Source organism: Amycolatopsis pigmentata (assembly GCF_042684065.1).
Taxonomy (GTDB): Bacteria; Actinomycetota; Actinomycetes; order Mycobacteriales; family Pseudonocardiaceae; genus Amycolatopsis_E; species Amycolatopsis_E pigmentata.
The window spans coordinates 112726-170396 of record NZ_JBHUKR010000004.1; the positions used below are offsets into that span (position 1 = coordinate 112726).

At 68.6% G+C, this 57671-nt stretch carries 52 protein-coding genes (2 of these 52 only partly in view); 27 read left to right on the forward strand and 25 right to left on the reverse strand.

Annotated elements, in window-relative coordinates:
* The 5 genes from ACFSXZ_RS02265 to ACFSXZ_RS02285 all read right to left on the reverse strand — a co-directional run.
* A protein-coding gene (locus ACFSXZ_RS02265; protein WP_378260686.1) for an alpha/beta hydrolase domain-containing protein crosses the window boundary here: on the reverse strand, positions 1-12 show its 5' end (the start). Its footprint begins 1452 nt before the window's first position; the window shows 12 of its 1464 coding nt (coding positions 1-12); it begins with the start codon at positions 10-12; its stop codon lies beyond the left edge, outside the window.
* Positions 9-1043 (reverse strand): oligopeptide/dipeptide ABC transporter ATP-binding protein, encoded by a 1035-nt coding sequence (locus ACFSXZ_RS02270; protein ID WP_378260688.1) that lies wholly within the window; start codon positions 1041-1043, stop codon positions 9-11. The genes ACFSXZ_RS02265 and ACFSXZ_RS02270 overlap by 4 nt, the downstream gene beginning before the upstream one ends.
* Entirely contained in the window at positions 1040-2965 is a 1926-nt protein-coding gene (locus ACFSXZ_RS02275; RefSeq protein ID WP_378260690.1) for a dipeptide/oligopeptide/nickel ABC transporter permease/ATP-binding protein, read from the reverse strand. Before ACFSXZ_RS02275 ends, ACFSXZ_RS02270 begins: the two co-directional genes overlap by 4 nt.
* Entirely contained in the window at positions 2962-3903 is a 942-nt protein-coding gene (locus tag ACFSXZ_RS02280; protein ID WP_378260692.1) for an ABC transporter permease, read from the reverse strand. Before ACFSXZ_RS02280 ends, ACFSXZ_RS02275 begins: the two co-directional genes overlap by 4 nt.
* Positions 3904-4046: 143 nt before the next feature.
* Positions 4047-5633 (reverse strand): ABC transporter substrate-binding protein, encoded by a 1587-nt coding sequence (locus ACFSXZ_RS02285; protein WP_378260694.1) that lies wholly within the window; start codon positions 5631-5633, stop codon positions 4047-4049.
* A gap of 358 nt (positions 5634-5991) precedes the next feature.
* On the opposite strand from ACFSXZ_RS02285, the gene ACFSXZ_RS02290 reads away from it, so the two are divergent.
* Genes ACFSXZ_RS02290 through ACFSXZ_RS02305 form a run of 4 tightly spaced genes read left to right on the forward strand, consistent with a single transcriptional unit; the run spans position 5992 to position 10689 of the window.
* The gene (locus ACFSXZ_RS02290) at positions 5992-7137 is read left to right on the forward strand and encodes a 2-hydroxyacyl-CoA dehydratase (protein ID WP_378260696.1); all 1146 of its coding nucleotides are present in this window, start codon (positions 5992-5994) and stop codon (positions 7135-7137) included.
* A complete protein-coding gene (locus ACFSXZ_RS02295; RefSeq protein WP_378260697.1) occupies positions 7134-8435 on the forward strand; it encodes a 2-hydroxyacyl-CoA dehydratase in 1302 nt (433 codons plus the stop codon). The genes ACFSXZ_RS02290 and ACFSXZ_RS02295 overlap by 4 nt, the downstream gene beginning before the upstream one ends.
* 47 nt (positions 8436-8482) lie before the next feature.
* Positions 8483-9742, forward strand: a complete 1260-nt coding sequence (locus ACFSXZ_RS02300) for a CaiB/BaiF CoA transferase family protein (RefSeq protein WP_378260699.1) — start codon at positions 8483-8485, stop codon at positions 9740-9742.
* The gene (locus ACFSXZ_RS02305) at positions 9739-10689 is read left to right on the forward strand and encodes a PaaX family transcriptional regulator (protein WP_378260701.1); all 951 of its coding nucleotides are present in this window, start codon (positions 9739-9741) and stop codon (positions 10687-10689) included. Before ACFSXZ_RS02300 ends, ACFSXZ_RS02305 begins: the two co-directional genes overlap by 4 nt.
* 38 nt (positions 10690-10727) lie before the next feature.
* Here ACFSXZ_RS02305 and ACFSXZ_RS02310 read toward each other — a convergent pair whose 3' ends face one another.
* The gene (locus ACFSXZ_RS02310; protein WP_378260703.1) at positions 10728-11717 is read right to left on the reverse strand and encodes a PaaX family transcriptional regulator; all 990 of its coding nucleotides are present in this window, start codon (positions 11715-11717) and stop codon (positions 10728-10730) included.
* A gap of 156 nt (positions 11718-11873) precedes the next feature.
* Between ACFSXZ_RS02310 and ACFSXZ_RS02315 the strand changes: the two genes are divergently transcribed.
* The 4 genes from ACFSXZ_RS02315 to ACFSXZ_RS02330 are packed head-to-tail and all read left to right on the forward strand — an operon-like array spanning position 11874 to position 15704.
* The gene (locus ACFSXZ_RS02315) at positions 11874-12623 is read left to right on the forward strand and encodes an IclR family transcriptional regulator (protein WP_378260705.1); all 750 of its coding nucleotides are present in this window, start codon (positions 11874-11876) and stop codon (positions 12621-12623) included.
* A gap of 45 nt (positions 12624-12668) precedes the next feature.
* On the forward strand, positions 12669-13838 hold the full coding sequence (locus tag ACFSXZ_RS02320; RefSeq protein WP_378260707.1) for a 4-hydroxybenzoate 3-monooxygenase: 1170 nt from the start codon (positions 12669-12671) through the stop codon (positions 13836-13838).
* A gap of 37 nt (positions 13839-13875) precedes the next feature.
* Positions 13876-14931 (forward strand): zinc-dependent alcohol dehydrogenase, encoded by a 1056-nt coding sequence (locus ACFSXZ_RS02325; protein ID WP_378260709.1) that lies wholly within the window; start codon positions 13876-13878, stop codon positions 14929-14931.
* Positions 14928-15704, forward strand: a complete 777-nt coding sequence (locus tag ACFSXZ_RS02330) for an SDR family oxidoreductase (protein WP_378260711.1) — start codon at positions 14928-14930, stop codon at positions 15702-15704. The genes ACFSXZ_RS02325 and ACFSXZ_RS02330 overlap by 4 nt, the downstream gene beginning before the upstream one ends.
* A 7-nt stretch (positions 15705-15711) precedes the next feature.
* Here ACFSXZ_RS02330 and ACFSXZ_RS02335 read toward each other — a convergent pair whose 3' ends face one another.
* From ACFSXZ_RS02335 to ACFSXZ_RS02350, 4 genes are all read right to left on the reverse strand, one after another.
* The gene (locus ACFSXZ_RS02335) at positions 15712-15837 is read right to left on the reverse strand and encodes a hypothetical protein (protein WP_378260713.1); all 126 of its coding nucleotides are present in this window, start codon (positions 15835-15837) and stop codon (positions 15712-15714) included.
* Positions 15838-15975: 138 nt separating this feature from the next.
* Positions 15976-18573: a bifunctional lysylphosphatidylglycerol flippase/synthetase MprF gene (locus tag ACFSXZ_RS02340; RefSeq protein WP_378260715.1), complete on the reverse strand. Its 2598-nt coding sequence runs from the start codon at positions 18571-18573 to the stop codon at positions 15976-15978.
* The gene (locus tag ACFSXZ_RS02345) at positions 18570-19880 is read right to left on the reverse strand and encodes an alpha/beta hydrolase (protein ID WP_378260717.1); all 1311 of its coding nucleotides are present in this window, start codon (positions 19878-19880) and stop codon (positions 18570-18572) included. The genes ACFSXZ_RS02340 and ACFSXZ_RS02345 overlap by 4 nt, the downstream gene beginning before the upstream one ends.
* Before the next feature lie 342 nt (positions 19881-20222).
* Positions 20223-20384 carry a hypothetical protein gene (locus tag ACFSXZ_RS02350; protein ID WP_378260718.1) on the reverse strand — a complete coding sequence of 54 codons (162 nt, stop codon included), beginning with the start codon at positions 20382-20384 and terminating at the stop codon, positions 20223-20225.
* A 184-nt stretch (positions 20385-20568) separates the two neighbouring features.
* Here ACFSXZ_RS02350 and ACFSXZ_RS02355 point away from each other — a divergent pair, with 184 nt between their 5' ends.
* Positions 20569-21111, forward strand: coding sequence for a GNAT family N-acetyltransferase (locus ACFSXZ_RS02355; RefSeq protein WP_378260719.1), 543 nt, complete (start codon positions 20569-20571; stop codon positions 21109-21111).
* A 61-nt stretch (positions 21112-21172) separates the two neighbouring features.
* On the opposite strand, the gene ACFSXZ_RS02360 is transcribed toward ACFSXZ_RS02355, so the two are convergent.
* Together ACFSXZ_RS02360 and ACFSXZ_RS02365 are read right to left on the reverse strand one after the other, a co-directional pair.
* Positions 21173-22516, reverse strand: coding sequence for an MFS transporter (locus tag ACFSXZ_RS02360; protein ID WP_378262720.1), 1344 nt, complete (start codon positions 22514-22516; stop codon positions 21173-21175).
* A 171-nt stretch (positions 22517-22687) separates the two neighbouring features.
* Positions 22688-23332: a dihydrofolate reductase family protein gene (locus ACFSXZ_RS02365; RefSeq protein WP_378260720.1), complete on the reverse strand. Its 645-nt coding sequence runs from the start codon at positions 23330-23332 to the stop codon at positions 22688-22690.
* Positions 23333-23511: 179 nt separating this feature from the next.
* Between ACFSXZ_RS02365 and ACFSXZ_RS02370 the strand changes: the two genes are divergently transcribed.
* Both ACFSXZ_RS02370 and ACFSXZ_RS02375 read left to right on the forward strand, forming a co-directional pair.
* The gene (locus tag ACFSXZ_RS02370) at positions 23512-24351 is read left to right on the forward strand and encodes a patatin-like phospholipase family protein (protein ID WP_378260721.1); all 840 of its coding nucleotides are present in this window, start codon (positions 23512-23514) and stop codon (positions 24349-24351) included.
* Positions 24352-24369: 18 nt separating this feature from the next.
* On the forward strand, positions 24370-25353 hold the full coding sequence (locus ACFSXZ_RS02375) for a phosphotransferase family protein (protein WP_378260722.1): 984 nt from the start codon (positions 24370-24372) through the stop codon (positions 25351-25353).
* Positions 25354-25423: 70 nt separating this feature from the next.
* Here the strand turns inward: ACFSXZ_RS02375 and rph are convergent, their stop codons facing one another.
* The 7 genes from rph to ACFSXZ_RS02410 form a co-directional block, all read right to left on the reverse strand.
* Positions 25424-28021 (reverse strand): rifamycin-inactivating phosphotransferase, encoded by a 2598-nt coding sequence (gene rph / locus ACFSXZ_RS02380; RefSeq protein WP_378260723.1) that lies wholly within the window; start codon positions 28019-28021, stop codon positions 25424-25426.
* Between the two features lie 220 nt (positions 28022-28241).
* A complete protein-coding gene (locus ACFSXZ_RS02385; protein WP_378260725.1) occupies positions 28242-28628 on the reverse strand; it encodes a type II toxin-antitoxin system VapC family toxin in 387 nt (128 codons plus the stop codon).
* Complete coding sequence (locus tag ACFSXZ_RS02390) at positions 28625-28915, reverse strand: AbrB/MazE/SpoVT family DNA-binding domain-containing protein (RefSeq protein WP_378260727.1); 291 nt, start codon at positions 28913-28915, stop codon at positions 28625-28627. The genes ACFSXZ_RS02385 and ACFSXZ_RS02390 overlap by 4 nt, the downstream gene beginning before the upstream one ends.
* 120 nt (positions 28916-29035) lie before the next feature.
* Positions 29036-30124 (reverse strand): DODA-type extradiol aromatic ring-opening family dioxygenase, encoded by a 1089-nt coding sequence (locus tag ACFSXZ_RS02395; RefSeq protein WP_378260729.1) that lies wholly within the window; start codon positions 30122-30124, stop codon positions 29036-29038.
* A 10-nt stretch (positions 30125-30134) separates the two neighbouring features.
* Positions 30135-31202 carry a Rieske 2Fe-2S domain-containing protein gene (locus ACFSXZ_RS02400; RefSeq protein ID WP_378260731.1) on the reverse strand — a complete coding sequence of 356 codons (1068 nt, stop codon included), beginning with the start codon at positions 31200-31202 and terminating at the stop codon, positions 30135-30137.
* A 123-nt stretch (positions 31203-31325) separates the two neighbouring features.
* Positions 31326-32321, reverse strand: a complete 996-nt coding sequence (locus ACFSXZ_RS02405) for an amidohydrolase family protein (protein ID WP_378260733.1) — start codon at positions 32319-32321, stop codon at positions 31326-31328.
* Between the two features lie 129 nt (positions 32322-32450).
* Positions 32451-32897, reverse strand: a complete 447-nt coding sequence (locus ACFSXZ_RS02410; RefSeq protein ID WP_378260735.1) for a RidA family protein — start codon at positions 32895-32897, stop codon at positions 32451-32453.
* Between the two features lie 258 nt (positions 32898-33155).
* Here ACFSXZ_RS02410 and ACFSXZ_RS02415 point away from each other — a divergent pair, with 258 nt between their 5' ends.
* Positions 33156-33812: an RraA family protein gene (locus ACFSXZ_RS02415; RefSeq protein WP_378260737.1), complete on the forward strand. Its 657-nt coding sequence runs from the start codon at positions 33156-33158 to the stop codon at positions 33810-33812.
* Positions 33813-33901: 89 nt separating this feature from the next.
* Complete coding sequence (locus tag ACFSXZ_RS02420; protein ID WP_378260739.1) at positions 33902-34681, forward strand: IclR family transcriptional regulator; 780 nt, start codon at positions 33902-33904, stop codon at positions 34679-34681.
* Positions 34682-34704: 23 nt separating this feature from the next.
* Here the strand turns inward: ACFSXZ_RS02420 and ACFSXZ_RS02425 are convergent, their stop codons facing one another.
* The 3 genes from ACFSXZ_RS02425 to ACFSXZ_RS02435 all read right to left on the reverse strand — a co-directional run bounded on the left by ACFSXZ_RS02425 (position 34705) and on the right by ACFSXZ_RS02435 (position 39522).
* On the reverse strand, positions 34705-36153 hold the full coding sequence (locus tag ACFSXZ_RS02425; protein ID WP_378260741.1) for a 3-oxoacid CoA-transferase: 1449 nt from the start codon (positions 36151-36153) through the stop codon (positions 34705-34707).
* 43 nt (positions 36154-36196) lie between these two features.
* Positions 36197-38410, reverse strand: coding sequence for a CaiB/BaiF CoA transferase family protein (locus tag ACFSXZ_RS02430; RefSeq protein ID WP_378260743.1), 2214 nt, complete (start codon positions 38408-38410; stop codon positions 36197-36199).
* Positions 38411-38652: 242 nt separating this feature from the next.
* Positions 38653-39522 carry an IPT/TIG domain-containing protein gene (locus tag ACFSXZ_RS02435; RefSeq protein ID WP_378260745.1) on the reverse strand — a complete coding sequence of 290 codons (870 nt, stop codon included), beginning with the start codon at positions 39520-39522 and terminating at the stop codon, positions 38653-38655.
* Between ACFSXZ_RS02435 and ACFSXZ_RS02440 the strand changes: the two genes are divergently transcribed.
* The 7 genes from ACFSXZ_RS02440 to ACFSXZ_RS02470 all read left to right on the forward strand — a co-directional run bounded on the left by ACFSXZ_RS02440 (position 39499) and on the right by ACFSXZ_RS02470 (position 48116).
* Positions 39499-40971: a class I SAM-dependent methyltransferase gene (locus tag ACFSXZ_RS02440; protein WP_378260747.1), complete on the forward strand. Its 1473-nt coding sequence runs from the start codon at positions 39499-39501 to the stop codon at positions 40969-40971. The genes ACFSXZ_RS02435 and ACFSXZ_RS02440 overlap by 24 nt on opposite strands.
* 6 nt (positions 40972-40977) lie before the next feature.
* Positions 40978-42069: a hypothetical protein gene (locus ACFSXZ_RS02445; RefSeq protein ID WP_378260749.1), complete on the forward strand. Its 1092-nt coding sequence runs from the start codon at positions 40978-40980 to the stop codon at positions 42067-42069.
* Positions 42070-42071: 2 nt separating this feature from the next.
* Complete coding sequence (gene metK, locus ACFSXZ_RS02450) at positions 42072-43289, forward strand: methionine adenosyltransferase (RefSeq protein WP_378260751.1); 1218 nt, start codon at positions 42072-42074, stop codon at positions 43287-43289.
* Positions 43290-43319: 30 nt separating this feature from the next.
* On the forward strand, positions 43320-44822 hold the full coding sequence (ahcY, locus tag ACFSXZ_RS02455) for an adenosylhomocysteinase (RefSeq protein ID WP_378260753.1): 1503 nt from the start codon (positions 43320-43322) through the stop codon (positions 44820-44822).
* A gap of 167 nt (positions 44823-44989) precedes the next feature.
* On the forward strand, positions 44990-45901 hold the full coding sequence (gene purU, locus ACFSXZ_RS02460) for a formyltetrahydrofolate deformylase (RefSeq protein WP_378260755.1): 912 nt from the start codon (positions 44990-44992) through the stop codon (positions 45899-45901).
* A gap of 184 nt (positions 45902-46085) precedes the next feature.
* The gene (locus ACFSXZ_RS02465; protein ID WP_378260757.1) at positions 46086-47078 is read left to right on the forward strand and encodes a carbohydrate kinase family protein; all 993 of its coding nucleotides are present in this window, start codon (positions 46086-46088) and stop codon (positions 47076-47078) included.
* Positions 47079-47153: 75 nt separating this feature from the next.
* Positions 47154-48116: a hypothetical protein gene (locus ACFSXZ_RS02470; protein ID WP_378260759.1), complete on the forward strand. Its 963-nt coding sequence runs from the start codon at positions 47154-47156 to the stop codon at positions 48114-48116.
* A 29-nt stretch (positions 48117-48145) separates the two neighbouring features.
* On the opposite strand, the gene ACFSXZ_RS02475 is transcribed toward ACFSXZ_RS02470, so the two are convergent.
* Positions 48146-49192 (reverse strand): zinc-binding alcohol dehydrogenase family protein, encoded by a 1047-nt coding sequence (locus ACFSXZ_RS02475; RefSeq protein WP_378260761.1) that lies wholly within the window; start codon positions 49190-49192, stop codon positions 48146-48148.
* A gap of 85 nt (positions 49193-49277) precedes the next feature.
* Between ACFSXZ_RS02475 and ACFSXZ_RS02480 the strand changes: the two genes are divergently transcribed.
* Complete coding sequence (locus ACFSXZ_RS02480; RefSeq protein WP_378260763.1) at positions 49278-49850, forward strand: TetR/AcrR family transcriptional regulator; 573 nt, start codon at positions 49278-49280, stop codon at positions 49848-49850.
* An 86-nt stretch (positions 49851-49936) separates the two neighbouring features.
* Here ACFSXZ_RS02480 and ACFSXZ_RS02485 read toward each other — a convergent pair whose 3' ends face one another.
* Both ACFSXZ_RS02485 and ACFSXZ_RS02490 read right to left on the reverse strand, forming a co-directional pair.
* Complete coding sequence (locus ACFSXZ_RS02485) at positions 49937-51481, reverse strand: ABC transporter substrate-binding protein (RefSeq protein ID WP_378260765.1); 1545 nt, start codon at positions 51479-51481, stop codon at positions 49937-49939.
* A 251-nt stretch (positions 51482-51732) separates the two neighbouring features.
* Positions 51733-52515: an IclR family transcriptional regulator gene (locus ACFSXZ_RS02490; RefSeq protein ID WP_378260767.1), complete on the reverse strand. Its 783-nt coding sequence runs from the start codon at positions 52513-52515 to the stop codon at positions 51733-51735.
* A gap of 290 nt (positions 52516-52805) precedes the next feature.
* On the opposite strand from ACFSXZ_RS02490, the gene ACFSXZ_RS02495 reads away from it, so the two are divergent.
* The 6 genes from ACFSXZ_RS02495 to ACFSXZ_RS02520 all read left to right on the forward strand — a co-directional run.
* The gene (locus tag ACFSXZ_RS02495; protein ID WP_378260769.1) at positions 52806-53474 is read left to right on the forward strand and encodes an RraA family protein; all 669 of its coding nucleotides are present in this window, start codon (positions 52806-52808) and stop codon (positions 53472-53474) included.
* Complete coding sequence (locus ACFSXZ_RS02500) at positions 53471-55066, forward strand: UGSC family (seleno)protein (RefSeq protein ID WP_378260771.1); 1596 nt, start codon at positions 53471-53473, stop codon at positions 55064-55066. Before ACFSXZ_RS02495 ends, ACFSXZ_RS02500 begins: the two co-directional genes overlap by 4 nt.
* Positions 55067-55068: 2 nt before the next feature.
* A complete protein-coding gene (locus tag ACFSXZ_RS02505) occupies positions 55069-55920 on the forward strand; it encodes an RraA family protein (protein WP_378260772.1) in 852 nt (283 codons plus the stop codon).
* 318 nt (positions 55921-56238) lie between these two features.
* Complete coding sequence (locus ACFSXZ_RS02510) at positions 56239-56916, forward strand: PIG-L deacetylase family protein (RefSeq protein WP_378260774.1); 678 nt, start codon at positions 56239-56241, stop codon at positions 56914-56916.
* Positions 56913-57497: a hypothetical protein gene (locus tag ACFSXZ_RS02515; RefSeq protein WP_378260776.1), complete on the forward strand. Its 585-nt coding sequence runs from the start codon at positions 56913-56915 to the stop codon at positions 57495-57497. Before ACFSXZ_RS02510 ends, ACFSXZ_RS02515 begins: the two co-directional genes overlap by 4 nt.
* Positions 57498-57640: 143 nt before the next feature.
* A protein-coding gene (locus ACFSXZ_RS02520; RefSeq protein ID WP_378260778.1) for a glycosyltransferase crosses the window boundary here: on the forward strand, positions 57641-57671 show its start. The gene runs 1346 nt beyond the window's last position; 31 of the gene's 1377 nt are visible here — the first part of the coding sequence; it begins with the start codon at positions 57641-57643; the stop codon falls past the right edge of the window.

Here is a 57671-nt window from a genome sequence, read left to right on the forward strand (position 1 = left end):
CAGGACCGTCATCTCCCTCCCTTCGCCGTGGCAGGTCGTGCCTCATGCCGGAGGTCACCCGCGGCGTAGGGAGGGAGATCGGCGTGGCGGTGGCAGGCGACGGTGCCTTCGTCGGTCTCCTGGGGTACGGGTCGTTGGTGGAAGCACGATCCCACGGCGAAACCGCAGCGGTGTGTGTAGGGGCACAGGTCTCCGAGTGGCAGCGAGCGGCTGGGCGTGACCCGGTAGCTCGAACGCAGTTCCCGGCGCCGGCGTTGCTGAGCCGGGTCGTGCACCGGAGCGGCCGCGAGCAGCGCCCTGGTGTAGGGGTGCCGGGGGGACCGGACGACCTGGGCCGCCGTGCCTGTTTCCATGACACGGCCCCGGTAGAGCACCAGGACACGGTCGGAGATGTGCTCGACGACGCTCAGGTCGTGGGAGATGAACAGGTAGCCGACACCCAGTTCGCGCTGGACATCCGCCAGGAGATTGAGAATCTGCGCCTGCACCGACAAGTCCAGCGCGCTGACCGCCTCGTCGCAGATGACGAGCCGGGGCCGGACGACGAACGCCCGCGCGATCGCGATCCGCTGACGCTGGCCGCCGGAGAACTGGGCCGGATAACGCGACGCGGCGGCCGCGGGCAGGCCGACCCGGTCGAGCATCTCCGCGACCTGCCGCCGGACGTCGCGCTCGCCGCCTGTTCTCCGCAGTTTGGCCACCAGCGGCTCGGCGATGGTGTAGCCCACGGTCTTGGTGGGATCGAGCGAGCTCACCGGATCCTGAAACACGACTTGCATATCGGTGACCGGCTCGCGCCGCCGCACGCGGTGGGGATCCAACTCCGCGCCGTCGAAGCGAATGGTGCCCGCCGTGACGGGAGCGATCCCGAGAATCGCCTTCGCGATGGTCGACTTGCCGGAGCCGGATTCGCCGACCACCCCCAGCGTTTCCCCGGCGTTGACGGTCAGGTCGACGGAGTCGACGGCACGGAATCGCTGACGCCGCTTGACCCGGTAGTCGACACACAGGCCTCGCACCTCTACCAACGGGTTCGCGGTCACCGGCGGGCCTCTTGTCCCAGCAGGACGTTCACGCGGACACAGCGGGAGACGCGGCCTTCGGAAATGCGCTCCACGGGTATCACTCCTTCCGTGCAGGCCGGCCTCGCGAATTCGCACCGGCTCGCGAAGCGGCAGCCCGTCGGCCAGTGCCGCGGCGAGGGAACAGTTCCGGGAATGGCCTGGATGCGCTCGCCGGCCACGGCGTGTTCCGGGCTGGAGAGCAGCAGGGCCCGCGTGTAGGGATGCGCCGGCGTCTCGAAGACATCGGCGGCCCGTGCGGTCTCGACGACTTGACCGGCGTACATGACCACGACTTTCGCGCAGACGTCGGCGACGACTCCCCAGTCGTGGGTGACGAGCAGGATCGCCATGTGGTTCTCCTGCTGCAACGAGCGCAGCAGATCGAGGATCTCCGCTTGCACCGTCACGTCGAGGGCCGTTGTGGGCTCGTCGGCGATGAGCAGTTCCGGGCGGCCGGCCAGCGCCATCGCGATCGCCACCCGCTGAGCCATTCCGCCCGAGATCTGGTGCGGGAACCGCCGGGCGGCCTCTTCGGGCTCGGGGATCTCGACCAGGCGCAGAAGCTCGATCACCCGGGCTTGCGCGGCCTTGCCCCTGAGGCCGTCCACCGCCCGGACCACCTCGGCGACCAGGGACCCGATACGAAAGGAGGGATCGAGTGCCGCCATCGGCTCCTGCGCGATCATGGCGATCCGCCTGCCGCGCAACTCGCGGAACGCTCGCTGGTCCAGACCTTGAATCGGCTTGCCGTCGAAGACGACCGCTCCCGAGCTGATCCGGCAGTTGCGCGGCAGCAGACCCATCACCGCGCGCGCCGTCATGGTCTTGCCACTGCCCGATTCACCGACCAGCCCGACCGTTTCCCCCGGCCCGATCGCGAAGCCGACACCATCGAGCAGGGTGAGTGCCTGCTCGTCGTCGGTCGTGACCGACAGATCCCGTACCGAGAGCAGCGCTCCGTCTTCCGGGACCGGTTCACCGGCGCCGGGCGCGGCCGGCGCGCCCTTCCGTCGGCGCCGGCGCGGCCGGGGCGCGGCGGCGTGCTTTTCCGCGTTGGCGTCGCGGACGACATCGCCCAGCACACCGAAGGCCAGCACGGTGAGCGCGATGGTCACCCCCGGCGGCACGAGCATCCACGCGTCTTGGTTGAACACCGACGCGGCGTCGGCGACCATGCCGCCCCAGGTCGGCGCGGGCGGTGGAGGTCCCAGGGACAGGAACGTCAGTCCGGTCTGCACCCCGAGCGTGACGGCCGCGAACAACGATGCCTGGACGATGATGACGCCGCGGCAGCGGGGGAGCACGTGCCGTGCGACCACCTGCAGCCGCGAGAGACCCATCAGCTCCGCGGCGGTGACGTAGAGCTGCTCTCGGGCGGTCAGCGCCGCCCCGCGGATCACCCGCATCAGCCCCGACGAGCCGAGCACCCCGAAGGCGATCATGGCCGAGGTCATGCTGTGGTCGAAGATGGACAGCACCGCGAGCAGGATGATGATGACCGGCACCGACATGACCACTTCGGCCACGCGCATCATGATCCGGTCGAAGGTGCCGCCGAGGTAACCGGCGAGCAGGCCCGCCGGCAGCGCGACGACCAACAGCGCCAGCACCGCCTCCAGCACGCCGGACAGCGAACCGCGACCGCCGTGGAGCAACCGGCTGAGCAGGTCACGTCCCAGGCTGTCGGTGCCCAGCCAGTAGCTGCCCGACGGCCCGGACCGGACCGCGGACAGATGCTGCTCCAGCGGATCGAACGGCGCGATGACCGGCGCCAGCGCGCACACGAGGACGAGCAGGAGAAGGAACGTGACGACGATCGCGCCCCGTGGCGAGGTCAGCACGGACCGGATCAGGCTCGTTCCCGCGCTCTGCTGGGGCACTGACGAGGGCACCGTGGTCATGACACCCGCACCTTCGGGTTCAGTACGCCGTAAGCGAAATCGACGAGCAGGTTGATGATGATGACCACGACGGTGAAGTAGACCCCGATGCCCAGGATCACGGGCAGGTCGTGGTCGACGGTCGCCTGGGTGGCGAGGCTGCCGAGCCCGGGGAGCACGAACACGCCCTCGACGAACACGGTGCCGCCGAGCATGGAAACGGCGACCACACCCAGCACCGTGACCACGGGGATGGCGGCGTTGCGCAGCACGTGCTTGAGCACGATCCGCGTCTCGGAAACCCCGTTTCCGCGCAGCACGCGGACGTAGTCGGTGTCCAGCACGTCCAGCGCGGAGTCGCGGGCCTGTTTGGCCACCGCGGTGACCCCGAAGAGGCTGAGCGCGATCACCGGCAGGACCAGCGAGCGCACCCAGTTGCCCGGCGACTCGGCGAGTGAAACGTAACCGGTCGCCGGGAACAGGCGGACCTTCACGGCGAACAGCGCCACCAGGACGATCGCCACCCAGAAGTTCGGCAGTGCGAGCCCGGCCAGCGACAGCACGTCGACGACTCGCGCGGCCGGCCCTCCCCGCACCGCGCTGAACAACCCGAGCGAGATACCGACGACCGCGCTGACGATCACGCAACACAGGACCAGCGACACCGTGACACCGAGCCGGGTGTTCAGCTCCGAGACGACGTCACCGCCGGTGAACAGCGAGGTCCCGAGGTCTCCGTGGAGGAGCCCGGAAAGCCAGTTCCCGTAACGCTCGGTCCACGGCTGGTCGAGGCCCAGTTGCTGGTGGAGAGCGGCGATGCTCTCCGTTGTCGCGTCCTGCCCGAGGATGGTGCGCGCCGGGTCGCCCGGCACGAGCGACTCCAGCGCGAACACCACCACCGACACCAGCAGGACCAGGGGAACCGACAACGCGATCCGGTGGGCCAACAGCTTCAGCACGTCCCTCGTTCTCCTTCCCGCGTTACCAATCCGACCCAGAAGTAGGCGGAGACGGTCCGCAACCGAACCGCTTGCGGAGAGCTGTTTCCGCCGTGGCTGTGGTCGGGTTGGTAACGATCGGCACAGCCTCGATTCCGCCGTGCCTACTTGCTCTTCCAGGCCAGATCGGCCGTCGGCGCGACGGGCATCGGGTTGGGGTTGAGCTGCGAAGCCTTGACGTTAGCCAGCTTGGGGCCGACATACATCAGGTTCTGGGTGGAGAAGACCGGCACGTACCACGCCAAATCCTGATAGCGCCGCGACGCTTCCTGGTAGAGGCCGGTGCGTTCGGTCCCGTCGGCCGCGAAAGCCCGTGCCAGCGTGGATTCGACCTGCGGGTCCTTGTTGCCGAACGGATTGAACAGCCCCGCCGAGATCTGGTTGTGGAGCTGGAACATGTCGACCCCCGCGGTGGGGAAGATGACCGCCGGGTACTGCTTGCTCAGCGAGTCACCGGTGAACTGCCCGATTCCGGTGGACTGCACGTGCAGGGTGACCTTGATCCCGATGGCCCCGAGCGCGTCCGCGATCGCCTGCGAGTAGGTGGTGTTCCGGTCGAGGAGGGATTCGGTGAGGATGGTCAGCGGAAATCCGTCCGCGTAGCCGGCCTGGGCCATCAGGTCCTTGGCCTTGGCCAGGTCGTAGGTGTATCCGGAGTCCGGGACGTACCCGTCGATCCCCTGCAGCGGCACCTGTGTGCTCGCGGCCGCGTACTGGCCGCCGAGCGCGTTGGCCAGGCCCTTGCGGTCGAGCGCGTAGGCGATGGCCTGCCGGACCCGGGCGTCGCCCAGCGGCTTGCTGATCGTGCCCGCCGAATCGGCGAGGATCAGCGTCCAGTTGAAGAACGGCGCGGAAAGCACCGTGAGGTTGGCCTGTTTCGCCGCTTCGACCGTGGTGGCGCTGCCACCGGCGAACTGCACCTGGCCGGTCTGGGCCGCGGACAGCACGGCCTGCGCGTCACCGATGACGCGGATGGTCACCCCGCCGAACATCTGGGCCGAGGGGTTGAAATAGCCGGGGTTCTTGTCGTACTCGTAGCGGTTGCCGGCGACCGAGGTCTTGGCGTTGTAGACGTACTGTCCCGTCCCGTCGCTGGTGGTGAGCAGCGACGGCGGATCGGCGAGGCCCTTCGGGCCGATGATCATGCCGATCCCGTGGTACTGCGTCATGGTCATGGCGGCATCGGGGTTCGGTGCGCTGTAGGTGACGCGAACCTTGTCCTGGCCCACGGCGGTGATCGATTCGACCGCGCCCGCGTCGGCGACGAGCCCGCCGCCTGCCTTGAGGAAGTACTTCATCGACGCGACCACGGCGTCCGGCGTCATCGGGCTGCCGTCGGCGAACTTGACGTCTTGCCGCAGCGTCATTTCGAAGACCTTGTTGTCCTGGCCGACGTAGTTCCACGAGGTGGCCAGGTCCGGGACGAACTTGCCGTCGCCGCCGAGATAGATCAGCGGGTCGTAGCTCAACGCGGTGAACATCGTCGACAGGCCGTTCCCGCCCAGCGCGGGGTTGAGGCTGATCGGCGGTCCGGTGAACTGCACGACCAGCTTCGACGTCGAGCCGCCGCCGCCCGAAGGTCCGCTGCCGGACGGCGAACAGGCCGCGGTGGCGGCCACGGCGAGGGCGAGGGCGCTCGCCACGGCCAGCAGGGTGGGCGAACGCCGTCGGCCACGCGAAGATCTGCGCATTTAGGTCCTCCTCGACTCTGGGGAGCGGCCGGTGGTCGTCGGTCTCATACCGGCACAGGCGGTGTCGATCGTGAACGGGCGATACGGGGGCGGCGCTCGGCGACCAGACAATCCTGAACCGCCGTGCCGGCCTTGCAAGTGTGGGCTGGACCATACGCAGTTGGTCATCCGAGTGTCAACTCTTCTGTCTCGCATACTCTTGCCCGGTCTGTCGGGGTGGGAAGTTCTCGATCGCGGTCGATGACCGGTTCAAGAGGCACTTCTTGCTTGACGGGCTGTCTTTTGTTGACAGGTGTCACAACTTGTGTTGTGTTATTGATCCCCTGGTGAGTCCGTCATCTATCAAGTGGAGTGAGCGATGATGAGTGCGTTCGACAGGCTCACTGCGCTCTATGAGGCGCGCACGGGCCCGGTGCCCGCCGCGCTCGACGACCGGCCCACGGTGGCGTATGTGGGCGCTGACGTTCCGGTCGAGGTGCTCTCCGCCTGCGGATTCGTACCTTTTCGCTTCCCGGGCCGGGCCGGGGCGCACGAGGCGGCCGCGCGTTACTGCGGCCCGGGTATCGACGGGGCCGCCGTCTCGCTACTCGCCCGCCTGCTGGAGGGAGAGGCCGCCGAGGCGGCTGGTCTCGTGCTGTCCGCCGACTGCGAGGGGACCGTGCGATTGTTCTTGTACCTGCGAGAAATCCAACGCCTGGAACGGCGGCCGGGCGTGCCGCGCTTCACTTTCACCGATCTGGTGCACCTGCCGCAACGGACGTCGGCCGTCTACAACCGCACCCGGCTCGACGCCTTCGTGACCGAGATGGGCGAGTGGGCCGGACGGCCGGTCTCCGATGACGGTCTGCGAGACGCCGTCGCGGAGCACGATCGGGTACGCGCCCTGATCCGCGCGGTGGGAACCGAACTTCGCACCGCGCCGGGCGGGCCACGGCTCACCGGCGCCGACGCGCTCGCGGTGATCGGCGCGGCCTTTCTCACCTCGCCACGGATCTGGTGCGAACTGGCCGGACAACTGCTCGACGAGGCCGGAAAACTACCGCGCCGCGAAGGTGTCCGGGTGTTCCTCACCGGCTGCGGCCACGATTCCCCCCGTGCCTACGAGGTGATCGAATCGCTCGGCGCGGTCATCGTCGGCGAGGACCATGACTGGGGAGCACTCGCCGGGGAACGGGTCGTGGGGCGCTCGTCCGACCTCCGCGCCGCGCTCGTGCGCTCCCGCGCACGGGACGCGCCCGCCTCCGCCGGGCACGCGGCCGCCACGCGAGCCGGGCAGACGGTTCGGATGGCCGTTGCCTGCGGCGCCGACCTCGTCATCGCCTGGACGCGTCAAAACGACGATGCCCCCGCATGGGACGTGCCGATGCAACGCCGTGCCCTCGAAGGGAAGGGCATTCCGTTGGTGGCCGTCCCGGCCCAGGCCTACGGCGCGGACGGTGATGACGAGGCCATCCGAATACTGACGGAAGCGCTGCGCGGGCGCGTCGCGGAGGTGTCCCGGTGAGCGAACGCACCGAGGGGCGTCGCAGTCGCGCCAGTCTTCCCTCCGCCAAAGCGGCCACGAGCTACCAGCGGCGATGGTTCGCCGAACTGAAAGAGCGAGCCGCCGCCGGGGACCCCGTCGCACTGGTCAACGCCGACGCGCCACAGGAAATCCTGCGGGCCATGGACATCCCGTACGTGGTCAACCAGTGGTGGGCGTCGGTGTGTGCGGCGAAACAGAAGTCCGGCGCCTACCTGCGACTGCTCGCCGAGCGGGGTTTCCCCGCCGACCAGGAGCAGTACAACACCCTGGCGCTGGCCTCCACCTTCGACGACGATCCGCCGTGGGGTGGGCTGCCCCCGATCAGCTTCGTCCTCGCCGAGATGACCGGTGACGTGTTGCGCAAGGTTTTCGAAGCCTGGCAACGAGAACGGGGCGCCACCTTTCTGGGCTTCGAGCGAACGATCGCGCGCGAGGTTGATCCGCACTGGTGGGACTGCATCGAGGATGACTGGGAAGCGCTGATCGGCAAGCCGCGCATCGACCTGATGACGGCGGAACTGACGGGCGTCGTCCGCCACCTCGAACTGGCCACCGGCCGGACCTTCGACGAGGAACGCTTTCGCGAGGTGATGGACCTGGTGAACGAGCAGCAGACGTACAACCGTGCGGCCCGTGACCTCATCGCGCGGAGCACTCCCGCGCCGGTCACCATCAGCGACAGCATTCCCAGCGTCATGATTCCCCAGTGGCACCGGGGAACCGCGTGGGCCCGCGATGCGGCACGCACCTTCTACGAAGAAGTCCGAGACCGCGCGGAAAAGGGTGAGTCACCGTGTCCGGACGAGCGGATCCGCCTCATGTGGGTCGGCACGGGACTGTGGTTCGACATGGGCTTCTACACCTGGTTCCAGGAAACCTACGGCGCGGTGTTCGTCTGGTCGATGTACCTGGGCATCGCAGCCGACGGCTACATCCGGCACGGCGAGGATCCGCTGCGCACCCTCGCCGGACGCTTCGCCGCGTTCCCCGACATGATCAACGCGCCACCGTGGGCCAGTGAGTGGTACGCCAAGGAAGCGGTGCACAACCGCGTCGACGGCGCCGTCCATATGGCGACCACGGACCGCAGGGGGAACTACTTCGTCAACCGCGCCATCGAGGCCGCCGGAGTGCCGGTGCTGCAGATCACCGGCGACAGCGGCGACGCCCGCAGCTGGGACCAGAACACCGTGCAGGCGCAGGTCGCCGAGTTCATCGAGAAGCGGGCGACCCCGGTGGCCGCCCGGCGGCGGGCCCGCGAGGCGAGCAGCCGGTGAACACACAGCCGAAAACGACCGAACCTTCGCAACCACCGAGGAATCCCATGCCCGAGCGCACCGCCGAGGTCCCCCGCCCCCTGGAGGGCATCACCGTCATCGACCTGACGATCGCGCTGGCCGGCCCCTACGCCACGCTCCTGCTCAGCGGCCTCGGCGCTCGCGTCATCAAGGTGGAGAACCCCGACGGCGGCGACCGGGTGCGCAACAACGCACCGTACTTCGGCCGTGACGGCCTTTCCCTGACGCGGCAGCACGACGACGACATGTCGCTTGGCACCCTCGAACGGACGCGCGGCAAGGAAAGCGCGACGCTCAACCTGAAGAACCCGGCCGCGGCCGAAGTTTTCGCCGATCTCGTCCGCCACGCGGACATCGTGGTGGAGAACTACAGCCGCGGCACCGCGGACCGGCTCGGCGTCGGCTACGCGGCGGCGCGGGCGGCCAACCCCCGCGTCGTCTACTGCTCGATCTCCGGTTTCGGCGCCGGCGGTGAACCGGGCGGGGGCAAGGCGATGGACGCGATCATCCAGGCGCTGTCCGGCACCATGATGACCTCCGGAGAAGACGGCGACCCGCCCGTCCGGGTCGGCGTCCCCGTCGGAGACCTGTCCGCGCCACTGTTCGCCGTGATCGGCATTCTCGGCGCGCTGCGCCAGGCGGAGGCGACGGGCATCGGGCAGCACGTCGACGTGTCCATGCTCGGTTCGCTCACCGCGCTGGTGGCGAGTGAGCAGTCCCATCTGCTCGAGCCGCTCGGCCGCTCCGGCCGCAGCGGCAGGTTCATGCCGCGGCTGGCTCCGTTCGGGGTGTTTCGCACGACCGACGGATGGGTCGCCGTCTGCGCACCGGAAACCAAGTTCGCCCGAGGCGTCCTCAGCGCACTGGGCGGGCCGCTCGACGACGATCGGTTCGCCACCCGGGACGGCCGTGTCGCCCACGCCGACGAACTCCATGCGCTCATCGAGGACTGGACGAGCACGCGTACCACTCAGGACGCGGTCTCGGCGCTCGAGGCCAACGGCGTACCGTGCGCCCCGGTGCGGAACCCGTCCGAGGCGGTACGCGACGAACTTCTGCTGTCCAGGCGCGACACCGTCCCGCTCCGGCATCCCGGCTACGAGAGTGACGAGAGTGACGAGAGCATGATCGGCAGCGGACTGCCGGTGCACCTGTCCCGCTCGCCGACCGGCTACTCGTCGTCGGTACCCACGCTCGGCGAGCACAACGACCGGGTCTACCGGGATCTGCTCGGCTATTCGCCCGAACGCATCGACGGACTCCTCGGCCGGGGGGTGATCGGGTGACCGCGGTGCGGCCGCCGCACCTGCCGAGGTCGCAGGCGGGTTCCTCCTCGCAGCACCTGCTGACGACGTTGCTCGGCGACTACTGGGTACTGCGCACCGAGCACCTGCCGTCCGCGGCGCTCGTCGCGCTGCTCGGTGAATTCGATGTCGGACTCACGGCAGCCCGCGCCGCGCTCAACCGGCTGGCCCGGCGAGGTGTCGTCGTCACGTCGAAGACGGGCCGCAATTCCTACTACGGCCTCGCGCCCGGTGCCTCGGACATGCTTCTGGCCGGAGGCTACCGGTTCGTCCTGTTCGGACAGGAGAACGAGTCCTGGGACGGCCGGTGGACCGTGGTGATGTTCTCGCTGTCCGAGGGCGAACGTGATCTGCGGTACTCGGTCTACTCACGACTGCGCTGGCTGGGTTTCGCCCCGTTCTACGACGGCAGCTGGGTGTCGGCCCGGCCGGTCGCCGAGCAGGCCCGGCAGGAGTTCGACGAACTCGGGTTGCGGGAGGTCACCATCTTTCGCGCGACGGAGCACGCACCGTCGGGGCGAAGTCCGATCGACGCCTGGGATCTCGACGAGATCGCCTCGCGCTACACCGAATTCCTTGCCACGTATGAACCTCTGCGAGCACAGGTTCGCGACGGCGACATCGGCGCGAGCCAGGCGCTGCTGTCGCGCACCCGCATCATGGACAGCTGGCGGAGCTTTCCGGGACTCGACCCGGACCTCCCGTCGAACCTCCTGCCCGCCAGGTGGCCCCGCCGCGAAGCGTACGAACTCTTCGTGGAGGTCTATAACACGCTCGGCCCGCTCGCCGCGATGCGGGTGCGGCAGATCGTGGAACGGTATTCTCCCGAACTCGCCGGGCTGATCAAGTACGGCACCACCGAAGACCTTCTCGCACTCGGTCGCGAAGCGCTCGAACGCCGCCGTCCGCACCATCTCAGGTACGCCTGAGGGCAGCACACCATCGACGGGAAGAGTGCGACCGCCGGTCAGTTGTGACGCGCTTCCTCCAGCCGTCGCGCGGCGGTGGCCCGTTCGAGCGGTGTGTCGCCGGCCGCGCGCCGGCCGCCGAGCTCGGCGAACAGCGCCGCCACCTTCGCGGAGTCGTGGTGGGAGGCGAGTTCGGCCAGCGCGGGGTCGGCGGTGGCCAGTAGCTGCCGGAACCGGAGCTCGGCGAGTGGGCCCAGCCGGTCGTAGATGTGCAGGAACACCTTCTGCGCGCGGTCCCGCGCCCAGCCGGGCGGGAGCAGGGCCGCCGGCAGGTCGGGGTCGGTCTCCGGGAACCGGCGCCAGTCCACGCGCAGCTCGGTGCGGGTGCGCAGGGCCTGCGCCGGGCTGATCATGCCGTCCTCGAGGTTCGTGAGGACCGGTTCGTACCGCTCCGCGAACCGCTCGTACTCCTCGGCGAGCGGGCCGAGGTCGAACGCCGCGACGGGGCCGCCCTCCGCCGTGCCGCCGGGAACCTCGGTGGCACGGAAGATCGTGGCGCTGCGCAGTCCGAGTTCGTCCAGCACGCCGTGCGCGGCTTCGGCCAGGTCGTGCGGGCTGACCCAGACCCCGTCGTAGAGGGCGGCGAACCGCAGGACTCGAAGCTGGGAACGAAGCGCTGTGCGCACGCCGCGGTCCTGTTCCGGAACCGAGAAGGCGACCACGGTCCACTGGCCGTCCCAGTCGGGGGCGGTCGTGCCGAACGTCAGCATCCGGTGGGTGCGCTCGATGATCACCTCGGAGGTGCGGGCGGGGATTCCGTAAGCCGTGGTCCGGCCGCTGCGGGACACGGTGAGCAGACCGCGCGCGGCGAGGCGCCGGATCGCGGCTCGCGCGCTGGCCGGGGTGATGTCGAACTCGCCGAGCAGGCGGACCAGCGCGGCCGACGGGATGTGCTCGTCGCGCCAGTACCAGAAGTCGCCGAGCAGCGAGGTGAGCAGCAGCTGCGGTTCGGCTCCCTCTTGCGAGCGGGGCAGCGGGTCCGTCGCCATTCCTTGCCTGCCTGTTCCCGATTCCGGTCCTCGCGGCCTGCCGGTGATGCCCGCCGCGGATGTCCATGCTGTCAGCCGTGCGATTCGTCCCCCATCGAGGGGGCCGAATCGCACGACAGTTCAGGCGACGGTCGGTCAAGGGGGCAAGATGTGGTGGTGCCCGGAAATCTTTCCCGGCCCGGTGCCAGCGTCGCGTCCCGGGTGTTCGCCGTGCTCGGCGCCTTCGACGCCGAACATCGCGCCCTGACCGCAAGCGAACTGGCCCGCCGCGCGGCGCTTCCCCTGGCCACCGCGCACCGGCTGGCCGCGGAACTCGTGGCGCTCGGTGGCCTGGAACGGCAGGACGATCGCTATGTCGTCGGGCGCCGTCTGTGGGCCCTCGGCCTCCTCGCGCCGGTGCAGGCCGAGCTGCGCCAGATCGCCGCGCCGTTTCTGCAGGACCTCTACGCCGCCACCCGCGCCACTGTGCACCTTGCCGAGCGAGCGGGCCACGAGGTGCTCTACCTCGACCGGCTCTCCGGGCGGGCGACCGTACCCGTCGTGAGCCGGGTCGGCGGCAGGCTGCCCATGCATGCCACCGGCGTCGGGAAGGTCCTGCTGGCCCACGCGCCGGCGGAGGTGCGAAACGCGGTGCTGGCGGATCTGCGGCGTATAACGCCCTATACGGTGACTCAACCGGGGCGGTTGCGCGCCGAACTGGAGCGGGTGCGACGAAACGGAATCGCACAGACGATCGAGGAGATGAGCCTCGGTGCCTGTTCCGTGGCCGTTCCCATCGGCCGTCACGGCGAGGTGATCGCGGCGCTCGGGCTCGTCGTGCCCGACCTGCGGCGGCACCGTCCGCGGCTGATCGCCGCGCTGCAGGTCGCCGCCGCCGGAATCGGGCGGAGCCTTTCCACTGAGTGAGAGGCATGCTTGGGCGCCGAGGGGCGCCGCGGTGAGACTGGTGCCATGCGTACCCAGGTCGCCATCGTCGGAGCTGGCCCGGCCGGACTGTTGTTGTCCCATCTGCTCGACGAGGCGGGCATCGAGTCCGTCATCGTGGAGACCCGCTCGCGCGAGTACGTCGAGGCGCGCATTCGCGCCGGCATCCTCGAACAGTCCACAGTGGACTTACTGCACACTGCCGGGCTGGGCGAGCGGCTGGATTCCGAGGGCGACTTCCACCGCGGCATCTACCTGAACTGGCCCGGCGAGCGGCATCACCTGGACTTCGTGGACCTGGTGGGCCGTGGCGTCACGGTCTACGGGCAGACCGAGCTGACCAAGGACCTCGGCCGCGCGCGGCAGGCGTCCGGGCAGCGGATCCTCTACGAAGTCACCGATACCGCCGTGCACGACGTGGCCACCGAGCAACCCTTCGTCACCTTCGTCGGCCCGGACGGCCAGGCCGGGCGGATCGACGCGGAGGTGGTCGTGGGCTGCGACGGTTCGTTCGGGCCCTCCCGCGCCGCGATTCCCGATCCGGCCACCTGGGAGCGTACGTACGCCTACTCGTGGCTCGGGATCCTCGCCGACGTCGCTCCCTCGACCGACGAGCTGATCTATGCCTGGCACCCGGACGGCTTCGCGCTGCACTCCATGCGGTCGGCCACGGTGTCGCGGTTGTACCTGCAGGTACCCACGGGCACGGACATCACCGAGTGGTCCGACGACCGGATCTGGGACGCGCTGGCCACCCGGCTCGGTCACGGCCAGGACGGCTGGACGCTCACCCCGGGGCCGGTCACGGAGAAGTCGGTCCTGCCGATGCGAAGCTTCGTGCAGCAGCCGATGCGGTACGGGCGCCTTTTCCTGGCCGGCGACGCCGCGCACATCGTGCCTCCTACCGGGGCGAAAGGCCTGAACCTGGCCGTCGCCGACGTCGCGTTGCTGGCCCCGGCGCTGGCCGCGCTGCTGCGCGACAAGGAACCCGCACTCGCCGACGCCTACTCCGAAACCGCGTTGCGCCGGGTCTGGCGCTGCACACACTTTTCCTGGTGGATGACCACCATGTTGCACACCTCGGACGATCCGTTCGACGCCCAGTTGCAGCTTTCCCAGCTGCGATGGGTGGCCTCCAGTGGCGCGGGCGCCGCCGGGCTGGCCGAGAACTACGCCGGACTGCCCATCGGATACTGAGCCCGGCCGCTTCCGGATCTCCTGGTAAAGGAGACGCATGACAACTCCAGCGGGCCGGCGCGTCGTCTATTCCGCGGCGCGGACCCTGACCGTCGAACCGGCCGGAACCACGCCACCGCCGCCCGGACACGTCCGCATCGACGTGGCCTACACCGGAATCTGCGGGACCGATTTGCACATCTTCCACGGCGACATGGATGCCCGAGTCGGCCCTCCCGGCGTGATCGGGCACGAGATGTCCGGCCGGATCGCCCGGATCGGCGAGGACGTGGACGGGTGGCGTCCCGGTGACCCGGTCACCGTCATGCCACTGAGCTGGTGTGGACGGTGCCCGGCCTGCCAGGCAGGGCATGCCCACATCTGCGAACGCCTGGTCTTTCTGGGCGTCGACGCGTCCGGGTCCCTGCAGAGCAGTTGGACGGTGCCCGCGGCCACGCTGGTGCGGCTCCCACCGGACCTGCGGCTGGACCACGCCGCGCTGGTCGAGCCGACCGCGGTGGCGGTGCACGATGTGAAGCGCGCCGGCCTGCGGCCGGGCGAGCAGGCGATAGTCGTCGGTGGCGGCCCGATCGGGTTGCTCATCGCCCTCGTCGCCCGCCGCTCCGGGGCGGACGTGCTGGTGGTCGAACCCGATTCCTACCGCCGGTCCGTCGCCGAAAGCCTTGGCTTGAGGGCACTCGACCCGTCGGCGGACGGGTTGACCGATGCCGTCGGGCGATGGACCGAGGGGGCGGGCGCGACGGTCGCTTTCGAGGTCTCAGGCGCGGCCGCGGGCGTGGAGACCGCGGTCGACGCACTGGCCACCCGGGGCCGCCTGGTTCAGGTGGCCATCCATTCCGTGCCACGCGAAGTGAACCTGCACCGGTTCTTCTGGCGCGAACTGACCCTGCTCGGCGCGCGTCTGTACGACCGCGACGACTTCCAGGCGGCGGTACGGTTGATCGCCGGTGGCGATGTCCCGGCGGCGACGTTGATTTCGCGGATCGAACCGTTGGAGCGAGCCGCGGATGCCTTCGCCGCCCTCGAATCGGGCGCGGGAGTGATGAAGATCCTGATCGACTGTGGAGCCGGGGGAGTGGAGGAAGCACGATGACCAACGCCTTCCCGAGGGCGTTCGACCTCACCGGACAGCTCGCGGTGGTGACCGGCGCGCGCCGGGGCATCGGTTTGGCCATCGCGGAGGCGCTGGCATCCGCGGGAGCCGACATCGTCGCGGTGAGCGCGCATCAGGAGGCCTCGGGCAGCGAAGTGGAGGCCAGGGTCACCGCGCTCGGACGCAACTGCACCACGCTGAGCGCCGACTTCGCCGACCGCGCGGCCGTCACGAACCTCGCCGCCGCTTTGGGCGACCTCGGCCGCGAAGTGGATATTCTGGTGAACAACGCCGGCACCATCGCCCGCGCCCCCGCCGCGGAGCATTCCGACGCCGACTGGGACCGCGTCATCGCCGTGGACCTCAGCAGTCAGTTCACGCTCACCCGCGAGGTCGGCCGTCGCATGCTCGAGCGCGGACGCGGCAAAATCGTGTTCACCGCGTCACTGCTCAGTGTCCAGGGTGGAATCAACGTGCCCGGATACGCGGCGGCGAAATCGGGGATCGCCGGACTGACTCGCGCGCTCGCCAACGAATGGGCCAAGCACGGTGTGAACGTCAACGCGATCGTTCCCGGTTATGTGGAAACCGACAACACGCGGGCGCTGCGCGAGGACCCGGCCCGCTTCGCGTCCATTTTGGACCGTATTCCGGCCGGACGCTGGGCCCAGCCCGAGGATTTCGCCGGTGTCGCGGTATTTCTCGCCTCGTCGGCCTCCGACTACGTGCACGGTGCCCTCATTCCGGTCGACGGGGGATGGCTGGGCCGGTGAGGAGGTCTCAGCCGGCAGCGGGCGGCTTTTCGGGGTCGATGCCGAGCGAGCCGAAACGCTCCGCCAGATCGTCGACCCATTCCGGTGGTGTGCGGTGGCCGGGGAGCGGGATTCCGGCCTCGCTGCGCCACAACGCATCGCCCTGGCACGATTCTGGTGATCAGGAGCACGGGATCGGTGCGGCAGGCGACGACCTCGGGCAGGAACGGGACCCCGGGTTCGCGGGCGAGCGTGGTCAGCACGCCGATCTCACGTCGGGAAAACCGGCTCATCAGGAGTGTCGTCGAAGCGGCGAAGGCCGTCGGGCGTCGCATCGGTGATCCCCTCGCGCCCCTCGGGCAGAGGGACGCGTAGCGTCGCCGCTGACACTATGGGCGCGGGCCAAGGGTTTTCGCGGAACGTGGGTCAGCATTGTCCGTACCAGCAGGAGGGTCTGCCGCAAGGTCATGTGCGGCAGGTAGGCGTGGGCCACCGCGCTGCCGATCCGGGGGAGCGCGGCGGCGTCGGGATAGGCCATGAAGATCGGCTGGTACTCCGGTTGGAACTTGGCTTTGAACGCGAACAACGAGCGGAACCCGTAAACGGGTTCGAGACGCAGTCCGACGAAATCGAGGAGCCGTTGCAGCGGTATGCGCCTGCCGTCGCGATCGATCCGGGCCAGCGGTGCCCCGGACAGGCTCAGCATCTCCGCCCCTTCGTCCTGTGCGGACATCGCCATCGAGGCGATGAGGAACTCCATGACCCCGGGAAAGGCGTGCGCGGAACGGCGCATAAAATCCAGCGTCCAGCCGATCGCTCTCCCGTCGCGCCACACCGGCAGCCAACTGGTGACACCGTGGAGTGTCCCGTCGGGGCCGACGGCCGCGAGACACCAGACGTCCTCGTCGTCGAGTTCACCGACGCTGCCCAGGGTGAAACCCATTTCCGGCAACTGCTTCTTCGTCAGCCAATCCCGCGAGAGCGCGTCGACCTGCTCGGTGAACTGCGGCGGTGCTTCCCGGTAGCGAATGCGGCGTGGCTCGACGCCGAGCGACTTCGCCTTGTTGATCGCGGTCCGGACGTCCTGGAACTTCTTGCCGCGGAAATGCAGTGCGGGCAGTGAGAGCCGGGCTTCTTCGGCCACCTGCAGGGCGCTCCACCCGGTGCCGAGGGCCCGGCGGACATCATCGGTGATGGCGTAGAAACACGGCGTCCACCCGTTGGCCGCGCAGTAGCGGGCGAATTCACGCGCTGCCGTGTTCAGCGACCCCGGGGCGCCCACGGGTCCGCCCGTGGTGAGAGCGACGGCCGAGCGGACACGGTAGGCCACGACCACCTGGCGATCGTCGGAGAACCAGTATTGGTGTCCTGGCCAGGTGATCATGTGGGCGGTCGCCTCGCCGCCGTAGCGGCGCAACAGCGCACGCGCCTGGGCCCTGCCACAGGGACTGGTGTCGACCCGGCTGCGAAGGAAGGTCGCCATGCAGCCGGCCAGCGCTACGGACCAGAAGACGACGCCCGTCCAGCCGTAGAGGAGGACCGCCGCGCCCCGCTCAGGCAGAAACGTGATCGGGATTTCGCCGAGGTAGCCGGGGGGCGCGTAGCGCGATGGCAGGTCGGCAAGGATCTGCGTGACCGTGGGCGGCCGGTCGAACTGGTCGCGCGCCAGGTAGCTGCCGACCACGTACGTCAGCGCGGACAAGGCCAGGACTCCGGTGACGGCCAGCATCAACCGCCGGTAGGCGCCCCGCGGCGCCCGCACGTCGAACTTGTTCCGGTACACCACAAGCATTCCGGCGACGAAGACCGGCTGCAGGAGCGGAACGGCGATGGTGGCCGACTCGCGCAACGACCTGAAGCTGGCCTGGGCCAGTTCGGAGGGCAACAGAATCATGCCGAGCACGGCGAGTGCCACGTTCGCCGCGAACGCGCCCCACCAGGCGAAGCGGCGGCCCCGCCGCAGCCCCTCCGCCATGACCGCCATGACCAGCGCGGGCATGACCGACAGGATCGCCGGGCCGAGGCCGTCCAGCCGCACCAAAGCCCGCACCTGGCCGCACTCGAAAGACATGCTGGGGTCACCGCACAGCTGCGTCACGTCCGTGGCCGACGGATGGGGCGTGGTGAGCAGGTACCGCAAAATGGACAGCGGTGGGTTACCGAAGGTCAGCGGTGCGGCCGCCACGAGCGGCCCGATCGCCGACGCCGCCACCACCATCGCTATCAGCAGGCGGGCCTCCACCACGGACGGGCCGAGCCCCGCGCCGCGCTCGCCACGGCGGACGACCAACGGCACCAGCAGGAGGCCGCAGATCCCGGCGCACAACCGGATCAGGTCCTCCAGGACACCGGCATAGAGGGTCATCATCGCCATCGCGATGATCAGCGTCAGCCGGAGCCGGCGCCGCCACACGGCGGGCAGCGCGGCGCTGGCCGCCATGGCCGCGCCGAAGGCCGCCGCGGACGGCGTGAACACCACCATCGTGGCCAGGCGCCGCGACCACGGATCGCCCGCGAGGATTCCCGCCGCCACCACGGCCAGAGAGCCGAGCGTGCCGGCGCTGTAGGTGACCAGCGACGCCACCGCGGTACGCGCGCTGCCGATGCGGTACTCGGCCAGCCCGCACAAGGCGAGGACCACCACCGTGACCCCGAAATACTGCGGGAGTCCGCCCGCCCACAGCGCGGAACTGACCACACACCACCAGTGCCCCTGGGCCAGGGCGGGGAGCCCGAACCCGGCCGCGAGCCGTAACCCGGGGCGCGGGCCGGAGTGAAGGGTTCCGGTCGCCAGCCCGACGCCCCACAACACCACGACGAAGCCCAGCGTGAACCGCAGCCGGGCGACCGTTCGCCCTGCCCCGCACCAGACGCGAGCCACCACCTTCATGGGGCGATCAGTCCTGTCCTTCGCGCCAGCCAGTCCAGCGACTGCTCGAGACCGGCTCCCCACGCCTGCCAGGAGTGCCCGCCGGGGACCTCGAGCCAGCGGACATCCAGCCCGGCGCGCGAGGCGACCGTGTAGACCTCACGCTGCTGCTGGCGATATTCACCGTCCGCGTCGCCCACGGTGATCATTCCCGCGCTGCCGGGGAACTTCCGCGTCGCCAGTTCGTCGAGGGGGTTCACCTGGCGGAATCGCGCGTCGTCCCCGCCGAAGGCGGCGTTGACGGTGTCCGCGCGGGTTCCCAGTGTCGGTTCCCGCTGGCCGGAGATGTCGACGAACGTGGGATACAGCTGGGGCGCGCGCAGTGCCAGTTGCAGCGAACACGTGCCCCCGTAGGAGAATCCGGCCACCGCCCAGTGCCGGGTGTCCTGGTCGACCTGGAGGGTGGCCTTGATCCAGTTCGGGACGTCCACGGTCAGGTAGCTTTCGTTGTTCCCCAGCCGGGAATCCAGGCAGAGCGGGTTGCCGAGTTCGGTGCCGGTGTCGTCGGCGTCCACCACCACCGGGGCGAGCCCGTGGTGTTGGGCGGCGAACGCGTCCATCATCGCCCCGAGCCGGCCTCCCTCGATCCAGTCCACCGGTGCTCCCGGCTGCCCGTGCAACAGCACGATCACGGGCAGCAGCGGCCGATGGTCGGTCAGATAGGCCGGCGGCAAGTAGACGTACCCGTCGCGGGCGCCGAACCCGGACACCACCGGCGGTATCCGCACCTGGCTGATCGCGCCGTGGGAGGGCATCGTCGCCGGCGGCGTCCACCCCTCCTCCAGCGGGCGGCCCGCGCTTCCGGGGAACGGGGATGGGACCCAGGTCGCGTTGCGCGCGAAAGCGACCTCGCCGTGGGCGGGTAACCCCAGGACGGCGCGGAGGGTGGGGTACTGCCCGTAAAAGGCGTTGATCTTCACCGCGCACGTACAGACGACGAGCACCGCGGCCACCACGGCGCCGCTACGCCGCCACCAGGTTCCCCGCCGGAACGACGCGACCGCCAGGGCCGGCGCGAACAGGCCCACACCCAACCACGCCACAACACGCCAAGGCAGCGAGTCCGGGAACGGCCGCCACAGGTCATCCACCACCCAGACCAGCAGCAGACAGGCGAGAACCGTGGCCACGGCCAGGCCGGGAACCACGCGAGTCCACCAGGTCCGAGACCGCCGGGCGAGGAGCACCGCACCGCCCAGCCCGCCCAGAACGGTGAGCACCGCGGGCAGCAGGCCGAATACGAGAGGGGAGTCCAGAATCTCGCCCATCTGCGGGTGCTGTCCCTTCTTGCCCGGCACGACTGTCCCGGCAATGAGGACGACCGCGCCTGTGCGGGTATCACGAGCGGCGCGCCGAAGGGCCCACGGCGCCGGCGCCGTGGGCCCGATCGACAAGACCACCAACCGCGCAGTATTGCACCGGACAAACGTTTCGTGGAGACGGGACAGGCCAAATCTTTGCAGTGGACACGGGTCCGTACCGGACAATCGCGGACAGCGACAATCTTCGCCGGTTTTGGTCCCCGTATTCCTTGGTGCGGCTATGGTTGGTTTCTTGCGGATACTCGCGCTCGTCGGAGAAGCGTTGTCTCGCCTGGATCCCAGGATGTCTTATGTGGACAGTTGAACGTTCTCGCCCGGGTGCGCGGCGCGGTCGCGGCCGGCGCTCTCGCCGGTGTGCGGCCCGAAAAACCCGACCGTGAGCGCGACCAGCAACCAGCAGGCGGCGATGTAGACGAAGACCGGTTGATACCCGAATGTGCCGAAGATCACGGCGACGATGAGAGGGCCACCGATATTGGTGAGCCGCCCGATCCCGTACACGAGCCCGGTGCCGGAGTTGCGGCCGAACCCGCCCCGTCTCGGCCTTGACCAGGCTGGTGATCCGGGTGGTACTGCACGTTGGGAAGTGCTCACTGTCCCCACGGGTGATGTTCCGGGCGCGATACTGGTCTTCATGACTCCAGCGAACCGCCCGGACAACGTCCGCTTGAGGGCGTTCACCGAGGCCGACCTCGCCTTTCTCGACCGCCTCTGCACGGATCCCGATGCGCTCGGCGAGTTCGAGTGGCCCGGATTCGGTGATCCGAGGGCGCGCCGCAAGCGATGGGAGATCGACGGGTATATCTCCGCCGAGTCCGCGGCGGTTGCGATCGCGCGGGCCGACGACACGGTTATCGGCATCGCCTCCTGGAAGCCCCGCGGCTTCCCCTCGGGTGTCACCTACGAGATCGGCGTGGGGGTGCTACCCGAGCATCGTGGACAGGGGGTGGGCACGGTGGCGCAGAGGCTGCTCGTGGACTACCTGTTCGGCCGCACGACCGCGAACAGAATCGAAGCCCTCACCAATGGCGGTAACCTCGGCGAGCAGAAAGCCCTCGAACGCCTGGGGTTCCGCCGGGAAGGGGTCATGCACGGCAGGTCCTTCCACCACGGCGAGTATGCCGATGTGCTCGTCTACGGTCTGCTCCGCTCAGAGCATCGTCCCGGAACGCCATGAGTACTCCTCCCAACCTGTTCAGAGTGAGGTCGGAAAAGGCTCACGGTAGTCCAGACGATACTTACCGGGCATAGGTCGCTTCGGCGGTGATGTCGGCGCGGGAGCGGTCGGCGATGAGGACCACGCAGAGCACGGTCACCGCCGCCGCGACGACCACGTAGGCGGCGATCGAAAACGGGGTGCCCGTTTCCTGGAGGAGCCAGGTCGCCAGCAGGGGTGCCGGGCCGCCCGCGAACACCGACGCGAGCTGGTAGCCCAGGCCCGCGCCGCCGTAGCGCAGATGCGTCGGGAAGCTCTCTCCGATCAACGCTGCCTGGGGCCCGTACTGCATGGCGTGCGGGATCATCGAGACCACGATGGCCACGAAGATGAGCACGTAGCCGCCGTCCTTGAGCGCCGCGAAGTACGGGAAGGCCAGCACGCCGGTCAGCACCGCGCCGACGAGGTAGATCCGTTTGCGGCCAACGCGGTCGGACAGGTGCGAGAACCACGGGATCAGGAACAATTCCAGCAGGGCCGCGATCAGCACGGCGTTGAGCACGAACGTCTTCGAGTAATGGTGGCGCGCGACCACGTACACCAGGACGTAGCTGGTGTAGAGGTAGAACGGCATTTGCTCGCTGAACCGCAGGCCCGCCGAGAGCAGGATTTCCCGCCAGTGGTGCCGGATCGCGTCCGCGACGGGCCGCGAGGAGGTGCGCCGCTCGGTGACCACCTTGGCGAACATCGGGGTTTCCAGGATGCGCAACCGGATGACCAGGCCGACCGCGACGAGGATCAGGCTGGCCAGGAACGGCAGCCGCCAGCCCCACGAGTTGAAGGCGTCGCTGGACAGCATCGCCGAGAGCAGGGTCATGCCACCGGTGCCGAGCACCAGGCCGACCGGAACGCCGATCTGGGCGAAGCTGCCGAGCAGCCCGCGCTTGCGCTGGTCGCCCCACTCCATCGCGAGCAGCACCGAACCGCTCCACTCGCCACCGATCGCGATGCCCTGGATCAGCCGGAGGAGGACCAGGACGATGGGCGCCGCGATCCCGATCGTCGCCGCGCCGGGCAGCACGCCGACCAGGCCGGAGGCGATCCCCATCGCCAGCAGCGTGACGATCAGGGTGGCCTTCCGGCCGATCCGGTCACCCCAGCGGCCGAAGATCGCCGCGCCGACCGGACGCGCCGCGAACCCGACCGCGTAGGTGGCGAACGACTGCATCGCCCCCGCGTAACTGCTGGAAGCGGGGAAGAACAGGTGCGGGAAGATCAGCGCCGCGGCGGTGTTGTAGAGGAAGAAGTCGTACCACTCGATGGTGGTGCCGATCGCGCCTGCCAGCGCGGCCCGCCGCACCTGGGTCGGCTGTTGTGTGTGCTGAGCGTCGAGTGTCCGGTCCGCCTCGTTGCGTCCCTGAACCATGCTCACCGCCTCCTGTGACCGGGTTCACTGATCCAACCAAAATCCCTGACCCTTGATCGGAAGTCCAGTCGGGACGGAGATTTTCCTGCCGTGCGCCCGAGTCGTTACCAGGTGGCCGAGGGCCTCGGCCTGTGTATAACGACCTATACGGCGGGGTTGTGGCGCCTGGGCTCAGTCACGGTCCTTTCTGTTCCAAAGCTGATGAGTAAGCCCGCTGGGCGAGGTGACGGTCTCGATCGTGAAGCGGTCTTCGAAGCCGCTCAAGCCTTCCCAGAGGGATACTCCGCGCCCGAGGGTGATGGGCACGATCACCAGGTGCATGAAGTCGATCAGGTCGGCCTGAAGGAACTGCCGGACCGTCGAGGGGCCTCCGCCGATACGGACATCGCCGCCGTTCGCGGCCTCTTGGGCCAGGCGGAGCACCTCGTGCGGTGCCGCGTCCACGAAGCGGAAGCTGGTTCCGTTGGGGAAGTCGATCGTGGGGTGCGGGTGGTGCGTCATGACGAACACCGGTGTCCGGAACGGCGGCTCGTCACCCCACCAGCCTCGCCACCCGTCGTCGGGCCAAGCGCCGTCCTGCGGGCCGAACTTGCGACGTCCCATGATCTCGGCGCCGATGCCCTGGCTCCACAGGCTCGTCAGGGCGCGGTCCAGCGTGACCGGGGCATCGACCTGGTCGACCCCGTGGATAACGCGGCCGTCGAACCAGCCGAACAGCCGTTCGGCGCCGCCGATCGGGTTATCGAAGGTTACATGCTCGCCGGCGGCGTAGCCGTCGAGGGAGATGTTCAGGTTGTGGACCCGGGTGCGGGGCATGGGCGGCTCCTTCGGTGATCGGATGCAGAGGATTACACAGGAAATGACCGCCACGGATGGCCGAATTCATCGCGGAGGCCCGAAAATCGTGCTCCGCGTGCCGGACAAATGTGTATAACGTCCTATACGGCGTGGCGTGATGCGACCCCCTCGGGTGGCCACGGCATTAACATCGGCTCATGACAAAAAAGGCCCTGGTGCTGGGCGGCGGTGGCGTGGCGGGAATCGCTTGGGAAACCGGTCTCCTGGCCGGGCTCACCGAAGCGGGCGTGCCGGTTCTGGAGGCGGACCTCATGGTCGGGACCTCGGCGGGATCGACGGTGGCGGCACAGGTCACCAGCGGTGTGGGAGTCGAAGAACTCTTCCGGCGTCAGGTCGATCCCGCGTTTCAGGTACCTGAACTGCCCCGCACCATCGATACCGAGGCGCTGATGGCGATGTTCGCTGAAAGTTACGATCCCGCGTTGGACCCGGGCGAGCTCCGCCGCCGCGTCGGCGCGATGGCGCTGAAAGCCCCCACGGTGCCCGAAGCCGAGCGCCGCCCGGTGATCGAGGCTCGGCTGCCGTCACATGACTGGCCCGCCCTCGAGATCAAGATCGTCGCGGTGGACGCGGAGACCGGCGAGGACCGCGTGTTCGACGCGACTTCCGGGGTGAGCCTCGTCGACGCCGTGACGGCGAGCTGTGCGGTGCCGGGAGTCTGGCCCCCGGCCACGATCGGCGGCCGCCGATACGTCGACGGCGCGGTGCGCTCGCCGGAGAACGCCGACCTGGCCGAAGGATACGAGCGAGTCCTCGTCGTCCAGGTCATGGAAATACCCGGGCAGAACGAATTGGAGAAGCAGGTCGCGTTTCTCCGCGAGCGTGGCTCGGAGGTGATGGTGATCGGGCCGGACGAGGCCGCGGCCGCCGCCATGGGTCCGAACCTCCTGGATCCGGCGAAGCGGGAGCCCGCGGCGACGGCCGGTCGCGAACAGGGCCTGCGCGCGGCACCGGAGGTCGCCGGATTCTTGAAGTGACCCGGCGGTTCTGAGACCGTGGAGTTCCGGCCTGTCGCTCGCGCTGCCGGCGCGTTCCAGGAAACGGTGTCCGCGAGCGAGATCCTCGCCCTGTGCCACCGTGGCTTTGGGCAGGACGCCGTGGTGCTCTCAGCGATCGAACTCGACGGTGGTCTGTACAACAACACCTACCGGATCGAGTTTCCTGACCGGGACGCGGTGATCCTGAGGGTCGCGCCTGAACCGGGCAGGCAGTTCCGGATCGAGCGACGGCTGATGCGCGGAGAACAGACGAGCCTGCCGTTTTTCGCGCCGATCGCGGCGATGATGCCGCGCACGCTGTTCGCGGACTGGACTCACGACCTCATCGGACGGGACTACGTGTTCCAGACCATCCTCGACGGTGTCCCGGCCGCGCGGGCGATTCATGACTACCCACGTCCGGCGTGGGCCGCGCTCTACCGACAGCTCGGCGCGGTGACCAAGACCGTGCATTCCGTACGGGGGGAGCGTTTCGGCCCCGTGACCGGCCCGGGGTACGACCACTGGAGCGAAGCGGTGATCCGGTGCCTGGAGGACACCGCGGCCGATCTGGAGGACGCCGGTCTCGACGCCTCCGACATGAGGGCGGTCGCTACCGTCGCGGCCGAACAGACCGAGGCCCTGGACGCGATTGAGGAGCCGCGCTTGCTTCACGGTGACCTCTGGACACCCAACCTGATGCTCGCGCCCAAGGCGCCGGAACCGCTGATCACCGGGGTACTGGACCACGACCGCGCCTGGTGGGGTGACCCCGCGGCGGACTGGTCCGTCTTCGTCGCCTCCGGAAAGTCGGCGGCGAAACCATTCTGGGACACCTACGGCACCCTGCCGTGCTCCGCCGACGCGAACTGGCGCGCCCTGATCTACCGGGCCCGGCACCTCGGCGCGATCCGTCTCGAACGCCACCGGCTGGGCCGCGACGACAGGATCGCCGACACCTACCACAGAATGCGGGAAGTCCTCGACCTCCTGACGACGTGAGCAGTAGTCCTACCGGATCTTGCACCGGGAAAATCCGTGCTGGGCAAGGGTTTTCTAAGTGAGTGGTCCGTCAAGGCAGAATCTCGACGTAGCCGTCGCTTCCGTGCACGCGGATCCGCTGCCCATCGGGAATCAGCAGGGTCGCGTCCGCCACACCGACGACAGCCGGCAGTCCGTACTCCCGTGCGATCACCGCGCCGTGTGTCATCAGCCCTCCGACCTCGGTCACCAGGCCCGCGATGGCGACGAAAAGCGGCGTCCAGCTCGGGTCGGTGTGGGCGGTGACGAGGATGTCGCCCGGTTCGAGATCGGCCTGGGCCATGTCGAGGATGACGCGGGCACGCCCTTCGATGGTCCCGGCCGAGACCGGTAGGCCGATCAGTGCGCCGGTCGGCAGGCCGTCGCGCCGGTACGACCCGGCGACGGCCTCGCCGTCCGATGTCAGCACCCGGGGCGGCGTGAGCGCCTGGTATGACCGGAACGCGTCCTTACGTTGCCGGATCAGCTTGTCATCCACCTGGTTCGAGCGCACGACGTCGTGCAACTCCTCGAACGTGAGGTAGAAGATGTCCTCCTTGTCGGGAAGCACATTGGTCCGCACGAGGCGCTCGGCCTCGTCCAGCAAGGCTCGCTTGTAGACGAAGTAGCGGCTGATGATGTCGTACTTCGGGTACTCCCGGTAGCCGATGAAGGTCCGGACCCGGTCGATCATCCGCTTGGTCTCGTCGGCCTTGTGTTCCCCGTCCGGCAGTGCTCGCAGCTGTTCGAGCAGCTCCTGTGCCCTCTTGTGTGCTTCCTGTTGTCCTTGCTCGAAGCGTCGTTTGGCGGCACCGTGCTCGAAGTTCCTGACATTGTCGAGGATCACGGGCACGAGCGCGGTGGGGCGTTCGCGCCACCGCGGCCTGGTGATGTCGATCTCGCCGACGCAGCGCATGCCGTACCGGTCGAGGTAGGCCTCGATGGCGTGCCGTGCTTCGGTCCCGCCCGCGACCTTCGGCAGTTCGTCCAGGAAGCCGTCGTCCTCGACGCCTCGCAGGAACGCCACCACCTCCGGACACGGGCGGATCACGTCGGCGACGTCGAGCAGGGCCAGTCCCATCTCCGACGTGACGTTGCCGGGAGCGGACAGCGTGAGGATGTCGGCCGCGTTCTTCTCTCCCAGCCACTCTCCCAAGTGGTCATTGAGCCACCAGGTGGCCTCCATCCCGGCCATGATCACCTGAATGCTCAACGGATCGCTGAGAACCCGCTTGTGCTCCTGGAACGCCTCCAGCAGGAAGTCGAACAGCGCCGGTCCGGTCTTCGCCCGGATGTCGCGCTCCAGAGCGGCGAGGGAATCCTGGCTGCGCTCGATCAGCTTGGTGACGATGGCCGGATCGGTCTCGATCGGGGCGGACGCGCCGCTGACCGGCGGCGCGCTGGGGCCGGCGTCCGGGAGCGTCGGGACGAAGTCGTCGCGATCGAGGACGGTCTCCAGCGCGTCCCTGAACAGCGGATCGCCCCTCCCCACCAGGTCCAGCAGGGCGGCGCGGCTCGCGGACGTGGTCAGCCTCCGGGTGACGTCGACGAACAGCCTCCCGCCGGCCGTGGTCATCGGCGCCATGGCCGTCAGCTGCCACACGGAGAGTCCCAGTGGCTTCATGGCGTCGGTCATCATCTGCTGGTGACCGACGGACAGGTAGACGTGGTTCTCCTGGTCGTCGGTCTCGGGGATGGGGAACAGTGTGGTGATCGGCCGGCTCTGCACGATCTGAAAGTCGTCGTCGACCAGGCACCACTCGATGTCCTGCGGGCGCCCGAAGTGCGCCTCGATCCGCCGTCCGAGCTGCACGAGCCGCACGACCTGCGCATCCGTCAAGGCCGGCCGCTCCTGCCGCCGCGAGTCGATCGCCACTTCCCGCGTACCGCCCGCCGGAAGGGCATGAACGGCACGGCGTTTGGCGGCGATCGTCTTGGCGATGACTTCGCCGTCGCGCACCTTGAAGACGTCCGGATTCACCAGGCCGGAGACCAGGGCCTCGCCGAGGCCGAAACTGGCGTCCACGGTGGCGACCTTCCGGTTGCCCGTAACGGGGTCGGCCGTGAACAGGATGCCGGCCGCGTCCGGGAAGACCATCTGTTGCACGACCACGGCCATGTGGACCGTGCGGTGGTCGATGCCTTCCCGCAGGCGATAGGTCACGGCCCGCTCGGTGAACAGCGAGGCCCAGCATCGGCTGACGTGCTGGAGGATCGCTGTCGGTCCCACGACGTTGAGGTATGTGTCCTGCTGGCCGGCGAAGGAAGCCGTCGGCAGGTCCTCCGCCGTCGCGCTGGATCGCACGGCGTAGGCGGCTTGTTCGCCGGATCGGGCGAGTGCGCCGGTGACGGCGGCCGCGAGATCGCCCGGAATGGCAGTCCCTTCGATGGTCCGGCGGATCGTCGCGCTGAGCGTGCGGATCGCCTCCCGGTCATCCGGGTTCAGGCGCGACAGCTGGTCGAGCCGGTCGCCGACGGACGGCGCTTCCGCCAGGATCCGCCGGAAGGCGGCCGTCGTCACGCAAAACCCAGCCGGCACGCCGACATCTTCGATCCGCGACAGGCCGCCCAGGTGCGCGGCCTTGCCGCCAACGACCGCGACCTGCGTCTCGTCGACCTCCTGAAGATCCACCACGTACTGTTCGGTCACCGCGATACCTCGCCGCCGCGTCCACCGCACGTCGACAACACATCCACGTCATCCCCCATTTTCCTCGTCGGCGCTGTGTCCGGCCGCCGATTCTGCGGCAAACCCCGGGTCTTGCCGCAAGGCCCCCTGTGCGTTATACGTTAGAAGTGGCGGGGAGTGAGAACTCCTTGCCATTTGTTTTGTCGTCCGCGCGGGATCCTTCGACCGCCTGACACGTCAGTCATCGGATGAGTCGTACAGTGACGCCAAGGTCAAGGTCGGCCCACGCGCGATCGGCCGTGACTGCGACACCATCCGGAACACGTTGTGCGACGGCAAGGCAGGCGCGATCGCCGAGCGAAAGGCCCGCGCGGCGGGTAGCGGACCAGAGCAGACCGGCACATGCCGCGTCGGCCCGGCCGAAGGGCACCACTTGCACCCCGAGCGATGTGATGCCGTCCGCCGCGCTGGTTGGCGAGGGGTGTCCGCGCTGAGCGAGCTTTTGCACGACCTCAGCCCAGTTCACCGCCGAGACCACTGCGCCGTCGAGGCTTTCGGCGACCTGCTCATGGCCGGGCTCCCGGTAAAGAAGTGCCAGGAGGGCGCTCGCGTCAAGGACCGGCGTCACCGGTCGCTCTCCTCGCGTGCCGCTTCCGCCCGCCGGTCGGCGAGGAGCTCTTCTACCGCACCGCCCTTGTGTCCAGCCGCCGTTGCCGCTTTGATCGCCTCGTCCTGAATGCGAGCGAGCAGATGGGCACGCTCCTCGATTACGACACGCCCGTCTTCGACATAGACCACCAGCGTCTGACCTGGTTCGATTCCGGCCGCGCGCCGAACCTGCACCGGTATCGTCACCCTGCCGTCTGGCGTGGCGGATAATTCGGCATGCGGGAGATCTTCATGCGCTTGTGTCACAGGCTTAGTATGCACCCCATCGCGACTCTAAGTCATCCGGACCTAGGGTGCACCCGCCATGAACGCGACGTTTATGGCGCGCATTCCCGCAACTCGCCGCGTCCAGGTGCGGTCTGCCGGTCAGGTCCAGCGGGCGAAGCCGAGGCCTGCGCCGGTGCCGGCCTCGGTGCGATAGACGGGTTCGTAGGCGAGTTGTTCCATGCCGAGGCCGCAGCGGGTCATCATGGCGCTGAGGGTGACCCAGTTGAGGCATTCCGACGTGGCCGAGTAAAGCCGCTCGCGCGGCAGTGAGGTCAGCGTGTCCTTGTCCTGCTTTTCCAGTGCCTCCAGCAACATCCGGTCGAATTCCTCGTCGACCACGAAATGGCTGAGCCCGCCGGAGGCGATGACCGCGACCCGGACGTTGTCGTCCCATTCGGCGATGGCGTCGGTGAGTGCTTCGCCGAGCGCGTAGCACCGGCGCGGCGTGACGGCGTTGGGTGGGTAGCAGGTGTTCTGGAAGACCGGCACGATCGGGGGGTGGCCGGGTCCGAGCAGGCGCTCGAGGACGAACGCGTAACCGTGCGGGATACCTTGCGGCCGGGGCGCGGTGTCGCGGACGACGTCGAGTTCCCCGGCCTCGGCCGGGTAGCGCCGCGCGACCCGGCCGCCGTAGTTCTCCTCGACGTAGGTCATCTGGCTGACGTCGAAGTCGTGCTCGATGAGGTACTCGACGAGGTGGCGGCCCAATTCGGCGTCGACCGGCACGTCGCGGCGGGAGCTGCCGTAGCCGTTGGCGACCAGTTTGTCCATCATCCGCTGCTTTTCGGTGCCCCGGGTCGGGCTGGGCCGAGGGATCACCGGGACGGTGTTGCCCCAGAAGATCGAGAACACCGGCATGTTGGACTCGAAGAACCATTCGTCCTGATCGTCGCTGATGATCAGGATCACGTCGGGCCGCGCGTCGGTCAGGCTTTGGGCGAGCGAGTCGAGCGCGGCCTGGCAGCGGTCGGACTGCGCGCGGAACGTGGCGGGGTCACGGTCGCGGGAGCGGATCCAGTCCGGCACCACCGTGCGGACCGCGTCGTGGTAGCTCATCGCCTTGCCGACGGCGGGAAAGACGAGCTCCGGGTTGAGTTCGTCGCGCTCGGCGTAGTCGAGCCACATTTCGGGCGGCAGGATCAGCAGGGGCGTGTGCGAGGTCGCCGCGCCCAGCACGATGGATGCCATGAGTTCCTCCTCAGCCCTTCGCCTCGGCGCGGAGTCTCCGCGCCAGCATGCGGCGGGCGATCAGCGCGGCCGTGTCGAGCCGGATGCTCACCTCGAACTCCGGTCCTTCGGTGTCCATCAGGTTCTGCAGGACGCCCACCGCGTAGGCGTCCTCGTCGATGAGGCACAACTGTCCTTCTTGGACAGACGCGTCCATTTCCGGGTCGTCCTGCGCGTAGTCGCGGCCGATCGCGAAGAAGTAGTGCGTCTGCCGTTCCGAGAGCGGGGTGAGCCCGTAGATGACCTTGCCGTGGTACGCGCGGCGCGGGCCGTCGGCGGGGTCGTGCCGCGACTCGGCGGCCACGACCATGGTGTCGAGCACGTACAGCGAGGGCACGAAGAAGTTGATGTGCTGTTCGCGGTCGATCGGGGAACGCAGTCCGGTCCGCTCACGGTAGGTGGGCGGGCATTCCACGTCGCGCATGATCCGGGAAGCCTGGACCAGCCAGCGTGATTCGCTGGAACTACTGGTGATCGGCGTTTCCGCCACCTCGCGCGTGCCGATCTTGGTGGCGTGGATGAACGATTCGTGGGAGAGGTCGAGCACGTTGTCCGCGATCAGTTCGTGGTTCGCGTCGATCACGACATTGCCCGACACGAAACGGAAATCCGGGTCGGCGAATCCCGTTTCGGCGGGAATGCCGGCCGGGTCGGCGAGTTCGGGATCGCCCATCCAGATCCAGACGAACGGCCCGTTCTCGGTGACGGGGAAGGACCGCACATCCGAGCGGCCGGGAATCTTGTCCTGGCCCGGGACGCTCAGGCAGGTTCCGTCCGGCCCGAACCGGAAACCGTGGTAGCCGCAGGCGATGACGTCATCGTCGCCCAGCTTGCCTTCGGTCAGCGGGTAGCCGCGGTGGGGGCAGCGGTTGCGGAGCGCGGCCACCTTGCCAGCCCGGGTCCGGTAGAGCACGACGGAAATACCGAGAATGGTCCGGCCGAGCAGCGACTCGCCGACTTCGGACCGCAGTGCGGCGATGTACCAGACATTGCGCACGAACGTCTCGGTTTCAGGGCGTGCGATGGTGGGCTGAGCCATTGTTCCTCCCGTTACCAATCCGGCCGAGGGTAGGCGGACACGATCCGCGACCGACTTGCTTGTCTAGCGTCATTTCCGCCGTGGCTGCCGTCGGACTGGTCACGAACGGCACGGTACGGACAGTCATGGCAGGCGGGTGAAGACCTTGCGCGCGTTGCCCTCCAGCACGAGTTTCTTGTCGCTCTCGCTCAGGCCCGGCATTTCGTCGATGACGGGTTTGATGTCGTCGAGTTGCCGTCCGGTGACCGGGTCGGCGACCGAACCGCTGCCGGGGCGTTCGGTGCCGAACAGGCACCGGTCCGCGCCGACGGTTTCCAGGAGCAGGCGCAGCGAAGCCGGGTTGTGCAGAACGGTGTCGAAATACAGTTTGCGCAACGAGGTTTCGAAGCGTTCGGCGTCGGCGGAGCCGCCGAGGCTCGGCATGAGGCGTTCGGCTTGCCAGCGCCCGATCTGGTAGGGCACCGAACCGCCGCCGTGCGAGACGATGAGCTTGAGCGTGGGGAAGTCGTTCAGCGTGTTCGACCGCAACACGGTGAGGATCGCGATCGACTCCTCGGTGATGAAGTGCTCGCTGTAGGTCTCACGCTCGTTGAAACACCCGGCCGAGTGGACCAGGGCGGGCAGGTCGTAGGACACCAGCCGTTCGAAGAGCGGGTACCAGTACTCGCTGCCGAGCGGCGGTGTGGTGCCGGCGCCTTCGCTCGGGTCGGGGTTGAGCAGGACGCCGACGAACTGGGGCATCGCGGCGATCCGGTCCAGTTCCGCCAGCGCCTCCTCGACCGGACGTCCCGCGCACACCGGGAGCGCCGCCATGCCGGCGAAACGCGTCGGGTGCAGATCCACCGTGCGGCGGATCAGGTCGTTGTTGGCCTCGATCCACCAGTGCGCGATGCGCTCGGGCCGGGCCGAGGGCATCAGCTGGTACGGCCTTGGCGAGATCAGCTGCATCGTCGTGCCGACCTCGTCGAGCAGGGCGACGTTGCGGGCGGCCGACGCCGCGAGCGCTTCGTCGCCGATCTTGGGGTCACCTCGGTGGTGGCCGCCGGAGGACTGCAGGCGCGCCTTGTAGGCGTAGAACACCTCGGGCGCGTTGAGGTGGGCGTGGGCGTCGATGACCATGGGGCCTCAATCCTGGGAGACTTTCTGCAAATCGTGATGTGCCTGGGCAAATGACCGGCCGAACGCGCCGTCCGCAGGTAGCCGATCTTGGGGGCAGGGCTCCGAACAGCGAAACCGAGGGGCGAGGCGCTAAGGAGAGCCCTGGTCACGAGATCGGCTGGGCGCGTTCACTGAAAGGCGCTGGGAGACAGGGGCGATGTGGGCGATGACCTCGCACTGCAGCAGCAGTCCTTCGGGCAGGTCGCGGTAGACCACGACATGCCGTGCCGGGCGGGAGTCCGGGTCGGGGAAGGTTTCGCGCCAGACCGGGTCGATCTCGGCGCGGAAGGCACGGTCGGGCACCGTGAAGGTCAGCTTGACGGCGTCGTCGAACGATCCGCCCGCCGCCGCGAGCACGGCGCCCACGTTGGCGAAGGCGTTGCGGACCTGAGCGGCGAGCGTCTGCGGCACCTTGCCGGTGGCGCGGTCGACCCCGGAGACGCTTCCCGACACGAGCAGGGTGCCGACGAGGCTGGCGGTCGGGATGGGAGAACTGCCGTGGGTCAGGCCCGGGACGATGATGGATCGCCTTGCCACGCTGGACCTCCTCCATTGGTGCGCCGTCCGGCCCGGGGCTCGTCCCAGCGGGCCGGACGGCGAGTCCTGCTCTGATCGCCTGAAGTCAACGGTTGTGCATAATGTGAACACAACGTTCAGCTTTGCACCTTATCGACCGGTGACCGCTCGGGCAAGGGAGGATGGCTTCCACTTCGCGGTTTCCCGGGTAAGGTCGGTGCCGCGGCCCTGGCCGGTAGTGAACGTATCGTTCGGAATGTGAACGACTGGAGGTCGAAGATGACTGAGCCCGTGGCCGCGGCCGTGCGGCTGGGAACCTGTGCGCTGTCGGACGCGCTGGACGCCCTCGGCGTGCGTGGGGTGCTCCCCGGGGTGCGCGCGCTGGCGCCGTCCGGGCCGGTCGGCGGCCGCGCGGTCACCGTTCAGCTCGGGCCGGCGGACGGGAACGTGGCCAAGCGGCACCTGTGCACCGCGGCCGTCGATTCCGCCGGACCCGGTCAGATCATCGTGATCGCGCATCCTGGCCCCCACGAAGGCGTGGTCCCCGCGGGCTGGGGCGGCATCCTTTCCCTTGCCGCGCACCGGAAAGGCGTCGAGGCGGCCGTTGTCGGGGGCGCCGTGCGGGACGTCGACGAAGCGCGGGAGCTCGGCTTTCCCGTCTTCGGGCGGTCCGCCACTCCGGTGACCGCGCGAGGTCGCGTGGTCGAGACGGGGTGGGGCGAGCCCGTCGTCATCGGCGAGGTGGCCGTCGCGCCGGGCGACGTGGTGGTCGGCGACGAGAACGGCGTCGTGGTCATTCCGGCCGGGCTGCTGGACGACGTGATCGAGCGCGGCGAAACCATCGTGGCCCGCGAAGCCGCGATCGCGGCCGCGGTGCGCGATGGCGTTCCGGTGGCCGAGGCGATGGGACGCGACTACGAAAAGATGCTCGAGTAGCCCCCACACGATCAGCCGGTAGGATAACGATCCGCGCGTGACGGCAGAAGCCACGCCGACAGGTCGTCCGGGAGGGTGGCGGTTCGCCGATGGCAAAGACCGAGGGCCCCGGCCGGGCCGACATCCAGGCGGTGAGCCGCGCGAGCCGGATCCTGGGCCTGTTCCATGTCGACCGCAGTGAGCTGGTCACCGCGGACGTGGCGATCGAACTCGGCCTGAACCGCACCACCACGCACCGCTACCTCACGTCCATGGCCTCGATCGGGTTGCTCGGGCCCGGGAGTAGGCTCTCCAGTTACGTGGTCGGGCCGCTGGCGACGAAACTGGGCGCGATAGCCACCAACTCCGCCGAGGTGCTCTCCGTCGCGCCGCGCCACATGGCCGCGCTCAGCGACGAACTGGGCGCCACCCTGGTCCTGAGTCTGTGGGCCTCCACGGGGCCGATGGTGGTGCACGTGGCCGAGCCCCGCACGCCCAACGCGGTGCTCACCATCCGGACGGGCACCGTGTTGGCCCTCAGCACCGCTCAGGGCGTGGTGTTCACGGCGTTCCTGCCTCCCGGATCGAGCCACCTCGACCAGCGGCGCGAACGACTCGCTCCCGCCGCGCGCGACGCGTTCGACGCGGAGGTCGAGAAGGCACGCGAGGAGTGCCTGTCCGTGTCGGTGCGCCGCGAACACGGCGTTGTCACGGTCGCGGCCCCGGTGTTCGACGGCGAGGGCCTGTGCGCGACGGTCGCCGTCGTCGGCCTCGTCGGCAGCACCCTCGACACCGTGACGCCCGAACGCAGCCGCCGGATCCGCGAGCTGGCCGCGTTGCTGACCGAGGAGCTCGGGGGCCGCGTGCCGGAAGCCACGCGGCGCCCCTGAGCTGTTCAGTCCACTGTGGACGATCAGGAGGTGGTGGCCGCCTGGTCGCCTGCCGGGAGGACGGTGAGGTCCGGGGAGATCCGGCCACGATCACCCAGGCCGGTAAGCCCGAGAACCTCTTCCGGTGTGAAGCCCTCGACCACGTCTTCGAGCACGAAACCATCCCCGTCGCGGCGCAGCACGCCGAGGTCGGTGACCACGACGTCGACGCATCGCTGACCGGTCAGCGGGAAGGTGCACCGGTCGACGATCTTGGCATTGCCCTTGCTGTCGCAGTGTTCCATCAGCACGATCAGGGTGCTGCCGCTGGCGACCAGGTCCATCGCCCCGCCGATGCCGCCGCCGGCCTGGCCGGGCGTGGTCCAGTTGGCCAGGTTGCCGTCGGCGTCGACTTGGTAGCCGCCCAGCACGACCGCGGACAGGCGGCCGGAGCGGGCGATCTCGAAGGAGGTCACGCTGTCGAAGAACGACATCCCGGGCAGCGGCTCCACGAACCCGCCGCCCGCGTCGAACAGGTCGGCGTCGAGCTTGGCCTCGTCGCGTACCGGCCCGCCATAGCCCAGGACGCCGTTTTCCGCGTGCAGCCGGATGTTCTTGCCGGTCAGGAACCCGGCGATCAGGTTGGGCAGGCCGGCGCCGAGGTTGACGTAACCGGAGTCGGGCAGCAGGCGGGCGGCGCGTTCGGCCATCTCCAGACGGCTCAGCGCGGGCTTGCCGAAGTAGGTCTTGCGGGTGTCCGGTGCCCGGCGGCCGACCGCCGCGGGGGCCAGTCCCGGCTTGACGATGACCGTGGTCGGCACCACGTGGGTCACGAAGATCTCGGGCAGGTGAATGTCCTCGGGCGCGATCTCGCCGCGCTCCACGATCTCCTCGGCTTCGACGATGACCACGCGCGCGCCCTTGGCGAAGCTGGGGTTGAAGTTCTGGCTCGACTCCTTGAACTGGACGTTGCCGGAGCGGTCGGCCCGGTAGGCGCGCAGGAACGCGTAGTCGACCTGCAGGGCCTCTTCCAGCACGTACTCCCGGCCGTTGAAGGTCCGGATCTCCTTGCCCTCGGCCAGTTCCGTGCCCACCGCGGTCGGGGAGTAGAACCCGGCCAGGCCGGCTCCGGCCGCGCGGAGCCGTTCGACGAGGATGCCCTGCGCGACGAGTTCGAGTGCGATCTCCCCGGACTTGATCTTGTCCGCCACGTCGGACTGGATCCCGGCGCGGGAGGAGAACGACACGATCAGGCGGTTGACCTGGCCTGCCAGCGCAAGGGATTCGGGCGAGGTCTCACCGCGGCCCAGCGAGTTCGCCACGATGCACAGGTTCCGCGGTCCGGCGTCGACGAGCGCCCGGATCAGCGTCGAAGGAAAGCGATGTCCCGTGCCGAACCCCACGATGGCGATCGAGGCGCCGTCGGGCACGTCGGCGACCGCCTTCTCCGCGGTGGTCACTTTGTCCAGCGCTGTTTCCGCCGCTGTTTTCACTGTCGTCCTCCTAGTAGTGCGGGATGTCACCGGGAACCGCACGTCATGGCCCGCCCCATGCCGCGGGGAAGTTCGCTGTCTGGACGGCGTGGCGGCGTTCGAGTTCTTCGAGCGCATCGGTCAGGCCCACGTGGTCCAGTACGGTCAGCACGTCCTCGCCGGGCAGGCGTGCCGGGGGGCCGAGTCGCGGCGGGGTGGCGGACATGCCGATCGCGATGCCGGGCATGCGGACCTCGCCCACTTCCTCGGTCATCTGCGTGATGCTCAGCTCGCGGGCGCAGGCGATCTTGTCGGCCATCAGGTCCTCGATGCCCACGACGGCGTGCGCGCCGAGGCCGGCGGCCTGCAGCCGGTCCACCCAGGTGGCCACGTCGTCGTCGGCGAAGGACCGGCCCTCCATGACGCTGGTGAGCACGTCTTTCTCTTCCTCGCGGAGACCGAGGAAGAACCATCCGTCGGCGGCGCGGTGGAAACGCTGGAGTTCCCCCTCGCCGAGCGCGCCCGGGCCGGCGGGCTCGGTCCGCTCCTTGCCCGCGTAGTCGAGCAGGTAGCGGGCCTGGTGGAGGGTTCCGGTCTGGGCCAGCGAAGTGGTGAAATAACCGCCGTCGCCCGTGGCCGCGCGCCGGTAGAGCCCCAGGGTGGCGGCGAAGGCCGCCAGCACGCCGGTGCCGTAGTCGAGAAGGTTGTACGGCCCGAGGACGGCGGGTTTGGTGTCCCCACCGGCCCTGGCCATGATTCCGGTGACCGCCTGGCCCTGCGTCTCGTAACCACGGTTCGCCGCCCACGGACCGCGTGAGCCGTAGCTGCTGACCGACACGTAGACGATGTCCGGCCTGCGGGCTTTGACGTCCTGGTAGCCGATGCCGTAGCGCTCCGCGGTGCCGGTCGGGAAGTTCTGGACGATCACGTCGGCGGTCTCGGCCAGTTTCCAGAAGACCTCGCGCCCGGCGGGATTCTGCACGTCGAGGAGGATCGACTGCTTGCCTCGGTTGACCACGCCGTGCACGGCGACCCGCCGCTCCGGAGCGTTGATCTTGACCACGTCGGCGCCCAGTTCGCCGAGGATGCGGCCGGAGGTGGGGCCGGCGAGGATCTGCGTCAGGTCCAGCACCCGCAGTCCGCTCATCGGCCGGTTCCGCGCGCCGCTCGCCTCGGACACGGCAGGCGCCGCGCCGGTGTCGAGTTCGGACAGGATTTCCGCACGGTCGGCATCGGGCCGGTGGCGGGGCGCCAGGCGCGGCTCGGTGTCGCTGTGGACCGCGATGCCGGCCATCCATGTCGGTCCGAGAACCGGGTCCTCGATCGCCGCGACCTCACCCGACTCGCGGGCATGGGGCGTGCGGAGCCATTCCTGGCCGGTCCTGATCAACGCGATCGGCACCCCGGCCGCGTTACCCAGTTCTTCCCATTCGGCCGCGTCGCGGCTCGCGAACAGGTCCGCGAGGTTGGCGCGGAGCACGGGCTCGTCGGTTTCGTCGAACCACTCGGGCTTTCCGGCCGCCTGGAGAAACCACAGGACGAACCGTCTTGTCGCGCCGATCGGGTTGAACTGAACATAACGTCCGTCGCGGCAACGGAACGTGCCGCTGGCGCCCGAGGCGAGCGGGCGTTCGGGCGGAAGGCCTTTGGCGGTGACGAACGCGCCCGCGGCACCGATCGCCTCGAACATGGCGTCGTACAAGGGGACTTCGACGCGCTGGCCCAGGCCCGACTTGACCCGCTCGGTCAGCGCGCTGACGACCCCGACCGCGCCGAGGAACGCGGCGAAGTTCGAGGCGATGGGCACCGCGCTGTAGGTGGGGCGGGTGCCGTCCCAGCCGGGCGGTGCCTCACCCGCGCGGATCCGGGTGTTGCCCGTCGCCGCGTCGACCACGCCTTCCCACGCCGGGATTCCGGCACGCGGGTCGTCGGCGGCGAACCCGGGAAGTGAGCAGTAGACCAAGCCGGGGCACGACGCGCGAAGGTCTTCGTAACCAAGGCCCAGTCTTCCCATCACGCCCGGCCGGAAGTTCTCCACCACGACGTCGGACCGTATGACCATCCTCCGGGCCACGGCGAGGTCTTCCGGGTTTTTCAGGTCGAGCGTGATACGACGTTTGTCGCGGTGGTAGAAGGCGTTTTCGCTTGGTTCGCGGGTGCCGGGACGGTCGATGTGGACGACTTCCGCGCCTTGGTCGGCCAACATGACGGCCAGCAGCGGTCCGGCTACAAAGTGGCCGAAATCGACGACACGGATACCGGCGAGCGGAGCGGGCAACGGCCTACCTCCTTGGGGCACAGGGAAGGCGCGCCACAATGGACTCGTGCCGCGCCCTCGCGATCCTCTGATGTCGAAACCGGCTGCCGATCAGCCTAACCCGGCAACCGGGATTTTCCGAGCGACGATTAGGGCGCGATTGTTGACTTCACGGCAATGTCCACATCGCGAACATATTCCACTGTGGACATTCGAGAGGCCTGTTCGTCCACGGGAACAGGGGTGTTCACAGGCAGGGGTGTTCACAGGTAGGCGAACCCGCCGGGCGCGGTCACCGTGCCGCCAAGGGTTGCCACGATGACGTCGACGGCACCCGTCCCGACGGTGCCGGCGACCGTGCTGACGGTGCCGGCGACCGTGCTGACGGTGCCGGCGACCGTGCTGACGCTGAGCAGGGCCTGCCCGATCACATGCGGCGGGGCGGCGATCTCGAGGGTGGAGTCGTTGACGATCAGGGGCAGGACCGGGCTCGCCACACCGCTGAACGACACACCCGTGGTGGTGGTCAGGTTCGTGCCGTTCACGACCATGGTGTTGCCCTGGACAGGTGCCATGGCCAGGGTCGCGATCGTGTAGGTGTAGGCCCGCCCGTTGCTGGTGCCCGCCGGGGTGATGATGGTCACCGCACCGCTACCGGTCAGAACGTTGGCGGGGGCGATCACGGTGGCGGTGGTGTCGTTGCCCACGGCGAGGCCGGTGCCCACGGTGGCGCCGAATGTGACGGCCGTGGTGCCGGTGAAGTACTGGCCGATGAGGGCGACGGCGGTGCCACCGGCCGAGCTGCCGGTGGACGGGGTGACGCTGTAGACGACGGGTGGTGCCTGGGGCCAAGGGGCTCCCCGTCGATTACCGAAGTTAAGAACCTCGTCGCGACCTGTAATCGGCCGGTCGGGTACGTTCGCTGCTCTGATCGGGTCTCGTCGGCCATGCCGGTGTCCATTTCGGACGATCTTGTAGGCTGAAGTGACAGGCCGCGTTGTCCGCTTGTGCGGCGGACCAACGGGAATTCCTCCACTGTGGCCCGGCCACCATTCGTTTTGTGTCGGAGCCCGAAGAAAACCGGCGCTCGCGCACCTAAAGTCAGCCGGGTGCTCGTTGAATTCAGGCCGCACACGCGGCTCCGCGGAGAACGGCCCGCCGACCTCGGCGCCTCGGTGCTGCCGGTGGTCAACGCGGTCAGCGAGAGTGACGCCGATCTGGGGAAGGTCCGCGTGGTGTGCGACTGGGTGCAGTACCGCAACAACTTCCGCGACGCGGTGGACATCCGCCCCATCCTGCGTGGCGAACCCGGGGCACTGCCGGAGCCGATCGGCGTCCGCGACGACGATCTGGAGATCGCGGTCGACGTGCGGCGCGCGACCGAAGCGCCGCTGGGGGAGCTGACCGCGACGCTGCTGCGGCAGGTACCGGAGAGGGTCGTCCTCGAGGGCTGGACACGTGGCAGCCAAAGCTGCGTCTGGCAGTTCAACGCGTTGTACTGGTCCGCGTTGGAACTGTGGGAAAAGGCCACCGGGCGTGGCTACGAACAGGCGCTTCCCGGCGGCGAAAGCGACGCCCGCAACACCGCCGCGGCCACCGAGCTCATCGAGGAACTGTTCGCGGTGTGGGACCGGCTCGCCGCCACGAACGCCCTCCCCGAGGAGCTCTACGTCGTCGAACTCGGGGTCGGCAACGGTAACCAGGCCAAGGTCTTCCTGGACCGGTTCCGCGAACTCGACACCGGGCACGGCAAGGGCTACTACGGGCGCCTGCACTACCTGATGTGCGACTACTCGGCCCACGTGCTGGACCTCGCCCGCGAAACCGTGGCCGAGCATGCCGAGCGGGTCAGCTTGTTCGCGCTCGACGCGACCCGCCCGCGAAGGTCGCTGGCCTTCCTGCAGTACAAGGCTTTCCTGATCTACATCTCCAACGTCTATGACAACCTGCCCACCGACGAGGTCGCGCAACTCGGCGGCCGCACCTACTGCGTGCAGACGCGCGCCTACCTGCCGGCCGAGGCGGCCGGGGAACTGGCCACGTCGATTTCCGCGACTCCCGGTCAGCTGCCCGAGCTGGTGCGCAAGTTGCTCCGCCTGGGCCCGTCGCTGCTGGTGGACGCCTGTCCCGCGCATTTCCCCGATGTCGACTCCGCGGTGCGGTTCTGGCAGCGCACCTGGTCGGCCGTCCGGCTCGAAGAGCGGTACGTGCCGCTGGCCGGCCTGGACACCTACCCGCTCACCGAGGCGCTCACGGGCGAGACCCTGCGGCCGCTGCTCGAATCCGGGGCGGACGTACGGATGCATGTCAACAACGGGGCCGTCGCGAGCTTCGACGAGACCCTGGGATTGCTGCATCCCTACGGGAAGCTGGTGTGCCACGACCTGTTCGTCACCGACATCCAGGGCTACCGCACCACCTTCCGCGGCCCGGGCAAGTACGACGGCTCGGTCGTCAACTGGGTCAACGGCCCCCTCCTGGCGCACGTGGGACGGCGGCGCGGGTTCGACGTGCACTACGAGCCGTTCCGGCATCGCGGCGGCGGGCACATCGTGACGATGACCGCCCAGGTGAGGGACTGACAGACCATGTTCGAGAAGCTTCCCTTGTTGCCGACGACGGTGGTGGGTTCCTACCCGGTCCCGGAGTGGATGGAACGGCTCAAGACCGACTACTTCCGCGGCCGCATGAGCCGCGCCCAGCTCGGCGACGTGCACGAGATGGCGATCAAGGCCGCGCTCCGGGACCAGGAACTGGCCGGGATCGACATCGTCTCCGACGGCGAGTTGCGCCGCGACAACGACATCGACTACTTCCTCGCGCGGTTGCCCGGAGTCGACATCGCGGAGACCGCGAAGGACTTCTACTTCGACTACTACGACGTGGCCGTGACCGAACCCCTGCCGGAGCCGAAGGGCACCGAGCTGGCCTGGCTGGCCGACGACTTCGCGTTCACCGCCTCACAGACCCGTGCGCCCATCAAGTTCTCCTTCACCGGCCCGTACTCACTCGCCCGCCGGGTCCACAACCGGGCCTATGGCGAAAAACGTGATCTCGTGCTGGCGATCGCCCACCGGCTCAACGACGCCGCCCACGCGCTCGCGGCACGGGGCGCGGAGTTGTTGCAGATCGACGAACCGTTCCTGGCCGGTTATCCGGGTGACGTGGACATCGCCGTCGAGGCGGTCAACGTCGTGACCCGTGGGGTGAACGTGGACTGGGCCCTTCACGTCTGTTACGGCAACCGCTACGCGCGGCCGCTGTGGGAAGGGCACTACGACTTCCTGTTCCCCGCCGTGCTGGACGCGGCCGTGGACCAGCTGGTGCTCGAATTCGCCCGTAAGGGCTACGCGGACCTGCCCGTGATCGAGAAGTTCGGCTGGGACCGGCGGGTCGGTCTCGGCGTCATCGACGTGAAGAACCAACGGGTCGAGACCCCGGCGGAGATCGCCGCGCGCATCCGGGCCGCGCTCGAACTCATGCCCGCCGAACGGCTGGTGATCAACCCCGACTGCGGGTTGCGCAACCTGTCCGGATCCATCGCCCGCGCGAAACTGGCGGCTATGGTCGAGGGCACCGGCCAGGTGCGCCGCGATCTCGTCCCCGAAGTGCCCGCAGTGCCCGAAATATCCGAAGTACCAGGCCGAACCACCGAAACCGCCGCAGCGCGAGGAGCGTGACCATGAGCCAGTCCGATCCGCATGACTTCCTCTTCACTTCGGAGTCCGTGACGGAGGGCCATCCCGACAAGATCGCCGACGCCATCTCCGACGCCGTCCTCGACGCGGCGCTGGCCAACGACCCGTACTCGCGGGTGGCCTGCGAAACGCTGATCACCACCGGGATGGTCGTGCTCGCCGGGGAGATCACCACCCCCGAGCATCTGGACTACACCCAGATCGTCCGCGACACCGTCAACGGCATCGGCTACGACGACGGCCGCTACGGCTTCGACGGACACCACTGCGCCGTGCTGGTGGCGCTGGACAAGCAGTCCCCGGACATCGCGCAAGGCGTGGACCAGGCCTATGAGAAGCGCAGCGGCGACTCGGGCGACGCCTACGACCTGGCCGGAGCGGGCGACCAGGGCATGATGTTCGGCTACGCCACGGACGAGACGCCCGAGTTGATGCCGATGCCGATCGCGCTCGCGCACCGGCTTTCGCGCCGCCTCGCCACCGTCCGCAAGGACGGCACGCTGCCCTACCTGCGCCCGGACGGCAAGACCCAGGTCTCGGTCCGCTACTCCGACGGTGTGCCGGTCGGCGTCGAACGGGTGCTGATCTCCACGCAGCACGCCGAGGAGGCGGTCAACGAGCAGATCCGCGAGGACCTGTGGAACCACGTCGTCACCAGCGAACTGCCCACCGACTTCTACGACGCCGACGAGTTGCGCGCGGGACTGCTGGTCAACCCCACCGGCCGGTTCGTGATCGGTGGTCCGGTCGGGGACGCCGGGCTGACCGGCCGCAAGATCATCGTCGACACCTACGGCGGATTCGCGCGGCACGGCGGCGGCGCCTTCTCCGGCAAGGACCCGTCCAAAGTGGACCGTTCCGCCGCGTACGCGGCGCGCTACGTGGCGAAGAACGTCGTCGCCGCCGGGCTCGCGAGCCGCGCCGAGGTGCAGGTCGCGTACGCGATCGGGGTGGCGAGGCCGGTGTCGGTGCTGATCGACACGTTCGGCACCGAAAAGGTCGACCGCAGGCTCATCGAAAAGCTGGTCGCCGAGCACTTCGACCTGCGCCCGGCCGCGTTCCGCGACTACCTCGACCTGCACCGCCCGATCTACTCGCCGACCGCCGCCTACGGCCACTTCGGCCGCACGGACGTCGATCTCCCCTGGGAGCGCACCGACCGTGCCGCCGCACTGCGCCAGGCCGCCGGTCTGAGCAACTGAAACCTTCAGCCCGAAAGGACGCGTAAGTACATGACCGTCACCGACGAGTCGACGCCGAAGCTGTATGACACCCGCGGCGGCCTTTCCTTCGCCGTGGCCGACCTCGAACTCGCCGAATTCGGCCGCAAGGAGATCCGGCTCGCCGAGCACGAGATGCCCGGCCTGATGGCACTGCGGCGCGAATACGCCGACGTGCTTCCGCTGCGCGGCGCCCGGATCGCGGGTTCACTGCACATGACCGTGCAGACCGCGGTCCTGATCGAAACGCTGACCTCCCTCGGCGCCGACGTCCGCTGGGTGTCGTGCAACATCTTCTCCACCCAGGACCACGCCGCCGCGGCGACCGTGGTCGGTCCACATGGGACACCCGAGGAGCCGAAGGGTGTTCCGGTGTTCGCGTGGAAGGGCGAAACGCTCGAAGAATACTGGTGGTGCACCGAGCAGCTGTTCGCCTTCACCGACGAGAACGGCGAAACCGTCGGCCCCAACATGATTCTCGACGACGGTGGCGACGCGACGCTGCTCGTCCACAAGGGAGCCGAGTTCGAGAAGTCGGGCGCGGTGCCCACCGTCGCGGACGACGACCAGAGCGTGTCCGAGGAATACCGGATCATTCTCGACACGCTGCGCCGTTCACTGGCCGCTGAATCGGGCAAGTGGACCGCGATCGCGTCCGCGATCCTGGGTGTCACCGAGGAGACCACCACCGGCGTGCACCGGCTCTACCAGCTCGCCGCGGCGGGGGAGCTGCTCTTCCCGGCGATCAACGTCAACGACTCGGTCACCAAGAGCAAGTTCGACAACAAGTACGGCATCCGCCACTCGCTGATCGACGGCCTCAACCGGGCCACCGACGTGCTCATCGGCGGCAAGGTCGCGGTCGTCTGCGGTTACGGCGACGTCGGCAAGGGTTCCGCGGAGGCACTGGCGGGGCAGGGCGCGCGGGTGATCGTGACCGAGGTGGACCCGATCTGCGCCCTTCAGGCGCTGCTGGAAGGACACCAGGTCGCGCGGCTGGACGACGTGATCTCGACCGCCGACATCATCATCACCACCACCGGCAACAAGGACATCGTCACCGCCGAGCACATGAAGCGGATGAAGCACCAGGCGATCCTGGGCAACGTCGGGCACTTCGACAACGAGATCGACATGGCCGGCCTCGCCCGCCTCGAAGGCATCCGCAGGACCACCATCAAGCCGCAGGTCGACGAATGGGTGTTCCCGGACGGCCACTCGATCCTCGTGCTGTCCGAGGGACGGCTGATGAACCTCGGCAACGCCACCGGGCACCCGTCGTTCGTGATGAGCAACAGCTTCTCGAACCAGGTGATCGCGCAGATCGAGCTGTTCACCAAGCACGACGAATACGACCGTGAGGTCTACCGGTTGCCGAAGGTCCTCGACGAGAAGGTCGCCGCGATCCACGTCTCGGCGCTGGGCGGTGACCTGACCAAGCTCAGCAAGGACCAGGCCGAATACATCGGCGTCGACGTCGAGGGTCCGTTCAAGCCCGAGCACTACCGGTATTAGGAGGCACCGCAAGTGTCGACTCGCGGCTGCCAAGATGGCCACAGAGCGCGCCGTCTGGGTCCGCTATCGGGGCGGCAGGGCGCCCATCCGCGCGTCGTGACGTGCGTTGGAAACGAGCGCCCTGTCGACACGATCGCGGGGGCGCGCAAGCTCGCGGAGAAAACGCCATGACACTCACCACCGAGGCTCCCCGGTCCGGCAGGGCCGGGGAGGCCGAACACGGCAAGGACATCGGCAGGCTCGTTGTGTCCTGTGTGGACGGTCCGGGCATCGTGTCGCGAGTCAGCACGTTCCTGCTCCGCCACGGCGCCAACATCGTCCAGTCCGACCAGTACTCCACGGGACCGGCCGGCGGGCGGTTCTTCCAGCGCGTCGAGTTCCACCTGCCGGAGCTGGAAGCGCGGTTGCCGGAATTGGAGCGCGGTTTCGCCACCGAGGTCGCGGGGCCGCTCGGTGCGACCTTCCGGTTCCGGGCGGCTTCGGCGCTGACCCGCGTGGCGGTCTTCGTGTCCCGCTACGACCACTGCCTGCTCGACCTGCTGTGGCGAACCCGGCGCGGTGAGCTGCCGATGACTATCGTGCAGGTGGTGTCCAACCACACTGATCTCGCCGACGACGTCGCGAGCTTCGGGGTGCCCTTCGCCCACATCCCGGTCACCAGGGACACCAAGCCGGAGGCCGAACAGCGGCAGCTCGAGTTGTTGGCGGGCCAGGCCGATCTCGTCGTGCTGGCCCGTTACATGCAGATCCTCTCCGGCGAGTTCCTCGACCGCGTGGGGATACCGGTGATCAACATCCACCACTCGTTCCTGCCCGCGTTCATGGGCGCCGGTCCGTACCAGCGGGCGAAGGAACGGGGCGTCAAGCTCATCGGGGCCACCGCGCACTACGCGACCGAGGACCTCGACGAGGGCCCGATCATCGAGCAGGACGTCGCCCGCGTCTCGCACCAGGCGAATGTCGCCGAGTTCACCCGCAGGGGCGCCGACATCGAGCGCGTCGTGCTCGCCCGTGCGGTCCGCTGGCACTGCGAGGACCGGGTCCTGGTCGACGGCCGCACCACCATCGTCTTCTCATGAACCCGCCTCCAAACCGGAAGGTTCCTGCTCAGGCGAGTGGCCGAACCCGCCTCCGAAGGTACCCGATCTTGGGGGCAGGGCTCCCAGTAGCGAAACTGAGGGAAGTACCCAAGGAGAGCCCTGGCCACAAGATCGGGTGGGCGGGTTTCAAGACAAACACTGAGCGCTACCGAAAGGTTGTTCCATGCCCGCTGACACCGTCGCCGTGACCGGGTCCATCGCCACGGATCATCTGATGCGGTTCCCCGGACGCTTCGCCGACCAGTTCGTCGACACGCATCTCGACCGGTTGTCGCTGAGCTTCCTGGTCAACGACCTCGTCATCCGCCGCGGCGGGGTGGCGGCCAACATCGCCTTCGCGATGGGGGTCCTCGGCCGGTCCCCGGTGCTCCTCGGCGCGGTCGGACCGGACTTCGACGAGTATCAGGCCTGGCTGGAACGGCACGGCGTGGACTGCTCGCACCTGCACGTCTCCAAGACCGCCCATACCGCGCGGTTCATCTGCACCACCGACGACGACCAGTGCCAGCTCGCGTCGTTCTACCCGGGCGCGATGAGCGAGGCCGGGCAGATCAAGCTCGCCCCGATCGTCGGCACCGACGGAATCGGCCTGGTGCTCGTCGGCGCGAACGACCCGGACGCGATGATCGCCTACACCGAAGAAGCCCGCCGTCTCGGTGTCGCATTCGCCGCGGACCCCTCGCAGCAGTTGCCGAGGCTCGACCCGGACGCCTGCCGGTCCCTTGTGGACGGTGCGAAATACTTGTTCACCAACGAATACGAGTGGGAGCTGCTCACCCGCAAGACCGGCTGGACCGAGAGCGAGTTCGCCGACCGGGTGGAGCTTCGCGTGACGACCCTTTCCGGAAAAGGCTGCCGGCTGGTGGGTCGCGACGGCACCGACATCCATGTCGACGCGGTACCGGCGAGGGAAATCGTCGACCCCACCGGTGTCGGCGACGCGTTCCGCGGCGGCTTCCTCGCCGGGGTCGGCAATGGGCTGAGCTACGAACGCGCCGCCCAGTTGGGCTCACTGATCGCCACGCATGTGATCGAGACGTCCGGCAACCAGGAGTGGGTGCTCGACATCGACGCGGCGTCGAAGCGTCTGGCCGAAGCGTATGGCACGGCCGCGAGGGACGAGATCGAGCCGATCCTGAGGGGTATCCGGAACTAGCGCACCCGCGAGCCCGTTTTTCCGGTGACGGCAACCGGCGAGCGCGCGGTTGCCGTCACCGGGAATGATCATCCCGTGACGTTGAATCCTGTCTTCGCCGATTTCTCGACCGACCCCCCGCGGACGGCAAATGGTTCCGTTCGCGCGCACAGAGCCGGTTCCGCCGGCGGGCACTGGATCATCAACTCCGGTGGTGCCGTCTGGCTGGACTTCGTGGTCGACGCTCCCCTGGACGAGGCGACCTTGAAGGTCCGCGCGCTGGTGTCCAAGCTTGGGCCGGAATCGGGTTACGCACCCCTGGACATCCTGGTGAACGGGCAGAGCGTGACTTCCCGTTTCCGGATACCGGGCGGAGGCGACCTGCCCCAGACGATGACGTTCGCGGTTCCCGGGGAATGGCTACGGCCGGGCACGAACACTGTCGAACTGCGCAGTGCCGAAGACGCGCGCACCATGCTCTGGCTTTACCGGGTCCTGCTGGAGTCGGTCTGGGACCGTGACGCCGCGGAGCGTGCCCTGCTCGCCGAACGCGCGGCGGAACCGGCCTATACCTTTGCCACGTATTCCCGTCCCGCCGATGCGTCACGGTGGCTGCCCGGTCCACCGTTGCGGTTCCGGATCGACGAGGGACAGGCAGCCTTGCCCACGGAACTGCGCTGGCGTGGTCCCTACGGCAGCGAGGGATCCATCAGCTTCGCGGACGAGATGTCCACCTTCCTCGGCCATGTCCGCACAACCAGTGGGGCCTGGCGTCAACTGCGGGGCGAGTTGGCCGAACGCCGCGAACACCACGAGGAACCCGCACCGCGATACCGGACCGAGGTCCACTGGGGCGGCAGGTGGCATCCCTCCGGTGAGTTGTCCGTGTTCCTCGACACCGGTTCCCGGCCGGTCGAGCGGATCGCCTGGCGGGACCAGCGTGGCAACACGGCCTCGATCGGGCTGACTCCCGACGGGTCGTCGTTCACCGGGTATGCGCAGCGGGTCAACGAAGGCCCCATCGGATACCGGGGCGTGATCATCCGGGGTGCTCCGTAGCCCGACGGCGGTCCGGGTCCGCGTGGCCGTCAGATCCGCACGACGAGCTTCTGCGCGGAGACACCTCGGCGCATTCGCTCGAGCGCGGCCGGGATCCGGTCCAGACCCTGGCCGACGACGACCGCCTCCGGGGCCGCCCGGTACTCCTTGGCGGCCAGCGCGGCCGGCAGGTAGCCGGTGAAGATCGCGGGCCCGATTTCGTTGTCCTTGAGCGTGCCGCCCCAGATCCCACTCACCTGGACGCCGTGCCGCCGTCGGCCGAGCAGTTGCAGACGCACGGCGAAGCCCGGCTGAGCCGACGCGCCGCGCCGCCGGCCCGGCACTCGTGCCGCGATCGCCAGGGTTCGCGGCACGGAGCCCCGGCCGATCGCCAGCGCCCCGGCCAGCGGGCTGTCGCCGATCGCGGCGATGACGTCGTCCACGGCGTTCTTGCCGTGGTAGTCCACGGCCTCCGCCGCGCCCAGCGATCGGACGTAGCCGAAGTTGTGTGGCGATGCGGTGGCCACGACCCGGTATCCGGATCCGCGAGCCAACTGGATGGCATTGCTGCCCACGCTGGTGGATCCGCCCCAGACCAGTACCGTTTCGTTCCGTTCCACCGGGTGCGCCGTCGGAAGGGGCAGGGCGAGGTGATCGCTCTGGAACAGGCCGGTGGCCGCGGTCGCGAGCGTGAGCGGTAGCACGGCCGCCTGCTCGTACTCCAGATCGTCGGGTATCGGCGACACCAGCTGGGCCATCAGCACGGTGTACTGCTGGAAAGCGCCCTCGGCAGCCCGGTTTCGGTTGCGCTCCAGACCGACCGCGAGGCCGAGGACCCGGTCTCCCGGGCGCAGGTGGTCCACGCCCGGCCCGGTTTCCACCACTTCACCGGCCACGTCACCACCGATGACCGCCGGATAGGTGAGCCAGGGCAACACGATCCGGTAGGCGATGCCGGGGATCGTGTCGATCGGGTTCATCGCGACCGCGTGGACGCGGACGACGACTTCCCCCGGCCCCGGCTCGGTGAAGGGCGCCGGCCCGACCTCCAAGGCGGCTCCTCGCTTGGGCAGCCACAGGGCGGTGTTCTGAGGCATTCTCGGTCTCCGATGCGGTGATAGGTCTTGGTCCTATAACCGTAGCATGGCGATAGGACCCAGTCCTGTCACGTAGACTGCCGACGTGGCACGCTGGGCACCGGACGCACCAAAACGCCTGCACGCTGCGGCGATGGAGCTGTTCGCCGAGCGCGGCTACGACAACACCACGGCAGCCGAGATCGCCGAACGGTCCGGTCTGGCCAAAAGCGGGTTCTTCCGGCATTTCGCCGACAAGCGGGAGGTGTTGTTCTTCGGCCAGGAGTTGCTGAACGGCTTCCTGGGCGAGGCGATCGCGGCGGCACCTGCCGACCTGACACCGCTGGCCGCGGTCGGCTCCGCGCTGGAAGGACTCGAAGTGGCCTTCCAGCCGGAGCGGCGTGAGGGGGCACGCATCCGCCAGGTGATCATCGACGCGCACCCCGAGCTACGCGAGCGCGAACTGGTCAAGCGTGCGGCGATGGCCGAGGCGATGGCCACCGCGCTGCGCCGCCGGGCCGTCCCGAACCCGACGGCCCGGCTGGCCGCCGAGATCGGCGAAATCGCCCTGAACGTCGCCTACACTCGCTGGCTCGCCTCGGAAACCGACGCGCCGTTCGGTGAGTTCACCCGCGAGGCCCTCGACGAATTCAGGGCAGCGACCGCGGGGTTGGGCTAACCCTCAAGCGGTCCCGCAAAGTTCCGAATAGCACGACTGGTGGGGCCGGCTAGTGGATCAGCCGGCCCCACCAGGTTGGGACTTTCTCAGTTACTGACAGAGATGCCGCGCCAGTCGTACTCCTGGAGCAGCGTGGTGTTGAACCCGCTGACCTTCGTGGTGGCGAGGTAGGTCTGCTTGAGGCTGCACATCGGGAGCAGCGTCGGGCCGGCCTTGGTGACCAGGCTGACGAAGTCCTGGGTCGGTCCGGAACGCACCTTGGTGTCGGTGGACGCGAGGGACTTCGCCAGCAGGTCCGCCGCGCCGGGGTACTCCACGTTCGCGTAGTTGTACACACCGCCCGGCATGTAGTAGTCACGCAGGAACGCGCTCGGGTCCGGCCGTCCGGTCGCGTACTGGGTGAGCCCGGCATCGAGCTTGCCCTGCGCCCTGGTCGTGATGAAGGTGTTGGTGTCCAGAATCTCGATCTTCACGTCGAGACCGATCTGCTTGAGCTCGGCCTGGACGATCTCGACCAGCGCCTTGAAGGCGGAGAACGCGGTCGTGGTCAGCTTGAACGAGAAGCCGTTCGGATACCCGGCCTGGGTGAGCAGATCCTTGGCCGCGGCGATGTCCAGGTTCATCGAGGGATCGTTGTCCAGCGCGTTGACGTGTGCCCAGTAACCGGCGGGGAAGGGCTGCACGGTCGGGGTGCAGGCTCCGGCGAGCGCGCTGTTGTCGGAGATCGCCTTGCGGTCGAGGGCACGCATGATCGCCTGACGCACCAACGGGTTGCCGAACTGGGGCACGGCCTTCGGGTTGAGCAGCAACCCCACCAGGTTGGTGCTTTCACCTTGGTAGACCGCCATACCCTGCGACTTCGCCTGCGCCACCTGGTTTCCGTCCGCACCCATGAGGTCGAGCTGACCCGAGGCCAGCCCGCGGAAACGGGTGGTGCTGTCCTGCTGCTGGAAGTAGTGCAGTCCGCTGTTCTTCACGGCGGCCTTGTTCCAGTATCCGTCCCAAGCGGTGTAGACGAGTTCAGCGTCGGTCTTGCTCTTCAGGGTGTAGGCACCGGTTCCGTCGGGCTTCGAACCGAGATCGGGATTGTTCAGCGCGTTCGGGCTGATGATCATGCCGGCTTCGCTGGCCAGGATGTTGCCGATCGCGCCCGGCGGGCCGCTGAGGTGGAAGCGGGCATGGGTGTCGTCGACCGCTTCCACGCTGTCCACCACCTTCAGCGGAGTGGCGACCTGGCTGCCTTTCAGGGTTTTCCCGCGCTCGATGGACTTCTTCACGGCGTCCGCGGTGAGCGGGGCGCCGTCCTGGAACTTCACGCCCGAGTGCAGCGTCACGTCGAACGTTTTGCCGTCGGGGGAGAGTTTCCATTCGGTGGCGAGGCCGGGGATCAGTTCACCGGCGGCGTCGCGGCCGAGCAGGCTCTCGTAGAGCGGAGTGGTGAACTGTTGCTGGTAGGCACCGGTCAGGTACGGATCCAAAGTGGATATCACCGTACCGCCGAACCTCAGCTCGTTCTTGGCGCTGGAGGCGCCTTCCTGCGAGGAGCCACCGCAGGCGGTGAGCACGAGGGGGACGACCGTCAGGAGTGCGGCGGCGAGGGTCCGCCTGGATGTTCTGTATCGGCTGGGCACAGTATCGCCTCTTGTCAGATCGAATCGACGTTGATGATCTTTCGGGGGCCGAGATTTCGTTATGTGAACACGATGTGCGTTTTCGGTTGGGGTGAGCGTAGACGAGGACCCTGGTCGGCACAAGCAACGTCCCGGACCGATTCGAGGTCCGATCGCCACCTCGTCTGGCTCGGATTCCGAACGGGTGGATCGGAATGCGAACTGCGATGAAGTTGGAACCCGGGCACGCGGCCTCGGCCCCCGCGCCGATGTCAGTCGACGGGCGTGGGGACGTGCCCGCCGAGCCGCGCGGACAGGTCGGACGCGGTTCGCTGAAGGTGGGTGAGCCGGTGCGGGAAGGTCGAGTTCGACATCGACGAGATGGTGTCCACGACCGCGAGCGCGGCACAGATGCCCGTGGCGTCGAAGATGGGGGCGGCGATGCCCCAGGTGCCGTTCTCCTCGGTGACGGCGGTGGCCACACCGGTCCGCCGGGCTTCGGTGATCTTGGTCCGGGCGATGCTGCGAGCCGGCTCCGGCAGTGCCTGGATGGTCCGGTCGCTTTCCTCGGCGTCCTGCCGGAAAGCGAGGAAGATCGCGGCCTGCGCGGTGTCGTAGGGCAGCACGGTGCCGGTGCGGAAACTGAGGACCAGGTTTCGCCCCTGCGGTTGCTGCACGTGGGCGATCACCGGCCCCGCGGAGGTCCATAGTCCCAGCGAAATCGTGGTGCCGACCTCGTCGGCGAGCGCGGCCATCGCCTCGGCCGCGATGGTGATGACGCGATCCTGGCCCATGGTCAGTCCGCCGAGGCGCAGGACCAGGCTGCCGAGCCGGTAACCTGGCGGGTTGCTGGTGGCTTCCAGCAGGTCTTCGGCCGCCATCGAGGTGAGATAGCGGTGGGCGGTGGTGCGGTTGAGGCCCAGGTTTTCCGCCACGGCGGTGGCCGTGACGTGCGTCCTGTTCTCGGTGAAGAGGCCGAGGATCTGGCCGATCCGGTCGACGGCCTGAATGTCGGCGCGCGCCGCCGCACCGGCCTGCGGTCCCGGTGAAGTCACTGGACTCTACTCTCCATCGCCTTGCATCAGCTGTGCGTAATGCGAACAAATCGTCCGAGTCGGACTGTAACCACCGCTCGTTCCCGGTGCAAGCCACGCCCACCGGTGGTCCGAAACCGGACAGGAACAGAGTGACGCGGCACCGCGCACTTGACACCGTTGGCACAAAAATGAACATAATGTTCGTACTACGAACGCTCGGCTGAGCGGTGCCCTCGGTACGGAGACCATCGCCGTGCGCGGCGTGGCCCGCGGATCCACGGGCTCGTCACCGACCACGAGGAGCCGCCTTGGAGAACCTCGCGAAGTCCTTTCTGGAGCTGGGCACCAGCACGGTGAGCGACGCGCTCGACCGGCTCGGGATCCCGGGGCAGTGCCTCGGGATCGCCTCGCTGGTGCCCGGTGTCACCCTCGCCGGTCCCGCGTTCACCGTGCGGTACGGCCCGAACGGCCTTTCCGGTGGCACGGTCGGCGACTACATCGACGACGTGCCCGCCGGTCATGTCGTGGTGCTGGCCAACGGCGGGCGCACCGACGCGACCGTGTGGGGCGACATTCTCACCCTGGTCGCCTCCGGCCGTCAGGTCGGTGGCACCGTGATCGACGGCGTGTGCCGCGACCTGGACCGCAGCCTCGAAACGCGCTACCCGATCTTCGCGCGCGGCAACTGGATGCGGACCGGCAAGGACCGGGTTCGCGTCGAGGAGATCGGCGGCCCCGTCGACATCGGCGGTATCCGTGTCGTGCCCGGGGACCTGATGATCGGCGACCGGGACGGCGTGCTCGCGCTGCCGGGTGGCCGGCTGGACGAGATCCACCGGGTCGCTCGCGAAATCGCCGAGGCCGAGAGCGGAATCCGGGCACACATCGCCTCGGGCATGTCCTTGCGCGAGGCCCGGGCCCGCGCCGGCTACCACCACCTGCAGACGCCCGATGGGGCACGGGAGAGGGACCTGTGAACACCTATCCGCTGTTCGACCCGACGCGCGCGCCCACGACGGCGGCCGGTGCCCAGGTGGCACGGCCGCTGGCCGCTCTCGCGGGCAAACGGATCGCCCTGGTCAAAAACGCCTGGCCGAGCTGGCACTCGATGGCCGACCGGCTCACCGCGCTGCTGGCGGGGAAATATCCGGAGATCACCTTCGAGCACTACGTGGTGCCCAACGGTTCGGCGGCCGCGCCGGAACTCCTGCGCCGCATCGCCGACGAGACCGACGCCGCGGTGGTCGGCCTGGCCAACTGCGGCTCGTGCACCGCATGGAGCTTCCACGACGCGATGGAACTCGCCGGGTCGGGCGTGCCGGTGGTCCTGGTCGTCACCAAGGAGTTCTCCGAACTCACCGACGCCGTGGCCAAGGCGAAGAAATGCGACCTGCCGCGCGTGATACTGCCGACCAACCCCGAGACCGTCGAACTTCCCGTGGCACTCGGCCTGATCGACGACGCCGTCGACGAGATCATCGCGCGGCTGACCGAACCGGCCGACATCTCCGCCGCGGCCGAACCGGCGACGGAGACGGCCCGCTTCGCCGAAGTCGAGGCGAGCGGAGATCCCGACGACGACACCGCGCACGACTTCTTCTACCGGAAGGGCTGGACCGACGGCCTGCCGGTCCGGTTGCCCACCGTGGCCCGGGTCGAGCGGCTTCTCGGCGCTCTCGGCGACGTGGACCCGGACGAGGTCGTCGCCTCGATGCCGCCGACCGGATTCGGCGTGACCTACGAGACGCTCGCGGTCAACGCCGTCATGGCCGGCGCCACGCCGGAACTGATGCCCTTGCTCGTCGGGGCCGTGCGGGCCGCGTGCGAACCCGGGTTCAACCTCAACGGGATCGCGACGACCACCGGGCCCTCCACCCCGTTGGTGATCGTCAACGGCCCGGCCGCCCGCGAGACAGGGATGAACGCGGGCCGGGGCGCCCTCGGCCATGGATGGCGCGCCAACGCCGCGCTCGGCCGCACCCTGCGGTTGCTGATCAACAACGTCGGCGGCGCCGTCCCCGGCTCCGTGTCAAAGTCGATCATGGGTCAGCCGGGCCGGTTTTCCTTCTGTTTCGCCGAAAACGAGGCGGAATCGCCATGGGCCCCGCTGCACGCCGACCGTGGTGAGGACCCGGCGTCGAGCGCGGTCACGGTCCTGGGGGCCACGGGCAGCATGAACCTGCTGACCCCGCGCCAGGACGTCGACGCGATGCTGACGCTGCTGGGCGACGGTCTGGCGTTCATGGGTAACCCGAACGTCGTGATGGGCCGTGGCACCGTGGCGGTGCTCATCACCCCGGGGCACGCACGGGCGATGGCCGGCGCGGGACTGTCCAAAGCCGACGTGGCGGCCGAAATCTGGAAGCGCGCCACGGTGCCGGTCGCCCGCTTTCCCCGCGCGGCCCTGCCCGATCCGCCCTACGAACTCGTCGAGCACGACGGCCTGGCCTACGTGGTCAAGGATCCTTCGCAGGTGTTCGTCGTGGTCGTCGGCGGTCCCGAGCCCACGCACGCCACGCTCGTCCCCAGCCACCCCAGCAGCATTCCCGTGACCCGTCCGGTGATGTAGCAGTGAGCGCCGAACTGGACGAAGCCGTCAACACCCTGCGCCGCATGATCGGCGAGGAGGACTACACCCTGCACACCACCGTCGTCGACGAGTCGTCGATCGACATCGCGGTGTCGGCCCGTGACGCGGCGTGCGAGGAATGCCTGGTACCGAAGGAAATGATGCGCAGCATCGCCGACGACTGCCTGTCCAGCACCGGTTATCGCCTGCGGACGCTGACGTATCCGGGCGAAGAAGTGCCGGGGGAACCGCCCTGGCGGTTCGTCGCGACCGCGACCGCGCACGAAGCCGGAGGCAAGATCGGCGCGCTGCCCGCCGCGCTCCGCCCGGTCGGCGCGTCCGTCCTCAGCGGACCGGCGTTCACCGTGCTGTGCGGGGCACGCGACAACCTCGCCCTGCACCATGCCATCGCCGAGGCGCCGGCCGGTTCGGTCCTGGTGTGCCAGACCGGGGGAGAACCGGACGCGGGTTACGTCGGCGAAGTGATGGTGCGGGCCGCGCTCGCCCGCGGGCTCGCGGGGCTGGTCATCGACGGGTGCGTGCGTGACGCGGACGCCATCCGCGCGCTGGGCTGGCCGGTCTTCGCGCGGGGCCTGAACGTGCGCGGCACGACCAAGGACCCCCTCCTGCCGCAGTCGCTGGGTTGCCGGCTCCGGTTCGGCGATGTCGACGTCGACCCCGGTGACCTCGTGCTCGGCGACGCCGACGGCGTGGTGGTCCTTCCCGGTGCGCGCATCGCCGAGGTTCTCGCGGACGCCGAGGCCAGGGAAGCCGCCGAGAAGGAGATCTTCGTGCGGATCGCCGCCGGTGAGACCACCATGGAGATCTACGGTCTCAGCCCTCGCGTCCAGTAGGCGCTCGGCAAACGCACCGTTCCGGACGGCGCCGGAACAGGCTGATCCCCATCCGCGGGGCGGGCACATGCCCGCCCCGCTTCGCGTTGCCGCCGGTCTCGTGCCCGTGCGTACGGACCTCGACCGGACGTTCATGACCCGGCCGTGTGACGGTCGCCGATTAAACTGACCGGCCGCTTTATTGGCCGCCACCCGATCCGGTGGCTTAATTGGTCTGATCAATACCATTGGGGTGAACTTCCCCCGCCGGACCTGCGAACCCACCCGTGACGCCCAAACATTGTCAACCGGCGGTAATCCACGGGAATGGGGAAAGGCTTGAAGGTCCTCGCTGTCGGCGCGCATCCGGATGACATCGAACTCGGTTGCGGCGGCGCATTGCTCGCCCACAAAAGACGGGGCGACGAGATAACGCTCCTGGTCATGACCGACGGTTCGGCCGGACCACAGGATTCCCGGTCCCGCCTCCGCGAACAGGAAGACGCCGCCGCCATGCTGGGCGCGCGTCTGCTGTGGGGCGGCTATCGCGACAACACCGTCCCGCACGGTCCGGAAGCGATCGCCGTGGTCGAACAGGCGATAGCCACCAGCGCCGCCGAGATGGTCTATACCCATGCTCCCGGTGACACCCACCAGGACCACCGTGCCACGGCCGCCGCCGTGCTGTCCGCGTCTCGGCGCGCGACGCGGGTGCTGCTGTACGAGTCGCCGACCTCCAACGGTTTCACGCCCTCCTTCTTCGTCGACATCGAAGGCCTGGTGGAAGCGAAACAGGACCTGGTTCGCGCGCACATGTCCCAAGTCCTCAAAAACGGCCTCGTGGATCTCGAAGCACTGGAGGCACAGGCCCGGTATCACGGTTTCCGGGCGCGGATCCGGCACGCCGAAGCCTTTGAGTGCCAACGTTTTCTGTGGGAATTCTCGGCGGTGGAAAGCCTTCCGTCCGCGGAGAAGGAGAAAAGTCGGTATCGAGATCAGAAGGAGTTAAGTCTGTGAGAATCAGAAAGCTGCTCGCTGTGTGCGGCATTCTGGCAGTTCCGCTGCTGGGCGCCGCGACGCCGGCCTCGGCGAGCGACGATCCCAGGGGAGGCGGTGGTTGGGACCACGGCTGCTACGGCGTGCTGACGGGGCCGTCCTCCGGCTCCTTGACCAAGTCGGGGCCGACCAACGTGGTGCACAACCCGGACGGCTCGTACACGCTGACCTACTCGTTCACCACGAACCGTCCTGACGGGACCTACCAGGTCCAGGACTGCGCGTTCATCGACGAGAACGGCAGTGGCGCCTACGACAACCACGACCGGGTGGTCGGCCACACCAACCAGCAGGTCATGGTGACCGGGGGGCACGGGACCATCACGCTCACCGTTTCGCCGGCCAACCTCAACTGCCTCTGCGACCGGATGACGCTGTCCGGCGCCGGCTTCACCGACAAGAGCGAGGTGTTGTGCCCTGACCACGGTCCCAGCGGTGGCCCGATCGGTGCCGCGGGGTTCGGCCTGCTCGCCGCGGGTGGCCTGATGGCGGCCGCGGTGCCGGCGATGCGTCGCCGTCGCCGTCGTCAGACCGCTTCCTGAGACCGCCATCCCGTCTCTTCCGGTCCGCTCCGGGGCCGGTCTCGGTGACGGGATGGCGTGAGGCGGGCGCCGTGCACTCCACAGAGGACGCGGCGCCCGCCACCACAACCGACCCCCACCCCCATCACACTGCGAGGTTCACGATGCAGGCCGGACGACTTCCCAGCCCGGGCG

Bases quoted from the DNA above. Each gene is read 5' to 3' on its own strand.
- ACFSXZ_RS02275 (WP_378260690.1), bottom strand. From the start codon at position 2,965: ATGACCACGGTGCCCTCGTCAGTGCCCCAGCAGAGCGCGGGAACGAGC.
- ACFSXZ_RS02285 (WP_378260694.1), bottom strand. From the start codon at position 5,633: ATGCGCAGATCTTCGCGTGGCCGACGGCGTTCGCCCACCCTGCTGGCC.
- ACFSXZ_RS02290 (WP_378260696.1), top strand. From the start codon at position 5,992: ATGATGAGTGCGTTCGACAGGCTCACTGCGCTCTATGAGGCGCGCACG.
- ACFSXZ_RS02300 (WP_378260699.1), top strand. From the start codon at position 8,483: ATGCCCGAGCGCACCGCCGAGGTCCCCCGCCCCCTGGAGGGCATCACC.
- ACFSXZ_RS02310 (WP_378260703.1), bottom strand. From the start codon at position 11,717: ATGGCGACGGACCCGCTGCCCCGCTCGCAAGAGGGAGCCGAACCGCAG.
- ACFSXZ_RS02320 (WP_378260707.1), top strand. From the start codon at position 12,669: ATGCGTACCCAGGTCGCCATCGTCGGAGCTGGCCCGGCCGGACTGTTG.
- ACFSXZ_RS02325 (WP_378260709.1), top strand. From the start codon at position 13,876: ATGACAACTCCAGCGGGCCGGCGCGTCGTCTATTCCGCGGCGCGGACC.
- ACFSXZ_RS02330 (WP_378260711.1), top strand. From the start codon at position 14,928: ATGACCAACGCCTTCCCGAGGGCGTTCGACCTCACCGGACAGCTCGCG.
- ACFSXZ_RS02340 (WP_378260715.1), bottom strand. From the start codon at position 18,573: ATGAAGGTGGTGGCTCGCGTCTGGTGCGGGGCAGGGCGAACGGTCGCC.
- ACFSXZ_RS02345 (WP_378260717.1), bottom strand. From the start codon at position 19,880: ATGGGCGAGATTCTGGACTCCCCTCTCGTATTCGGCCTGCTGCCCGCG.
- ACFSXZ_RS02355 (WP_378260719.1), top strand. From the start codon at position 20,569: ATGACTCCAGCGAACCGCCCGGACAACGTCCGCTTGAGGGCGTTCACC.
- ACFSXZ_RS02360 (WP_378262720.1), bottom strand. From the start codon at position 22,516: ATGGTTCAGGGACGCAACGAGGCGGACCGGACACTCGACGCTCAGCAC.
- ACFSXZ_RS02365 (WP_378260720.1), bottom strand. From the start codon at position 23,332: ATGCCCCGCACCCGGGTCCACAACCTGAACATCTCCCTCGACGGCTAC.
- ACFSXZ_RS02370 (WP_378260721.1), top strand. From the start codon at position 23,512: ATGACAAAAAAGGCCCTGGTGCTGGGCGGCGGTGGCGTGGCGGGAATC.
- ACFSXZ_RS02395 (WP_378260729.1), bottom strand. From the start codon at position 30,124: ATGGCATCCATCGTGCTGGGCGCGGCGACCTCGCACACGCCCCTGCTG.
- ACFSXZ_RS02400 (WP_378260731.1), bottom strand. From the start codon at position 31,202: ATGGCTCAGCCCACCATCGCACGCCCTGAAACCGAGACGTTCGTGCGC.
- ACFSXZ_RS02405 (WP_378260733.1), bottom strand. From the start codon at position 32,321: ATGGTCATCGACGCCCACGCCCACCTCAACGCGCCCGAGGTGTTCTAC.
- ACFSXZ_RS02415 (WP_378260737.1), top strand. From the start codon at position 33,156: ATGACTGAGCCCGTGGCCGCGGCCGTGCGGCTGGGAACCTGTGCGCTG.
- ACFSXZ_RS02420 (WP_378260739.1), top strand. From the start codon at position 33,902: ATGGCAAAGACCGAGGGCCCCGGCCGGGCCGACATCCAGGCGGTGAGC.
- ACFSXZ_RS02445 (WP_378260749.1), top strand. From the start codon at position 40,978: ATGTTCGAGAAGCTTCCCTTGTTGCCGACGACGGTGGTGGGTTCCTAC.
- metK (WP_378260751.1), top strand. From the start codon at position 42,072: ATGAGCCAGTCCGATCCGCATGACTTCCTCTTCACTTCGGAGTCCGTG.
- ahcY (WP_378260753.1), top strand. From the start codon at position 43,320: ATGACCGTCACCGACGAGTCGACGCCGAAGCTGTATGACACCCGCGGC.
- purU (WP_378260755.1), top strand. From the start codon at position 44,990: ATGACACTCACCACCGAGGCTCCCCGGTCCGGCAGGGCCGGGGAGGCC.
- ACFSXZ_RS02465 (WP_378260757.1), top strand. From the start codon at position 46,086: ATGCCCGCTGACACCGTCGCCGTGACCGGGTCCATCGCCACGGATCAT.
- ACFSXZ_RS02475 (WP_378260761.1), bottom strand. From the start codon at position 49,192: ATGCCTCAGAACACCGCCCTGTGGCTGCCCAAGCGAGGAGCCGCCTTG.